Below are 55775 nucleotides of genomic sequence, written 5' to 3'. Positions count from 1 at the left end.
CGGTCTTGTATCACGCTGAGTAGCGTCTTAATGTCCTGATACGTCCAGGAGCGCGGCAAGCGTTACCGGGTCGACAACACGGTCGGTCACAGCGGGGAGGGTGGAGATGACGGCAGCGGACAGCTGGCTCCTCGTGGTCACCGGGTACGCGATCCTGCTCGCCTGGCCGATCTCCACGCTGGCGCTCGTCAGCTTCGCCGTCCGGTACGTGGCGTCACACCGCCGTACGGTCGTCGACAAGTCGCTGGCGCACGGTGACGGCACCCCGGAGCACTTCTGGATCATCGTCCCGGCGCTCAACGAAGAGGTCGTCGTCGGCAACACCGTCAACGCGGCGCTCACTCTCGGGGGTCCCGGCGGCACGCTGGCCCGGGTGCTCGTGGTCGACGACGGGTCGGACGACCGTACGCCCGACGTGCTCGCGGCCATCGACCACCCGCGGCTGCAGGTGCTGCGCCGGGAGCTGCCGGAGGCCCGCAAGGGCAAGGGCGAGGCGCTGAACGCGGCGTACCGCTACATCGCCGAGCGCACCGCCGAAGCCGGCGTCGACCCGGCGAAGGTGGTCATCGGGATCATCGACGGCGACGGGCAGGGCAGCCGCAACATCCTGCTCGAGGTCTCCCGGATGATGCGCGACCCCGGCGTCGGCGCCGCCCAGGTCCAGGTCCGGATCCGCAACCGCAACAAGCTCCTCGGCGCCGTGCAGGACCTCGAGTTCGGCGCGATCGTCAACGCCTGTCAGAGCCTGCGCGACACGATCGACACCGTCGGGCTCGGCGGCAACGGGCAGTTCACCCGCCTCTCCGCGTTGCTGGCTCTCGGCGACGCGCCCTGGTCGGCCTGCCTCGTCGAGGACCTGGAGCTGGGGCTGCGCATGCACCTCGGCGGCGTCGGCATCCGCTACACGTCCCGGGCCTCGGTCACCCAGCAGGCCGTCGTCGACCTGCGGCGGCTCACCCGGCAGCGCACCCGCTGGGCGCAGGGCAACCTGCAGTGCGCCCGCTACCTGCGCCGGCTGGTCGTCTCGAAGCGGATCGGCGTGACGTCGCTGCTCGAGATGCTGCACTACCTGGTCTCGCCGTGGCTCAACGCGCTGGTCACGGTGGTTCTCGTCGCCGGTGTCTCGGCCGCCGCGGCCGGGCTCGCCGTCGGGCACCCGATGCCGTACCTGCGGTCCTGGCAGGAACTGGCCTACAGCGGCGAGATGTGGTTCGCGGTCACGTTCTTCCCCGGCTTCGTCTGGGCGCTGGTGCACCGCTACCGGCTGCGCGACGAGACCCTGCGCCGGCTGCTCACCGCGGCGCTCGCGTACCCGGTCTTCCTGCTCCTCGGACTCGTCGCGACGTACCGCGCGATCGTCCGGCAGGCCCGCGGACAGCAGTCCTGGGCCAAGACCGAGCGGCTCGCCGAGGAGCCGCTCGAACCCGCCGCATCCCTCGCCCTGGCCGCCTGAAGGTTTTCCCCCCGAACCTGGAGACAAGGCATGTCGCTCCCCTCGCTCCCCTCGCTCCCCTCGCTCCCCTCGCTCCCCGAAGTGCACCTCATCGGCGGCACCCGCCCCGAAGCCGTCAAGCTCGCGCCCGTGGTCCTCGCCATGCGCGAGGCCGGCCTGCTGACCCCGGTCCTGGTCGCCAGCGGCCAGCACCCCGCGATGGTCGGGCAGGCGCTCGCCGCGTTCGGCCTCAGCCCGGACGTCACGCTGCAGGTCGAGCGTGGCACCGGCGGCCAGGCCGAGCTGCTCACCGCGATGATCCGGCAGCTCGACGAGCTGTGGCAGCGGCGGACCCCGGCCGCGGTGATCGTCCAGGGCGACACCACGACCAGCCTGGCCGGCGCGCTGGCCGCGTTCTGGCGGCGCATCCCCGTGGTGCACCTCGAGGCGGGGCTGCGCTCCGGCGACCTCGACTCGCCGTTCCCCGAGGAGGCGAACCGCCGGCTCGTCGCCCAGGTCGCCGCCCTGCACCTGGCACCGACGCCGCTGGCCGCGATGAACCTGCTCGACGAGAACATCGCGACGACCGACGTGCTGATCACCGGCAACACCGTCGTGGACGCGACGCTCGCGGTGGCGGGCCGCCGGATGCCGTACGAGAACCCGCAGGTCGCCGCCGCCCGGGCCGGCAGCACGAACCGCCTCGTGCTCGTCACCGCGCACCGGCGCGAGTCCTGGGGCGCCCCGCTGGACCGCATCCTGGAGGCGGTCCGCGAGCTCGTCGCGCGCTACCCGGACATCGACGTGATCCTGCCCAGCCACCCGAACCCCGCGGTCCGCGCCCAGGTGGAGGCCGGCCTCGCCGGGGTCGAACGGGTCACGGTCACCGATCCGCTGCCGTACCCGGACCTGTCACGTCTGCTGTCGGAGGCGTACCTGGTGCTGACCGACTCCGGCGGCATCCAGGAGGAGGCGCCGTCGTTCGGCGTACCGGCCCTGGTGCTGCGGGACGTGACCGAGCGCGTCGAGTCGCTGCACGCCGGCTGCGCGCGGCTCGTCGGCTCCGACCCCGAGCTGATCGTCAAGGAGGCGGCCCTGCTGCTCGACAGCCGGGTCCGCCGGGACGCGATGACCGCGGGCGGCAACCCGTACGGCGACGGGCTCGCGGCTCGCCGTACCGCCCAGGCCACCGCCGCACTGCTCGGCCTCGCCGAGGCTCCCGCACCGATGCCCGCCCTGGAATCCCCCGCCACTGTCACGTACGGAGCGTTCTGATGCGTACCCCGAAGTTCTCCCGCCGCGTCCTCCTCGGCGCGACCGTCGCGCTCGCCGCGACCGCCGCCCTCGGGGTCGGCGTGGTCGACGCCGACGCCGCCGAACGCACCACGACCCCGACGCCGGCCGCGAAGTCCGGCAAGGCGGCGCCCGGCGGCGGCACCGCCAAGACGCTCGTGCTCTACGACACCACCGGCGACTACGGCTGGATGGGCGAGGTCTACGCCACCCAGACCGCGAACCTGGCCTCGCACTTCGGCTCGTGGACCGCCGCGCCCGTGGCGAGCTACAAGGCGAACGACCTGTCGGCGTACACCGCGGTCGTCTACCTCGGTTCGACGTACGACGAGCCGCTGCCGGCCGCATTCCTCGACGACGTCGCCGCGACGACCAAGCCGGTCACCTGGGTCTTCGACAACATCTGGCAGCTGACCTCCCGCGATGCCGGCTTCTCGGCGGCGCACGGATTCACCAGCGGCGCGTTCGACTTCGCCGACGTGGCCGAGGTCGGCTACAAGGGCACCGAGCTCACCCGCGACACCGTGAACAAGTCCGGGATCATGAACCTGTCGATCACCGACGGGGCGAAGGTCAAGACCCTTGCTTCCGCCGTACGCCCGGACGGCACTTCGTTCCCGTGGGCGGTGCAGTCCGGCAACTTCACGTACGTGGGTGAGATCCCGTTCGCGTACGTGACCCACGACGACCGCTACCTCGCCTTCGCCGACCTGCTCTTCGACTCGCTCGGAAACACCGGGGTGTCCCGTGAGCGGCACCGCGCGCTGGCCCGCATCGAGGACGTCGGCCCCGACTCCGACCCCGGCGAGCTGCGCGCGATCGCCGACTACCTGTACGCCCAGAAGGTCCCGTTCAGCGTCGCCGTCTACCCGCGCTACCGCGACCCGAAGGGCGTCCAGAACAACGGCAAGGCGCAGGACTACACGCTGCTGCAGCGGCCCAAGGTGGTCTCCGCGCTGCGGTACATGCAGCAGCGCGGCGGCACGCTGCTCATGCACGGCTACACCCACCAGTACGGCTCCGCCCCGAACCCGTACGACGGCGTCAGCGCGAACGACTTCGAGTTCTACGCCGCGCACGTCGACGCGAACGACAGCGTGATCTACGACGGCCCGGTCGCCGGCGACTCCGCCGCGTTCGCCGCCAGCCGGATCGCCTCCTCGGGCCTCACCTTCGCGCTCGCCGGGCTGGGCGTGCCGAGGACGTTCGAGTTCCCGCACTACGCCGGCAGCGCGGTCGACTACCAGACCGTGAACTCCATCATCGGCAAGCGCTACGACCGGGGCCTCTACTTCCCCGGCGTGCTCTCCGGCGGGAAGATCGACTACAGCCGCCAGTTCGGGCAGTTCTTCCCGTACGCCGTCCGCGACGTCTACGGCTCGGTGGTCATCCCGGAGAACATCGGCAACGTCGAGCCCCTGCCGTTCAACAACCACCCGGCCCGGCTCCCCGCCGACCTGCTCGCCTCGGCGAAGCGCAACCTGGTGGTCCGCGACGGCGTGGCGAGCTTCTTCTACCACCCGTACCTGGGCACCGACCACCTGAAGCAGCTCGTGCCGGGCATCAAGGGCCTGGGCTACACCTTCGTCAGCGGCGACTCGATGGTCGCCAACTGACATGGAGGTGGCCGACTTCTACGCCCGGTCCTGGATCTCCCGGGACCGGGCGGCGGTCCGCCGGGTGATCGCGCCGGACGCCGAGATCGCCTGGAACCTGGGCGTCCCGGTCGACGACGAGGAACTGGTGCAGACCCAGCACCGCATCGCCTCGTTCGCCGACTCGGTCACCGTCGTCTCGGCGGTGCACGCCGGCGACCGGACCGCCCTGATCTACGACTGCGCCGCGCCGTTCGGGACGGTCCGGCTCGCCGAGTTCCTGGCCGTGACCGACGGCAGGATCAGTGACATCCGGCAGGCGTGGGATCTGGTGGCCCTGGCCCGGTATTTCGCGGGCCTCGCCGCCGGGGAATGACCGTTACGCTGCGGGGATGGCATACGCATTCCAGGTAACCGTCGACTCCGCCGACCCGCACCGCCAGGCCGCCTGGTGGGCCGAGACGCTCGGCTGGGACGTCGAGGGTCAGGACGAGGCGTTCATCAAGGACATGATCGCCAAGGGGTACGCGACCGACGAGCAGACCACCGTCTTCGAGGGCCGTCTGGTGTGGAAGGACGGGGCGGCGATCCGGCACCCGGAGGCGCTGCCCGGCGGGAAGCCGTACCGGATGCTCTTCAACCGGGTGCCGGAGCCGAAGACGGTGAAGGACCGCATCCACGTCGACATCTGGGTCGGCGAGGAGCGCCGCGAACAGGAGCGGGACAAGCTCGTCGTCCGCGGCGCCACCTTCCTTCACGCCGAGCGGCAGGGCCCGCATTCCTGGATGACCATGGCCGACCCGGAGGGCAACGAGTTCTGCATCAGCTGAGGCGGTCGAGGAACGCGAACAGGTTCTCCCAGTGCCGCTTCTCGGCGGCCTCGACGTACGCCGCGGTGTCGGACATGGTGAAGCCGTGCGGCGCTCCCTCGTACACCTCGGAGGTGTAGCGCACGCCGGCCTTGTCCAGGGCGGCCTCGAGGGTGGCGATCTGCTCGGCGTTCATCGAGTGGTCGTTGTCGGCGTGGGCGAAGTACAGCTCGCCGGTCACCGCGCCGACGTGCAGGTGCGGGCTGTCCGGCTGGTCGGTGACGAGGCGGCCGCCGTGGAAGCTGGCCACGCCCTTGATCCGGTCCGGGTACGCCTCGATCGCCTTGACCGCGTTCGTGCCGCCCATGCAGTAGCCCGTCGCCACGACGGGACCCGGCGCGACGCCGTCCTGGGCCGCGAGGAAGTCCAGGTACGCCTTCGAGTCCCGGACGATCTTGTCGGTGTCCAGCGCCATGACCAGCGGCATGACCTTGCCGAAGATCGACTCCCGGGCGGCGGGGTCGGACAGCCGGCTCAGGTCGATCTGCGGGGAGCGGCCGCCACGGTAGAGGATGTTCGGCGCGAGGACGACGTACCCGCGGTCGGCGATCCGGCCGGCCATCTCCTCGATGCGCGGCCGCAGGCCGAACGCGTCCATGTAGAGGAGCACGCCCGGGTACGACCCCTCGCCGCCGGGCCGGACGAGGTAGGCGTCGGCCACCCCGTCCTCGGTCGTGATGTCCACGGTGGTCTTCTGCATGCCTCGAACCGTATCCCCCGCCGGACGTCATCCCGCGCATGCTCACCGATGGTGATCAACGGTGCCGCGGTCAGCGACTTGAACCAGACTTAAGGAAATTGGCAGAACCCTTTAAGCACCGCCGGATCACGATCGACTCCGTTCGCAGCCCCCTCGATCGGAGTCGTTTCATGGCACGCAACCGGATACGCCTGTCCATCTATCTGGGAGCGGCGCTCGTCGCCGTGGGCGGAGGCGCGCTCGCCGCGGTGGCGGCCACCACCCCGGCGACTTCCGGCGGCCTGACCGCGACCTTCACCAAGGACTCCGACTGGGGTACGGGCTACCAGGGCCACTACACGATCAAGAACACCGGTGGCGCCGCCGTCACGGGCTGGCAGCTCGCCTTCGGGCTGCCGGCCGGCGCAAAGCTCGGCACCTTCTGGGACGCCGCGGTCACGACCTCCGGCGCCGTGTCGACCGCCAAGGACCGCGGCTACAACGCGACGATCCCGGCCGGCGCGTCCACCGGGTTCGGCTTCATCGTCAACGGCAGCGGCGCCCCGACCAGCTGCACGATCAACGGCGCGGCCTGCGCCGACGGCGGCCCGGCCCCCACCACTGCCCCGACTGCCCGGCCGACCACCGCCGCGCCGACGACGGCTCCGACGAAGCCGCCGACCACCGCGCCGACCACCAAGCCGCCCGCGACGACTCCGCCCACCACGACGGCTCCCCCGGCCACCGGCGGCGGGAACGTGCGCGTGGCTCCGTACGTGGACATGGGCCTGCTCTCCAACGGCAGCACGACGCTCTCGCAGCTGGCCTCCAGCGGCAACGTCAAGTCGTTCTCGCTGGCGTTCGTGACCAGCGCGGGCTGCAAGGCGAGCTGGTTCAACGCGTTCGACCCGCGCAGCAAGCAGTTCGGCGACCAGATCGACGCCCTGCGCCGGGCCGGCGGTGACGTGAAGGTGTCCTTCGGCGGCGCGACCGGCATCGAGCTCGCCCAGGCCTGCACCGACGTGAAGGCGCTGCAGGCCGAGTACCAGGCCGTCGTGTCGGCGTACAACCTCAAGTACATCGACCTGGACATCGAGGGTGCGGCCGTGGCCGACCCGACCACGATCGCCCGCCGCTCCACGGCGCTGGCCGCCCTGCAGAGGGCCAACCCGGGCCTGAAGATCTCGCTGACCCTCCCGGTGCTGCCGGAGGGCCTGACCGGCGACGGCCTGAACGTGGTCAAGTCGGCCAAGAACGCCGGCGTCGACCTGGACCTGGTCAACATCATGGCGATGGACTACGGCCGCGCCGGGCAGGACTACGGCGACCTGGCGATCCAGGCGGTGAAGTCGACGAAGGACCAGATCAAGTCGATCTACGGCAACAGCGACGCGGCGGCCTTCAAGATGGTCGGCGTCACCCCGATGCTGGGCAAGAACGACGACAACGGCACGTTCAGCCAGAGCGACGCCCGTGACGTGGTCGCCTTCGCGAACAGCAACCACCTCGGCTTCGTCTCCTTCTGGGAGGCGAACCGGGACCGCAACGCCTGCAACGGCGCGCTGTTCCAGTGCACCAACGTGGCGCAGAGCCCGTTCGAGTTCAGCAAGATCTTCGCCGGCTTCCAGGGCTGAGCCGGCCCGTCCCCAACGGTTCCACCATCCCCACCAGCGAGGCGCCGGGAAGCACCCCTCCCGGCGCCTCGCGCACGTCTATTCGGCGAACCCGCGCCCGGCCTCGGCCAGGGACTGCTGCACCAGCTCCGCCAGCGGCGTCTCCGTCGGGGCCTCCAGCCACATGTGCAGCGAGACCCGGGTGGCCGTCATGAAGGTGGCGGCCATCAGCCGGGCCCGCAGCCCGGAGCGCTCGGCTTCCGGCAACCGGTCGGCCACCGCGGCGGCCAGCTCGCGCTCCAGCGCCGCGAACGTGCTGACCTGCTGAGCGAGCAGCGCTGGCTCACTGCGCAGCAGCCGGGTCTGCGCCACCCAGTGCGGGTCCAACTCGCCGATCTGCTCGTACATCTCCTGCGCGGCCCGGATGAGCGCGGTCCACGGGCCCTCGCCGGCCGGCCGCGCGCGCACAGTGTCGATGAGCAGCGCCATGCGCTGCCGGTCGCCGTGCAGCAGCGCCTCCTCCTTGTTGGCGAAGTAGTTCGAGAACGTCCGCCGCGAGACCCCGGCCTCGTCCGCGACGGCCTCGACGGTGAGCCGGTCCGCGCCGTGCTCGATCGCGAGGCGTACGGCGGCGTCGTGCAGCGCCTGACGCGTCGCGGCCTTCTTGCGTTCACGCAGCCCCGGCTCGGGTACGCGGACTTCGGCGGTCATGCGTCGAGCCTACCGAGACTGTGACTCAGTTCCCACTGAGCAAACTTGCACAATGAGCAATCTGAGCCGATAGTTGTATGCGGCAACCATTCCGGGAGGTGGCAGATGACCGACGGCAGCGCGGCACGGCGCGAGCTGCTGGCCCACGTACGCGAGATGCTCAGGGCCGTACGCCTCTTCAAGAACGACCTGCCGGCGCAGCACCCGGCGGTCCCCTTCGGCACGGTCAGCGTGCTCTCGATGATCGACGTCATGGCGGCCGAGCCGCCGGCCGGGTGCCACGGCAAGGAGCTGGCCGCCCGCTGCTCGCTCGACCCGTCCACGATCAGCCGCACCGTCGCCACCCTCGTGCGCTCCGGCCTGGTGCAGCGCACCGCCGACCCGGCGGACGGCCGGGCCAGCGTGCTCAGCCTCACCCCTCTCGGCCGGCAGACCCTCTCCGACGTCACGGCCTGGGCCGACGACCGGCTGGCCGACGCCCTCAAGGAATGGCGCCCCGACGAGCTCGCCGCGTTCACCGCGCTGCTGCGGCGCTTCTCGACCGACCTCATGTCCCGCTACGACCAACCGCTGGAGGCCGCGCGATGAGCGCACCCACCACCACGCGCGCCGAACAGGGCGCGATGAGCCACCGCGAGATCCTGGAGGCCCTCAGCGGCCTCCTGCTCGTGCTGTTCGTCGCGATGTCCAGCGCCACCATCGTCTCCACCGCGCTGCCGAAGATCATCGGCGCGCTCAACGGCAGCCAGACGCAGTACACCTGGGTGGTCACCGCCAGCCTGCTCACCGCCACCGCGAGCACCCCGATCTGGGGCAAGCTGGCCGACCTGTACAGCAAGAAGCTCCTCGTCCAGGTCGCCATCATCGTGTTCGTGCTCGGCTCGGTCGTCGCCGGCTTCTCACAGTCCGCGGGACAGCTCATCGCCGCCCGTGCGTTCCAGGGCATCGGCATGGGCGGCCTGCAGGCGCTCGTCCAGGTCGCCATCGCCGCGATGATCCCGCCCCGCGAGCGCGGCCGCTACAACGGCTACCTCGGCGGCGTCATGGCGCTCGCCACCGTCGGCGGCCCGCTGCTCGGCGGCGTCATCGTCGACACCTCCTGGCTGGGCTGGCGCTGGTGCTTCTTCATCGGCGCCCCGATCGCCGTGGTCGCGCTGGTCGTGCTGCAGCGCACGCTGCACCTGCCGGTGTTCCGCCGGGACAACGTAAAGATCGACTACGCGGGCGCCTCGCTCATCGCCGCCGGCGTCAGCATCCTGCTGATCTGGGTCTCCTTCGTGGACAGCACGTTCGACTGGGTCTCGTGGCAGACGTTCGCCATGGTCGGCGCCGGCCTCGCGCTGCTCGCGGTCGCGGTGTGGGTCGAGTCCCGCGCCGCCGAGCCGGTCGTGCCGCTGCAGATCGTGCGGCAGCGCACCACGGCGCTCGCGATCCTCGCCAGCCTCGCGGTCGGCATGGCCATGTTCGGCGGCTCGGTCTTCCTCGGCCAGTACTTCCAGATCGGCCGCGGCTACAGCCCCACCGAGGCCGGCCTGCTCACCATCCCGATGATGGCCGGCGTCCTGGTCTCGTCGACCATCTCCGGACGGATGATCACCAAGTCCGGGCAGATCAAGCCATACATCGTGACGGGCACGATCGTCCTGGTCGCCGGGTTCGCGATGCTCTCGGTCATGGACCACGAGACCTCGCTCTGGTACCTCGGCGTGGGCATGGCCCTGGTCGGCATCGGCGTGGGCATGTCGATGCAGAACCTGGTGCTCGCCGTGCAGAACTCCGTCGCCCTCAAGGACATCGGCGCGGCCAGCTCGACGATCGCGTTCTTCCGCTCGCTCGGCGGCACGATCGGCGTCTCGGTACTCGGCGCCGTCCTGGCCCACCGGGTCACCGACTCGATCACCTCGCAGCTCGCCGCGGCGGGCGTACCGGCGAGTCCGAGCGGCGGGGGCAAGACCAGCAGCCTCAACCTCGCGGAGCTGCCGCCGACGATCCAACACATCGTGCGGGCCGCGTACGGCGACGCCACCGGCCACATCTTCCTGATCTCCGCGGGTATCGCGGTGGTCGGCGTGATCGCGGCGCTGCTGTTCCGCCAGATCACCCTGCGCTCGACCATCGACCTCGCCGCCGCCCGCAAGGCCGACGAGGCGCCGGTTCCCGCGGGCCGGTAGTTCAGCACGACCGTGACGGCGCCCGGGGTTCTCCCCGGGCGCCGTTCGCATGTCCGTCAGGCTGCGACGGCTGCCTCCGCCAACTGCTCGGAGGTCGGGCGCAGGCGTGGAGCGCTGAGGGCCGTCAGGATGTTGGCCCCCGCGAAGATCGCCGCGAACAGCAGGCCGTGCTGGAAACCGCCGACCAGCGCCGCGCCCGGCTGCGCCCCGTCGGCCAGCAGACCCTCCACGTGCGAGGCCGCCAGCGTGGTGATCACGGCGAGGCCGAGCGCGCCGCCGACCTGGTAGCCCGCGTTCACCACGCCGGAGGCGGCGCCGGCCTGGTCGTGCCGGACGTCGGCCACCGCGGCGATCGAGGCCGGCGTGCCCGTCGCGATGATGCCCATGCCGAACAGCACGATGCCCGGCAGGATCGTGGTCGCGTACGAGCCCGTGGCGTCCGCGCCGGACAGCAGCAACAGCCCCACGACGCTCAGCGCGGCCCCGCCGATCTGCACCGGCTTGGTGCCGAAGCGGGTCACCAGCTGCGAGGCCACCACGGCGCTCCCGATGGCGGCGATGCCCATCGGCAGGAACTGCAGCCCGGTCTCCAGGGCGGTGAGGCCGCGCACCTGCTGCAGGAAGATCGCGGTGAGGAAGAACATCGCGAGGAACGCGCCGCCGTTCAGCGCCAGCGCGAGGATCGACGTGGTCAGCCCGCGCGACCGGAACAGCGCCAGCGGTACGAGCGGAGCAGCCGACCGCGCCTCGACCCGGACGAACGCGCCGAGCAACGCGAGCCCCCCGGCCAGCAGCGCCACGACCTCGAACGACGACCAGCCGAGCGGCTCGGCGCGGATGACGCCCAGCACGATGGCCAGCAGTCCCGCCGTGCTCAGCAACGCGCCGGCCACGTCGAAGGTCCGCCTCCCGGGTGTCGCGACCCGGCTTTCCGCGACGAACACCGGCACGAAGAGCGCGAGCACCGCGGCGATCGGGACGTTGACCAGGAAGACCCAGCGCCAGCTCAGCGAGTCCACGAGCAGGCCGCCGGCGATGACGCCGAGGGTGCCACCCAGCCCGGCGAGACCACCCCAGACGCCCATCGCGATGTTGCGGTCCCGGCCGTGGGCGAAGGTGACCGTCAGGATCGCGAAGGCGGCCGGCGACAGGAGCGCGCCGCCGAGCCCTTGCACGGCCCGCATCACGACCAGCTGCTCGGGTGACTGGGCCAGACCGGCCAGCAGCGACGTCACCCCGAACAGCAGCAGCCCGGCGATGAAGAGCCGGCGCCGGCCGAGCAGGTCGGCCGCCCGGCCGCCGAGCAGCAGAAAACCTCCGAAGAGCAACGTGTACGCGCTGACCACCCACTGCAGCCCACCGGCGGTGAAGCCGAGGTCCTGCTGGATGTCGGGCAACGCCACGTTCACGATCGTCACGTCCAGCACGACCATGAACTGGGCCAGCGACAGTACGGCCAGGGTCGACCAGGGTCTGCGTTCCACCGGAACCTCCTCCACGCGGCGCCGTCCTGTGCGCCGTACATGTACAACGTATATGTACGGTGTAAAGGAGCGTCAAGAGGTGTGACGGAGATCAGTTCCGGCTGCTGCCGCGAACGCCCTGCACCAGAAGGTCGATGTTGACCTCGAAGTAGTCGTCCTGCCCGTGACAGCCGACCAGCGCCGGCGCGGCCGCGATGAGGTTCGGATAGCGTTCCGGCTCGAGGGCCTGCAGCATCGCCTGCTTGTGCCGCATGTCCGCGGCCCGGTCGCCGCCGGCGTCCGCCTTGGCGGCCATGGGGTCACCCACGACGAGGGTGATCACCGCGCACATGAGGAACGTGCCGACCTCGGCGGCCCGCTCCGGGCCGAACCCGGCCTGCCGCAGGAGGTCCAGCACCCGCTCCGCGAGCCGCAGACCGGGCTCGGCCACCAGGATGCGGCGCAGCGCCAGCCCCGCCAGCGCCGGATGCGGCCGGATGGCGTCCAGGAAGGCGACGAGGATCTCGCGGAGCTGCTCGTCCCACGTGCCGTCACCGGGCTCGGGCAGCTGCACCGAGGCGACCAGATGCTCGGCCAGCCCGTCGAGCAGGCTGTCCTTGTCGTTGAAGTGCCAGTACATGGCCATCGGCGTGACGCCGTTCTCCTGCGCCAGCCGGCGGATCGTCACCGCCTCGAGCCCCTCGGCGTCCGCGAGCGCCGTCGCGCAGTCGATGATCGCATCCCGGGACAGACGCACGCTCCGCTTGGCCATCCGCCAACTGTACGACGTACAACGTGTGCGACCTCGGACGACGGCGAGCTGGATCACGCGCGCAACACTGGGTCGCAGTGGTCACTCACGGCTAACCTTCGGGAACACACCGCATTTGTTCTACAGACGGGGCGGTTCGTGTCGATGATTCGCCTGAGCGGAAGGGGAGGGCCGATGGACGGGCGCGTACGCGACGCAGAGCAGCTGTCGGCTGCCCTCACGCAGCACGAGGACCAGTACATCTGGGACGCCGACGCCACCCTCGAGGCCGCGATCGCCCACGAGGCCGAGGCGCGCGCGCTGGGCGACGAGCGGCTCGCCACCCGCGCCCGGCTCCTGCAGGCCAACATGCTCATGCGCAAGGGCGACGTCGCCGGCGCCGCCCGCCGCATCTGGAAGATCCACCAGTGGGCCACCGAGCACGGCGACCACTTCGTGGAGGCGCGTACGCACCTCGTCTGGGCCAACATCCACCGCCACCTCGGCGACGCGGCCCAGTCCCTCGAACACTCGCTGCTCGCCGTCGAGCTCCTCGACGACACAGCCACCGACCACATGCGAGTGTGGCACCGGGCCAAGCTCGCCGACGCCCTCGGCGCGGCCGGTTCCATGGACGCCGCCCGCGACCAGTACGCCCAGGCCGAGGAGCTGGCCGTCCGGCTCGGCCTGCCCCAGCTGCTCATGGGCATGCTCAACAACTACGCCTACACCGAGTTCGCGGCCGGCGAGCACGCCCGCGCCGAAGCGGTGGCCCAGCGCCTCCAGGAGGTCGCGGAGGAGTACGGCTTCGTCCTCGACCCCGCGGTCCTCGACACCATCGGCGCCATCGAGATCGAGAACGGCGACTACACCAAGGCCGAGGAGACCCTGCGGCTGGCGGTGGCCCGGCACCACGAGGGCGGGTACGAGGACGCCGACTCGCTCGCCGAATTCATGCTCACGCTGGCCCGCGCCCAGCGCTTCCTGGGCGCCACCGACCGGGCCCAGGTCAGCCTCGACCGGTCCCGGGCGCTCTGCCTGGAACGCGAGCTCGGCGACGTCCTCGTCCGCGTCCACCAGGAGCAGGCCGAGCTGCACGCCGCCCGGGGCGAGTACGCGCTCGCTTTCGCCGTACATAAGGATTTCTTCGCCGCCCACTACGCGCTGCACTCGTCGCAGCGCGAGGCGCAGGCCCGCACCCGGCAGGCGATGTTCGAGACCACCGAGGCGCGGCGGGAAGCGGAACGCTTCCGCGAGCAGGCCCGGCGTGACCCGCTGACCGGCCTGCGCAACCGCCGCTACCTCGACGAGCAGCTGCCGTCCCTGGTCGCCGCCGGCGGCGACCTCACGGTGGCGATCGTCGACCTCGACCACTTCAAGCGGATCAACGACCAGCTGTCCCACGAGATCGGCGACCAGGTCCTGGTGCTAGTGGCCAAGCTCCTGGAGACCGAGCTGGCGTCGCTCGCCCCCGAGGCGTTCGTGGCCCGGATGGGCGGCGAGGAGTTCCTCGTCGCGCTGCCCGGCACGGACGTGGCCCAGGCGACCGACCAGCTCGACTGCATCCGCCGGGCCATCAGCTCATACGACTGGACCACGCTGACCCACGGCCTCCCGGTCACCGTCAGCATCGGCGTGGCCGGCCTCTCCGACGCGGCGGCGGCCACCCAGTCCGGCCTGCTCTCCACAGCGGACCGCAACCTGTACGTCGCCAAGCACGCCGGCCGTAACCAGGTGGTCGCCGGCGCGCGCGACCGCCGCTCTGCGTCCTACCGGGACGGTGCGAACGCGGCCTGATCACCGCTTTTGCGTGGTCTCCCGGCTTCTCCGGGCCAGTGCGGACCTCTCCGGACAGACGGCCCGATCGAGCGACGCTGCTGAATTTGATCAACTTCTTTGGCTAGGCTGAGTCCACGGTTCCCGGCCGGGCGCCGGCTGTCGGCCGGCGCATCGGGCCGGAGTCTCGCCCGGGCCCCGCCCACGCGGCTCCATCCGGGATCCGGCCGGTCGCGCGCGGCTGGCACGGGCGCGGCCACGGCGGCCGGTGTCCTTTTCGGCCAGGGGTGGCCTGAGCGGAAGGCGGTCGGCAGTGACACAGGGCAGCGAGGCATCGGCACCGGTCGAGGTGGCGCCGCCCGGGGTCAACCCGAACATCCCGCACTCGGCCCGCATCTACGACTACTGGCTGGGCGGCAAGGACAACTTCGCCGTCGACCGGGCCGTCGCCGAGGCCATGCTGCAGGCGATTCCGGGCATGCGGTCCATGGCCGCCGAGAACCGCAAGTTCGTCCACCGCGCCGCCCGCGACCTGGTCACCCAGGAAGACATCCGGCAGTTCCTCGACATCGGTACGGGCATACCCACCCGTCCCAACCTGCACGAGATCGCGCAGCGCCTCGCCCCGGAGACCCGGGTGGTGTACGTGGACAACGACCCGATCGTGCTGGTGCACGCCCGCGCCCTGATGATCAGCAGCGAGGAGGGCCGCTCCGAGTACATCTCGGCGGACATCCGCCACCCGGAGCGGATCCTCGAGCAGCCGGTCCTGCAGGAGACCCTCGACCTGACCCGGCCGGTCGGCCTCACGCTGATCGCGATCCTCATGCTCCTCGCCGACGAGGACGACCCGTGGGACCTGGTCGGCCGGCTGCGCGACGCCATGCCCTCCGGCAGCGTCCTGGCGATCACCCACCCGACGGCGGACTTCAGCCCCGAGGCGGTCGGCCAGGCGGTGGCCGCGGCCACGGACGCGGGGATGACGCTGGTGGCGCGTAGCAAGGACGAGGTCGCCCGCTTCTTCGGCGACTGGGAGATGCTGGAGCCGGGCCTCGTGCCGGTCTCGGCGTGGCGCCCGGATGCAGCGGTGGATGCGCCGGAGACCGCGTACTACTGGGCGGGAGTCGCCCGCAAGCCGTAGCAGGCCCGCGCTTAGGCCGGACACACCGACGCTTGACCGGGCGCGCCTGCCCTGGGCCGTGGACGCGCCGCATTCCGTCTCGCGCGGCGCGCTCCGTCTCCCCCCACGGCGGGCCGGTCCCGATCGGCGGGCCGGCCGAGCGATCCAGCACGGGGGAACCGGACCGCCCGGCCGGGATCCGGGCGGCGCGCCCCGGTTGCCCGGGACGCGCATCGAACGGCGTCTCGCCGACGCCGCTCGCTCTCTATGACGTTGTCAGGGCCGCAGCCGGGGGCGCTTGCGGTGCGGTGGCCCGGGGAGCCGGCAAGCGCGTACGAGCACCTGCCGGGTCTGCCGCTCCTCGCCGGTCCTTCGGTCGATCACCGTGCCTTCGACCTCGAGCCAGGTGTCGCCCTCGTACGGCACCGGCGACGTCCAGCCGACGCGGTCGACCCGCAGCGCCAGGGGCCCCACGCCGTAGCAGTAGTCCTGTTCCTGGAAGACGCGCACGGGCCAGCGCGCGATGCTCAGCTGCAACCGGCCGCGGCGCATGATGGGGGACGAGAGGGACCAGGCACGCCGGCCGAGTGTCTCGTCCGGGCGGCGCCGGCTGGCGCAGGGCAGGTGTTCAGTGACTCGCGTCGGGATCACCTCCGGCGTCCGGGCCGGCGTGCGGCGGCAGGCCGTCGTGCCGGGTGAGGGCGTAGCGGACCCCGCCGAACCGGTGGGACACCGTCGTCGCGCGCGTCGTGGCCGCTTCCATGCAGTCCGTCAGCCGTTCGTCGCGCAGGACCGGCGCCGGGTTGCCGCGCCTCGACGTGTCGTTGCCGTTGGTGTCGCTGGTCTCGAAGGGTTCAGGGCCGATGTTGGGTACGGACATGGTGGTTCTCCTCCCGCTCGGACGCTCCCGCCAGAGAGCCTCGCGTCGAGGGCCTTCACGGCCGTTTCCGCGACCGACCCGTCACTCAAAGATGTCACCCTCCGTGACCCACTTTCAGTGGGGTACGTGCGTTATCATGCTCACAATCATGTGAGAACGCAAGGCCAAATGCACGTGCATCTGCACAGCAGGTAGCCGGCGGGACACACATCGCCGGTCCCCGGACCGGTCTCACCGTTAGGGAGCTAGTAATGACGCGCATTTTCAACGGCATGCCCGCTGGGCAGCTGCAGGGTGTGACCTGGCGAAAGAGCGGCCGGAGCAACCCGAGCGGCAACTGCGTCGAGTGCGCCGCGCTGCCGGACGGCAGTGTCGCGATGCGGAACTCCCGCGACCCGGAGGGCCCGGCCCTGATCTACACGCCGGCGGAGATCGAGGCGTTCCTCGGTGGCGTCCGCGACGGGGACTTCGATCACCTGCTCGGGTGAATCGTCCCGACGCTCCGGGTGTCACCCCGGAGAGTTAATTACATAGAGTTATCATTGTTGCACCCGGGAGTCGCCGCCGATCGGGAAGCCGTCGCCCCGGAGTCCTCGACCGCAGGGCCTATCGGGCACACCTTCCCCGTCGATCCGCGAGCGGCCCTCAGGTGAGCCGGCCGACCTCGTGCAGCAGCTTGCCGAGGATCTCCTGGGTGTGGCTGGGCGGTTCGGCGTCGATGCAGACGCGCTCCATGGCGATCGCGTACTGGTCGACGTCGTCCCGCTTGTCCAGGTAGATGGCGCTCGTGAGCTGCTCGACGTAGACCACGTCGGGCAGCTCCGGCTCCGGGAAGCGCAGGATCGCGAAGGGCCCGCCCGCCGCGGCGTGGCCGCCGGCGTTGAACGGAATGATCTGCAGCCGCACGTTCGGCTTCTTGGCCGCCTCGATCAGCGCCTCGATCTGGCCCCGCATCACGTCGACGCCACCGATCGGACGGCGCAGGACGGCCTCGTCGATCACCGCCCACAGCTGCGGCGCCTCGACCCGGTTGAGCAGCTGCTGACGCTGGCGGCGCAGCTCGACGCGACGGTCGATCTCGTCCGCCGTGGCGCCCGCGTGACCCAGCATGATCACGGCTCGGGCGTACGCCGGGGTCTGCAGCAGGCCGGGCACGAACTGGATCTCATACGTACGGATCAGCGAGGCCGCCGCCTCCAGGCCCAGGTACGACTGGAACCAGGACGGCATGATGTCGCCGAAGTGATGCCACCAGCCCGGGTTGTTCGCCTGCCGGGCCAGCCCCAGCAGCGCCTCGCGCTCGGCCGGGTCCTTGACGCCGTACAGCGTGAGCAGGTCGGCGACGTCGCGTTCCTTGAAGCTGACGCGGCCGAGCTCCATCCGGCTGATCTTCGACCCGGAGGCGCGGATCTCGTAGCCGGCGTCCTCCCGGCTGATCTGCTTGCTCTCGCGGAGCCGTCGCAATTGCGCACCGAGCAGGATGCGCAGCACGGTAGGGCCGCTGTTCGGCCCGTCCTCCTGCGTACCCGTGGTCACGTGGCTCCCGTCCGGTTCGTCCCTCGAAACTGCAAGTTGCAGCTCCGTCGCCCAATGCATCCTAAGGGTGCGATCGCTCGACCGAAAACCGAACGTTCGGCTACCTTCCCTCGCGCTCGCACGCTACGGATGCACGTGCATCCGGCCTTGCGAACGCACTGGATGCCGAGCATGATAGCTGACAGGCGGTTGCCTGGCTGCTGACACAGCGTGCTGAATGGCATGACCTTTTCGGCTGTCACGACCGGGACGGCGCCGCATGGACGACCGACGACCCGAGTCCCGGGATCCAGGAGGCTCTCGATGTCGACCCCGACCATCGCCCCACCGCAACGAGATCCGGCGGAGGTGGCGCCGGCCGACAGCTACCACAAGGCGGACCCGGTGTGGGTCTACCGCGACGGCTGGCGGGCCGGAGTGATCGAGGCGGCATCGCCGCGCGCCGTCACCGTCACCTACCGGCCCGGCACCCACTTCGGCACGGGCGTGGACACGTTCACCGCGTCGTACGTGACCTCCCGCGCCGACGAGGACCCGACCCTGGACCACCGTCAGGCCAACGGACTCGCCTGCCGGCGTCCGCGCGTCGGCGGCGACGGCGCCTCGGCCATGGGCGGACCGCACCGGTGACCGGCGCCGTGGCCCTGGCCGCGCTCATCGGCCTCGCCAGCCTCCTCGCCGGGGTCGCCCTCGGCTGGTATCTACGCCGCACGAACGACTGGTGCGCGCACTGCGGCGAACAGCTCAGCTGCGACGCCTGCGGCAGCAAGGCCGCGTGGCCCCGGCGGCGCGAGCCCGAACTGAGCCTCGACCAGCGGTAACGGCAGGCCACGGCGGCCGCTGAGCTCGAGCCGACAACCGTCTCCGCGGTGAGGCAGACTTGAGGCGTGCCGGCCTTCCGCGAGTTCGTGTTGAAGGTGCACCAACGCTGCAATCTCGCCTGCGACTACTGCTATGTCTACGAACTCGCCGACCAGAGCTGGCGGGACCGTCCCCCCTCGATGACGCCGGCGGTCTGGCAGGCGGCCGCGCAGCGCATCGGCGATCACGCCGCCCGCCACGGCCTCGACCACGTCGACGTGGTGCTGCACGGCGGCGAGCCCCTGCTCGCCGGACGCGAGTCGCTGGTCCGGCTGGTCACGGATGTCCGGGCCGTCGTGCCGGCCGCCCGATTCAGTACGCAGACCAACGGCGCCCTCCTCGACACCCGCATGCGCGACGCGCTGGCCGGGCTCGGAGTCCGCATCGGAGTGAGCCTGGACGGGACGCCCGGGCAGCACGACCGGCACCGGCGCCACCGCGACGGCCGGGGCAGCCACGCCCTCGCCGACCGGGCACTGCGGCTGCTCGCCGGGCACCCCGCGTACGCGGGAATTCTCTGCACGGTCGATCCGGCGACCGACCCGGTCGCCGTCTACGAGTCCCTCCTGGACCACCGCCCGCCGATGATCGATCTGCTGCTGCCGCACGCCCACTGGGGTGCGCGGCCGGCGCCCGGCGCCGCGGAATGGCTGATCGCCGTCTTCGACCGCTGGTACGGCGCCGCACGCCGGGAGACCGGCATCCGCCTCTTCGAGGAGATCATCAGCCTGGTGCTGGGCGGTCCGAGCCGCTCGGACCAGGTGGGGCTGAGCCCGGTGGCGGTGGCGGTGATCGAGTCGGACGGCACGATCGAACAGGTCGACTCGCTCAAGGCGACCTACCCGGGCGCCGCCGCGACCGGGCTGAACGTCTTCGACCACGACCTCGACGAGGCCGCGCGGCATCCGGGGATCGTCGCGCGGCAGTCGGGCCTCGCCGCGCTGGCGGAGTCCTGCCTCGCCTGCCCGGTGCATGACATCTGCGGCGCCGGGCACTACGCGCACCGATGGCGGCCGGGCGGCGGCTTCCGCAACCCGTCGGTGTACTGCGCCGACCTGCGCCGCCTGATCGACCACATCGGCGCCCGGGTCGCCACGGACCTGGAAAGGCGCGCCCGCACGTGAGCACCTTCATCCTGACCTGGGACGGCAGCGACACCGGCTACTTCCGTACGAATCACGAGAACGACATCGCTGCCACGGCGGCGGGCCGCCGGGTACGCGGCCGGTGGAGCTTCGGCTCGCGCCGATCGGGTACGGCCCCCGGCGACCTGGTCTTTCTGCTCCGGCAGAACACGTCGAGGGGCATCATCGCGAGCGGCCGCCTCGCCGACCGCGTCATCTTCCCGGCGCCGCACTGGGCGGGCCGACGAGACAGGCTCACCTACTATGCCGACGTGCTCTGGGATCGAGTGCTGCCCGTGTCCGACCGGTTGCCGGTCGCGGAGCTGCTGCACGACGTACCCGGGCATCACTGGAACCACATTTTCGCCTCAGGCCAGCGGGTACGCCCGCCCGCCGACGCCGACCTGGCCCGGCGCTGGGCCCAGCACCTCAAGGATGTAGATGGCGACGATTGACCGCCACGCGACGGTTCCGCTGCTCTGCGGCGTCGCGCTGGGCATCGTGGACTTCGCTGCGCAGAAGCTGCTGCCGTACCCGTGGGCGAACCTCGCCAACTCGTCGGCGGTGTGGGCCGTGCTGGCGTTCGCCATGGCGTACGCGTTACGCGGGAGCGTGCTGAGATCCGTCGTGGGGGCGATCGTGATGCTGGTCGTCGCGGTGCCGGCCTACTACCTGACGGCCACGGCCGTGCAGGATGACGCGCTCTCGAACGTGTGGGCGACGACCGCGCTGCTGTGGATGTTCTTCGGCGTCCTGGCCGGTGCGGTGTTCGGCGTCGCCGCGGCGTGGGCCCGGGACGGCGCAGTGGCTCCCGACAGCGCCGGCGCCCGGGATCACGTGTCGGTCGCACACGGCACGGCGGTTCCCGACGGCGCCGGGGCTCGTGCCGGCGGGCCGGGCCCCGACGGCGCGCGGGCGCAGGTTCCCGACGGCGCGGTGGCCCGCGACGGCGGTTGGCGGGACAAGTGGGTTCGCGGCGGGTGGCGGGGTGTCGTCGGGGTTGCGTTGCCGGCCGCCGTCCTGCTCGCCGAGGCGGCGCGGCTCGCACGCCGGGACGAGACGGCCACCGCGGTCATCGAGGCCGTGCTGGCCGTCGTCGTGCTGATCCTCGCCGGCCGCACGTGGCGACGGCGCGGGCTCGGCGGGGCTGTGGCCGTACCGTTGGCTCTGCTCGGTTTTGCGGGTTTTCAGGTCGCCGGTTTCGCCTGACCGGGGGTTTCGGGATGCCGCGCGGCGGCTTCCGGCCCCGCGGTCTCGCCTCGGCGGGGGTTTCGGCTGACCGCGGGAAGGCTCCGCGGTTCCGCCTCGGCGGGGGTTTCGGCTGACCGCGGGAAGGCTCGGCGGTTCCGCCTCGGCGAGGGTTTCGGCTGACGGCGCGTGGGTAGAGGGGAGCGTCGGCACGCCGCTGGTGGAGGTGGTCCCGGTGCCCGATCCCACGTTCGACGCCATCGTGTCGCAGCTGCGTGCCGAAGACCCGGACTTCGTCCGGCGGGTACGCAAGATCGACCGCCCCCGGAGCACAGCTCGGCTGGTCCTCGCCGTTCTGCTGTGGACGCTGGCCCCGATGTGCATCGTGCTCGGCGGCTGGACCGGCGCGATTCTCGCGGTGGTCGGCGGCGCGTACGGGGTCCACCTGATGCGCCACCGGGCCCAGCCGCCCACCGGAATCGAACACCCCGCACGGCATCGCCACCCGGGCGCGCCGCTCTGAACACCGCCGGCACCCACAGGAGAACCCATGACGAACCCGGACGCCGACGGCTCGGCGATGAGCAGCGAGGAAGCGGCGGACATCGTCCGTAACGACGAGGCCCTCCAGGCGGCGCACGGCCTGCAGGGGGACGACGACGCCGCCACGGACGACGACGCGCGTACCGCGGACTCGGCGCCCACGGGCGACACCCGGGACGCCTGAGACCTCGACGCCGGCGGCCAGGGTCGCGGGTCGCCGAGCGCCGGCGGCCAGGGTCGCGGGTCGCCGAGCGCCGAGCGCCGGCGGCCAGGGTCGCGGGTCGCCGAGCGCCGGCGGCCAGGGTCGCCGAGAGCTCAGCGCCAGCGGTCGCCGGTCAGGCGCTCGTACACCTCGATGTAGCGGTTGCGGGTGGCCTCGACGACCTCGTCGGGGATCTCCGGCCCGGGCGCCGTCCGGTCCCAGTCCGAATTCGCCGACCAGTCCCGCAGGTACTGCTTGTCGAGGTAGCGCTGCGTGCCGCCGGGCTGCCACTCATCGGCGGCCCAGAACCGGGACGAGTCGGGCGTCAGCAGCTCGTCCCCGAGCTTGAGCACCCCGCCCGCGAAGCCCAGCTCGATCTTCGTGTCGGCGATGATGATGCCGTTGCGCGCGGCGATCTCCGACCCGCGCCGGTACACCTCGAGCGTGATCCGCTTCAGCTCGGCGGCGACGTCCGCGCCGACCGACGCCTCGACCTCCGCGTACGTCATGAACTCGTCATGCCCCTCGCCCGGCGCGACCTTCGTCGTGGGCGTGAAGACGGGCTCGGGCAGCTTCGAGCCCTCGATCAGCCCCGGCGGCAGCGCGACGCCGGAGACGGCCCCGTCCTTCTCGTACTCCTTGAGCCCGGACCCGGCCAGATACCCCCGCGCGATGCACTCGACCATGACCATCTCGAGCCGCTCGCAACGCACGGCCCGCCCGGCCCACTCGGCGGGCACGTCGGTCGCGGAGATGATGTGGTTGGGCACCACGTCGGCCAGCTGCTCGAACCACCACAGCGACAGCTGCGTGAGGATCTTGCCCTTGTCGGGGATGGCGGTGGGCAGCACGACGTCGTAGATCGAGACCCGGTCGGAGGCGACCAGCAGGATGTCGTCCCCGTCGGCGTAGACGTCCCTGACCTTGCCCGAGTGCAACAGCTCCACGTTCGTCCCTCCACCACACCGGCTCGTTGCGGGTCACGCTATCGAACCGGGGCCGAGGGCCTTCAGGCGAGCTGCCCGGCTGTCCGGCGTCCCACCAGCGGCAACACCGCGAGCACGCGGACGCCCTTGAGCCGGGCCAACACGATCGTGCCCGCGACGGCCGCCGCCACGGTGACCGCGCCGGCCGAGGCCAGCGATCCGCGGGCGCCGAGCGTGTCGCACATCCACCCGATCAGCGGGGCGCCGACGATGCCGGACAGCGAGGAGACGATGCCGACGGTGGCCAGGACGCGGCCGCGCATGTCCTCGCGGGTGTCGAGCTGGATGCGGGTCGACACCACCGTGTCGAAGATGACCGCGCCCGCCGCGATCGGCAGGATGAGGGCCGCGAAGCCGAGGACCGTCGGCGCGAAGCCCGCCGCGAGCTGGAGCACGCTGATCGTGAGACCGGCCGCGACGAGGACGCGCAGGGTGGAGCGGCCGGTGCCGGCCAGGAGGACGCCGCCGGCTACGGCGCCGACTGCGAAGACCGTCGAGAGCATGCCGTACGCGGCGGAGCCCCCGTGCAGTGGTCCGGCGACCATCGCGGCCATGGTGACCTGGTAGTTGCGGCCGAGCGAGCCGAGGACGAACGACAGCGCCAGCACGACCAGCACGACGGGCTGGCGGGCGATGTAGCGCAGGCCGGCCCGTACGCCGCCGTCGCCGGGGGCCGCCGCGGCGAGGGTTCGCACCGAGCCGGGGCGCATGGCCACCAGGGCGACGATCACCGCGGCGTACGACAGGGCGTTGAGGGCGAACAGGGAGGAGGTGCCGGTGATGCCGACCAGGACGCCGCCGAGCGACATGCCGATGATGCGGCCGGCCGAGCTGAGGATGGAGCCGAGCGCCAGCGCCGAGCCGAGCGCGGAGGGCGGGACCAGGGCGGAACCGAAGCGGCCGAGGCAGGGGCCCTCGAGGGAGCTGATGACGCCGGAGGCGAGGGCGACCGCGTAGATCGGCCAGAGGTGGCCCGTACCGGCGATGAGCGCGAGGGCGAGCAGCGCCCGCAGCGTCTGCAGCGCGATGAGGGTCGGGCGGGCCGGAAGCCGGTCGGCGAGCGCGCCGCCCCAGCCGCCGAGGACGAGGACCGGCAGCGCCTGCAGCATGACGACCACGCCCATCGTGGCGGCCGAGCCCGTCGCGGTCAGGATGAGCCAGTTGAGCCCCAGCACCTGCATCCAGGTCCCGGCCACGGACACCAGGTCGGCGGCGGCCCAGAGGCGGTAGTTGCGCTCTCGGAGCGGTGCGAACATCGGGGCCACGGCAGCGGCACCTCCAGACGAACAGGTGGCGCCGACTCTCGGCGCCACCTGCCCTATCGGGACGTGCTCGGGGGTGCTTCGGGGCCGCGGCGCGGTACACCGCAACCGCAACCCCGGCGGTTGCTCAGGCCCGGTACGCCCGCAGCACCGTCGCCAGCTCCTTGGCCGCCTCGCGCAGTTCCCGGGTGACCTCGTCGGTCTGCTCGGCAGCGATCTTGGCCTGCGCCCGGGTGTCGCTGATGCGGCTCATGTTCTCGGCGATCTGGGCGGCCTGCGTGCCGGCCGACACGATGCTCTTGGCCATCATGTCCGCGGTGGCGTGCTGCTCCTCGACGGCCGACGCGATGGTCGTCTGGTAGCCGTTGACCTTGCCGATGACCTCGCCGATCTGGGTGATCGAGTCGACCACGCCGGTGGTGTCGGCCTGGATCGTGCCGACCTGGGTGGTGATCGAGTCGGTGGCCTTCGCCGTCTCCTGGGCCAGGTCCTTGACCTCGCTGGCGACCACGGCGAAGCCCTTGCCCATCTCGCCGGCGCGGGCCGCCTCGATGGTGGCGTTCAGGGCGAGCAGGTTGGTCTGCTCGGCGATGGCGGTGATCACGCGGACCACGTCGCCGATCTGGGCCGACGAGTCGCCGAGCTTGGTCATCGTCCGGCTGGCGTCCGAGGACACCTCCATCGCGTCGGCGGCGACGGTGACCGCCTCGCTGGCGCTGCGGGAGATCTCCTGGATGCTCGCGCCCATCTGCTGGGCGCCGGCGGCCAGGCTGGCGATGTTCTCGGAGACCTCCTGCGAGGCGCGGAGGATCTCGCCCGCCGACTGCACCGAGCCCTGCGCGCCGGCGACCATGTCGGCGACGAGCGCGGTGAGGCGCTCGGTGGAGCCGGTCAGCCGGGCGTTGGTGGCCTCGGAGACGCGGACGATCTCGGCGAACTGGTCGAGGAGCTTGTTCAGGTTCTCCCCGGCGGGGGTCAAGCCGGCCTCGTCCACCCGTACGGTGAGATCACCGGCCGCGGCCTGCTCCAGCACCTCGACCATGGGGTCCTGACGCCGCCTGGCGCGGGCGATGACGAATCCGACGACCAGACCGACAACTGCGGCAACGATGCCTACGACCATGACTATCTCTTCCCCCCGGGAGTTCCGACTGGCCCTTTGATCGGCAACGGGGACGCGCTCTTGAGGAACGACGTGCGACAACAGACTCCGGCCGGCCCGCAGGTTCGCGGACCGGCCGGAGGTGCCGGGCTCTGCCGGTCATGAAGGGGGGAGACCGAAGCGCCCGTCTGTGCCGACCGTCGCGCCTTCGGCGCCGGGGATGCCGGTCGGGGTGAGCGTGTCAGGTGTTGATCATCGAGAGCATCTGCTTGATCTGGTCCGTACGGCTGAGCTTGACCCGCTCGGCGAACGCCTTGGCCTCGGGGTTCTTCCCGTCCGCCGCCTCGAGGTTCGCCATCTCGACCGCGTTGTGCTGGTGCGCGACGAACAGGTTGAGGAACGCCGTCTCGAACGCCTTGCCCTTCGCCTTCTTCAACGCGGCGATCTCCTCCGGGCCGGTGGCGGGCAGGCCGCCGTGGTCGGCGTGCGCGCTGGGCGCGTGGTCGACCGTGGTGGGCTGCTTCCAGCCGGTGAGCCAGGACTTCATCATGGCGACCTCGTCGGACTGCGTCGCGTCGACCGCCTGGGCCAGCGTCTTGACGTCGGCGCGCTGTGCCGCCTTCTCGGCGAGCCGGACCATCTCCAGCCCCTGCTCGTGGTGGGCGACCATCATCTGCAGGTACATGACGTCGGTGTCGTTGTGCTCACCCTCGGCCTGCACGACGGCCTTCGCGTTGGTGACCTGGGTGGCCTGGGTCTGCGGGGCGGTGCCGCACGCGCCCAGGAGCAGGACGGCGGAGACCGCTACGACGAGGCGCTTCACAGCGGCAGCCAGAGGGCGAGGGTGTAGATCGACGGCTCCCAGCTGCGGATCGACGAGTGCCCCTGGCGGCACTTGTAGTTCTTGCCCTCGTAGCTGACGACGTCGCCGGTCTTGTAGGCCACGCCCGGAGCCCACGCGGATCCACCGGCAGCCGGGGGCGGCGCGACGGGGGCCGAGGTGGTCGGGGCGGGCTTGGTGGTCGGCGGGGTGGTCGGGGTCCGGGTGGGCGGGGTGGTGGGTGCGGTGGTGGGTGGCGTGGTCGGGGTGGTCGAGCCGCCACCACCGCCCACGTTCAGGTCGACGCAGCTGTAGAAGGCGTTGGCCGTGTCACCGATGTTCCACACCGCCAGCACCGTCTGCCTGCCCGGGAAGGCGCTGAGGTCGACGTTGTGCGTGACCACCGCGTCCGGCTGCTGGTTGCCCCCGTCCACGGTGGCGATCTTCTTGCCGCCGATGAAGTACTCCCAGTTGCTGGTCCGGTGGCGGGCCGTCATGACCCAGGTGAAGGTGGCGGTCTTGCCGACCGCCTTCGCCGGCCAGCTGCGGCTCTCGTCGGCGAGGACCGACCACTGCGCGACGCCGCCGTTGCAGGACCGCTGCCCCTTGGGCGCCTCGACGCTCTGCGGCTCGAACTGGATCTGCCCGCAGTCCTTGACCGCACCGCTCGCGCAGAGGGCCTGCCGGCTCGGCGGGGCGGACACGTACCCGTGCGCCAGCGCAGGGGATGCGACCACCGCTGCCGACCCTACGACTGCTCCGAGTGTCACCAGCGGATAGGCGATCGACCTGCGCATCTTTGCGGCTCCCAACGTGTCGTCCGGTTCTTACGGCGAGGACCGTAACGACGCGTTCCATAAAGCAGCCTTAAAAGCACCAGAAAGGATCATGAAGGCGTACGGCGGCGCCGGCCGGCCGGACGCGGCTCCGGGTGCGGCACTTCCCCGCGTACGGGGAGAAGCAGCCCGATCCGCGCCCCGCCGAGCGGCCCCCGGGAGATCTCCAGCCGCCCGCCCGCGGCCTCGGCGACCCGGCGCACGATGTCGAGACCGAGTCCCGTGGAGCCGGCGCCGCTCACCCCGCGCTGCACCGCGGCCTGCGGGTCGGCGATGCCCGGGCCGGCGTCGTCGACGAGCAGCCCGGCCGGCGAGACGGTCACCCGGAACGCCACCCCCTCGGGCGTGTGCGCGAAGACGTTGCCCAGCAACGAGTCCACGGCCAGGATCAGCTCGCTGCGGGGCAACGGCACGGGTACGGGGTTCTGCCCGCCCACGACCTCCCACGGCCGCAACTGGTCCTCGGCCAGCGCCGACCAGAACGCCAACCGGTCGGCGAGCACCTCCACGAGGTCGGACTGCTGGTTGCCGCGCGCCTCCACGCCGAGGCGGGCGCCGGCGATGATCGCCTCGAGCTCCTCGTCGAGCATGTCGCAGGCCTGCCGCATCCGGTCGCCGATCGGCCCGGGCGGCATGGTCTCCGCGTCCAGCCGCAGCGCGGTCAGCGGGGTGCGGAGCCGGTGCGACAGGTCGGCCGCGAGCTCGCGTTCCGCGTCGAGCAGGCGGCGCAGGTCGGCCGCCATCGCGTTGAACGCGCTGGCCGCGTCGCGCAACTCCGGCGGCCCGGAGGGCTCGATGCGTACGGCCAGATCGCCGGAGCCGAGCCGGCGGCTGGAGCCGGCGAGGTCGCGGGTCGCGCGGACCAGGCGGCCGCCGAGCCGGTCGGCGAAGAGCACCGAGCCGGCGACCAGCACGATCGCCAGTGCGCCCAGCGCCAGCCACGCCGGCCACACGCCGCGCCGCATCTCCTCGTCGGGCACGAACACCTCGATCACCACGGACCGCCCGTCGCTGAGCACGCTCGGCTGCAGGTAGACGAGCCCGCCGGCGGCGTCCGCGGTCACCGGCCGCCGGTAGAGGTTGGCCTGCGCGACCGCCGCATCGTTCACGTGGCTCCGGCCGACCGGCGCGATGCCGGGCAGGTGCACGGCGAGCCGGCCCGCGCTGCCGGCGACCGTGCTCGCGACCGCGCTGGTCAGCAGCTGCGGGTCGGCGTTGACGGCGAGCGCCGCGACCATGGCGGCGGCCTGCTGCCGGGCGTCACCGATGGCCCGGTCGTGCGCGATCTTCCCGGTGGCGTAGATCAACGGCACGAGGAACGCCAGCGCGACCATCGAGGTGATGGCCAGCGCCAGCCGGTTCAGCTCCCATCTCACCGCGGGTCGACCATCATCACGCCGACCCCGCGTACGGTGTGCAGGAACCGCGGCGCCGCCGCCGTCTCCCCCAGCTTGCGCCGCAGCCAGGAGATGTGGACGTCGATCGTCTGCTCCTCGCCGATGCGGGACTGGTTCCACACCTCGGTCAGCAGCTCGCGGCGGCTGACGACCTGACCGACGCGCTCGGCCAGGTAGGTGAGCACGTCGAACTCGCGGCGGGTCAGCTGCAGGGCCTGCCCGCGCAGCACGGCCCGGCGCTGGCGGGGATTGATCTCGAGCTCCCCGACGGTGATCACGCTGGGTGCGGTGTCGACGGCGGCCCGGGTACGGCGCAGCACCGCGGTGATGCGCGCCAGGATGTGCCCGCTGGAGAACGGCTTCGTCACGTAGTCGTCGGCGCCGTCGCTCAGCAACGTGATGATGTCGGCCTCGGAGCGGCGTGCGGTGGCGACGATGACGGGTACGGCCGACACGGAGCGCATCATCCGCAGCGCGTCGGTGCCGTCGATGTCCGGCAGCCCGAGGTCGAGGATGACCAGGTCCGGCTGCTCCTCGGTGAGGATCTTGAGGGCTTCGGCGGCCTGCCCGACCGGGCGCACGACGTGGCCCGCGTCCGTCAGCGCCCGGGTCAGCGCCGCGGTGATGTTGCGGTCGTCCTCGACCAGCAGGATCAACGCCATGGGCACAACCATAGGGGTAGGTGAGAGCATGGCCACGTGCGATCTCGGCGGAGCTGGTTCCCGGTGCTCGGATGGTGCGCGGCCACGCTGACCAGCGTCGCGCTGGCCTCGGTGGCGATGCTGCCGGTGCTGCGTACGGCCACCGCGGACGAGAGCGCCCTGGTCTCGGTCGATCAGCTGCGCGACTCGGCGGAGCTCGCCCCCACGCCGGCCCCGCCCTCGCCGCCGACCGCCACCACCTCTTCCTCCTCCGCGCCGGAACGAACCCGGTCGCCCTCGGCCGCGCGCAGCCCGTCACGCACCCACTCGACGCCCGCGACCCGGCCTCCGGCGACGACCCCGCCCCCGGCCCGGGACGACTCCACCACGACCGTGGAGGACGGCTGGACCGTGACCACGAACGGCGACGGTGACCGTACCTATGTCCGGTCCTTCCGGATGGAGGGCGGCCAGACCGTGATCCGGGCGGCCGACGGAGTCGTCAAGCTCGTGACGGCCACGCCGGCGGACGGCTTCTCGGTGGCCACGGTGCAGAACACCGCGGACAACCTCGCCGTCTACTTCAACGAGGTCAACCACAGCTTCATCGTTCACGTGGTGTGGCAGAACGACAAACCGTTCGCCGAGGTCAGCGAGGTCGGCTCGTGACGACTACGGTCGAGCGCCCGGCCGCCACCCGGCGGGAGACCGGCGTCGAGATCGCGGTCGTGCTGCTGCTGTCGCTCGGTCAGTCGGCCGTGTACGCCGTCGTGTCGCTCGTCGCGAAGCTCACCGCCGGGAAGCCGCTGTCCCAGCAGACGGCCACGCTGAACCCGTCGCAGTCGCCGCGGCCGTACCTGGATCTGACGTACCAGTTGCTGGGTGTCTTCTTCGCGCTCGTGCCCGTACTCCTGGCTCTTTATCTGTTGAACCGCGACCGGCTGGACCCGGTCCGCACGCTCGGCCTGGACCTGCGTCGCCCGGGCCCGGACCTGGGCTGGGGCGCCGGGCTGGCGGCGGCGATCGGCATCCCGGGCCTGCTCCTGGTGTACGCGGCAGCGCAGCTCGGCCTCAACGCGCAGATCGTCCCGGCCGCCCTGAAGCCGGTGTGGTGGGCGATCCCCGTCCTGATCATCGCCGCGATGCAGAACGCCGTGCTCGAAGAGGTCATCGTGGTCGGCTACCTGATCACCCGGCTGCGCTCGTTCGGCTGGCGGCTGGGCTGGATCGTGGCGGCCAGCGCGGTCCTGCGCGGCTCGTACCACCTCTACCAGGGCTTCGGCGCCTTCGTCGGCAACGCGGTGATGGGCGTGGTGTTCGCCCTGTTCTTCCTGCGCAAGGGTCGCGTCATGCCGCTGATCGTGGCGCACAGCCTGCTCGACATCGCCGCGTTCGTCGGCTACACCCTGCTGCCCGACTCCTGGCTGACCTGGCTCTGAACCCAAGGGGCATCGCGCAGCGGTCGTCCCCGGTATGCTCCGGCGATCTTGAGCTATGGAGACAGCCCCATGCGTCGATTCGTGGTCGCGGCCCTCGTCGCGCCGTTCCTCGTCCTCCCGGTGTCGTCCGCCGCGTCCGCCGCCTGCGCCCGGGTGCCCAGTGACTTCGACGGCGACGGGTACGGCGACCTCGCCATCGGCGCCCCGCGGACGTATCAGCCGGTGGGGGACATCAACTGGCAGGGCGTCGTCGACGTCTCGTACGGCTCCGCCACGGGCCTCGGGAAGGGCCGCCGCTCGGTCGGCTTCGACGGCCGAGCGCCGGGCATCCCGAAGAACCGGTTCGGGGGCAGCGCCCGGCTGGGCGAGGCGCTCGCGTCCGGCTACTTCAACGGCGACTGCTACGCCGACCTGGCGATCAGTGCGGCCTCGGCAAGCGACATGCTGGTGCTGTACGGGAGTGCGTCCGGCCTCACCACGACGAACTCCGCCGGGTTCGACCGCACCGCGATCCAGCCCGGCGGCGCGTACGGTTCCGGCTTCAGCCTGGATCTGGAGTCGGGTGACTTCAACGGCGACGGCTTCGACGACGTGGCCGCCGGAGCACCGTGGACCGGCGACAACCACGGCGCCTTCGGCGTGCTGTACGGCAGCAGCACCGGAATCACCGATGCCGGCGCCCAATGGATCGACCAGGACAGTCCCGGCGTTCCCGGCGTCGCGGAGCCGGGCGACGTGTTCGGCTGGAACCTGGCCGCGGGGGACTTCAACGGCGACGGCCGCAGCGATCTGGCCGTCGGGGCGCGCGGCGAGGGCATCGGCACCCACTACGACGCCGGCGGGGTCGTCGTCTTCTCGGGCACCTCGGCCGGCCTCGTCACCGCGAATTCGACGTGGTGGGACCAGGATTCGCCCGGCGTACCCGGCGCCGTGGAGACGCTCGACTCCTTCGGTGCGGCCCTGGCGGCCGGCGACACCGACGGCGACGGGCGGGCGGAGTTGATCGTCGGCGTCCCCTCCGAGTCCATCGGTGCCAAGAGCGGGGCCGGGATGGTGCACGTGTTCCGGGGAACGGCGTCCGGCCTGGCGGCCGGCCCGGCCTTCGACCAGGACAACCCGCAGATCCCCGGTGACGCCGAGAACGGCGACTACTTCGGTGACGCGCTGACCCTTGCCGACCTGAACCGCGACGGCAAGCGTGACCTCGTCATCGGGGTGCGGTCGGAGACGGCCGGGTCCGCCGACTACACCGGTGCGGTGAACGTCTTGTACAGCACCGCGACAGGCCCCTCCGCTGCGGGAGCCGTCTACATCGATCAGAACTCCCCGGGCGTGCCGGGCGCCAACGAGGACGGCGACGGCTTCGGCAGCAGCTTGAGCCGGGTGATCAACGCGTACGGAGGCGAAGCCGTGGTCGTGGGCGCGCCCTGGGAGAAGGTCACGTACACCGACGAGGGTGCCGTGACTGTCCTGCCGAGCGCGCCCAAGGGTGCCGCCCGGCCGGCCGGCGTCTTCATCTCCGGCGCCGACTTCCCGCGCGGCGCATCGACGGACAGCGCCTTCGGAACCGGCCTCTCCTGAAAGTTACAGCTCCACCGTTGTCGGTCTTCGATTGACGTCCACGCAGCTCCGGCCCGGAGTCTCCTGCCGAGTCCATCGAAAGTTCCTCGCGCGTATTGACTCTCGTGAATGAGGATGCCGACACTGTGGGCAACGTGGGAGCGTTCCCACACTCCCCTTCCGGGAGGAGACGCCGGTGAGCAGACAACCGCGCCGCCGGGCGATGATCGCCCTTACGGCAGCGTTCACGGTCGCGGCGGCAGTGATCGCGATACCTCGGATCGCCACCGCGGACATCGTCCCGGCGGCCGCCACCGTCGAGGACGAAGGCGCCGGCTGCCCGGTGCCCGCCCTGCCCGACCCCGGCGCGCTACCCACCGTCGCGAAGCTCCCCGACCCGTTCAAGAAGATCGACGGCAACCGCATCACCACCGCGTCCGAGTGGCAGTGCCGCCGGGAAGAAATCAAGAAACAAGCCGAGCGATACGTGTACGGCGAGAAACCCACGAAGCCGCAAACCGTCACGGGCACGGTCACCAGCACGACCATCACGGTGAACGTGTCCCACCAGGGCAAGAGCTCGAGTTTCTCCGCCAAGGTCGAACTGCCCGGCGGCTCCGGCCCGTTCCCGGCCGTCGTCGTGCTCGGCGGGTTCGGCGCCGACACCGCCGCGATCAAAGCCGCGGGCGCCGCGATCATCACCTACGACCCGTACGCGGTGGGCAAGGAGGGCACGCCCCGCACCAACAAGCAGGGCGCGTTCTACAGCATCTACGGCTCGTCCAGCAGCACCGGCCTGCTCATGGCCTGGGCCTGGGGCGTCAGCCGCATCATCGACGTGATCGAGCAGTCCGGCGGCACGATCCTGCGCGCCGACGCCACGGGCGTCACCGGCTGCTCCCGCTTCGGCAAGGGCGCGTTCGTCATCGGCGCCTTCGACCAGCGCATCGCGCTGACCATGCCGATCGAGTCGGGCAGCGCCGGCGTCCCGATCTTCCGCGGCATCCCGGGCGAGGGCGCACAGAGCCTGAGCAGCGCGTACGGCGAGCAGCCCTGGCTGGGCGACGCCTTCGGGTCCTTCACGAGCAGCCCGGCCCGCCTGCCGGTCGACACGCACGAGATGGTCGCCATGGTCGCGCCCCGTGGACTGTTCATCATGGACAACCCGCACATCGTCAACCTCGGCCCCAAGTCGGCCAGCGTGGCGGCACTGGGCGGCGCGGAGGTCTACAAGGCCCTCGGCGCGGGCGAGAACATCACCTACTGGTCCGACATCCAGGACGGCAACCACTGCGCCAACCGGCCCGAATGGCGTACGCCCCTGCAGCAGAACATCCAGAAGTTCCTGCTGAAGACGGGCAACGCGGCCGGAACGATGCGCATCTCCAGCAAGGCGGCCGGCAACCTCGCCGAGTGGCGCGACTGGCAGACCCCGGTCCTCGGCACGGGCTCCCCCTCCGACCCGCCGCCCGGCCCCGGCCCTTCCGACCCGCCGCCCGGCCCCTCCGACCCGCCGCCGTCCCAGGTGGGGTGCAGCGCCACCGTCTCGGTGAACTCGTGGAACGGCGGCTTCGTCGGCACGGTCAAGGTCACCGCCGGCGCCGCGGACCTCAACGGCTGGACCGTCGCGCTCACCCTCCCCGCCGGCGCCACGATCACCAGCAGCTGGAACACGACCCGTACCGGCGCGAGCGGACCCGTCCGGTTCGCGAACGTCTCGTACAACGGCCGGGTGGCGGCCGGCCAGTCCACGGAATTCGGCTTCCAGGCCACCGGCACGAGCGCCGCGATGACACCGACCTGCACCCCCGCCTGACCACACCCCGGCCGGCGCCGCACCCCGCGGCGCCGGCCGGCCCGCGGCGCCGGGCCAGTCCGTAAAAGGCTTTGACCGCGCCGGCGCATTCGTCCAGGATCATCATCAACACCGGCGAGCGAGAGGAGATGAACCGACATGACGTGGCAGCCCGCCGACGCCGTCGCCCAGCAGTGGGCCGTTCAGCTACTCCTGCCCGACCTCGCCTATCAGCCGGAGCGCCGGAGCGGGTAACGCAGCAGCGTACCCATCCGAGCCGCCCCCTCGATGCGAGGACCGGGCGGCTTCTCCATTCTCGGGCCCGTGGCGCAGCGGTAGCGCACCGGTTCGGCAGACCGGGGGCCGACGGTTCGAATCCGTCCGGGTCCACCCACCGCTATGAGCTTCTCCTCCCCGGCCCGGTGCGCGCTTCGCGCCCGGCCATGGCCGGGCCGGCGGGACCGCTACCCCCGCCGGCCCGCCGATGCGAGCTGGTGCAACCGGCAGCACACCCGGCCCTGACCCGGGAGATCGGAGGTTCGAACCCTCCGCTCGCAGCTCCGCACCGCCCCAGGCGGCGCGGCCCACCCTCGTGGCCCAACGGCAGAGGCACGACGTCGAGAACGTCGCCGGTGCGGGTTCGAATCCCGCCGAGGGTACGCACGAACGCCGCCGGCGAAACCGCCGGCGGTGCGGCACGAGCCCGGGTAGCCCAACGGCAGAGGCGTCCGATTCAGGGTCGGAAGGTTGGGGGTTCGAATCCCTCCCCGGGTACGCAGTCCCAAGCGGTAGCGCCGACGCGGGAGAGTCGGGCCTGCCTGTAAAGCAGGTGCATCGCTGAGAGGGTTCGAATCCCTCCTACCGCACGTACGCCGATACGATCGGCCTTCGGACGCTGAGCACACCGGAACGATGTCGTCGAGGATGCAGGATGACACTCGCCCATTTCGACATAGTGTCATCCCGTCGGCCGGCGGGAACGCGTGCAGGATGACGGCTGAGCTTCAAGTCGAGGGCTTCGTCATCCCCACCGCCCGGGTCGCCTATCGCGCGATGAACCTCGGGCAGCCGTTACCTGGGCGAACCGCTTTCGCCTACGACCTGCGCTGTCCGTTCGAGGAGTTCTCCGCTCAGTTGAACCAGAAGCTCGAGCAGTGCCTCACCGAGCTCCACGACGATTACGACAAGTTCGGCGCCGACGACGATGAGGTCACCATCGCGCTCGCAGCGGCCGGTTGGCCCGCCACCGACAAGGTGTGGGGGCGGCCCGATCTCATGTCGTTGATCGCGCGCGAATACCTCTACTTCGACATCCTCAATCTGTACGCGGCCGCCGGCGGTGACGCCTACGACTTCCTGGTGAACACTGTCGACGACGTGCGTCGGCAGGGTGACGACGTGGTCGTCACGGGCCGGGGGTACGAACGGAGCGAAGGCAACGGGCCATGGCGCCGGTGACGTCGGGCCGGCCGGTATCCGGTCAGGCCGCGATCAGTGCTCCCGTACGCAGCAGAGCCGTCGCCTCCGCGTGCGGGAGCGGCCGCGAGAACAGATAACCCTGCCCCTGCCGGCAGTTCAGCGCCAGCAACTCCGCCCGCTGCTCCTCGTTCTCGATCCCCTCCGCCACCACAGCCAGACCCAGGGACTCCGCGATCCCCAGCACCGCCCGTACGATTCCGCGGTCGGTGTCCTTGGCCGGGAGACCGTCCACGAAGGACTTGTCGATTTTGAGGATCTCCACCGGCAGTTGCTTGAGGTGGCTGAGGTTGGAGTAGGCCATGCCGAAGTCGTCGAGGGCGAAATGCACCCCCGCCGCGCGCAGCGTGGTGGCGAAGGCGGTGACGTCCTGGCGGATGGAGCTGTGCTCGGTGATCTCGAACCAGATGTCGGACGGGTTGGCTCCGGCCGCGATGATGACGCCGAGGGTGTGTGCGGCCGCCTCCGGTTGCTCGAGCTGGACCGGCGACAGGTTGATGCTCATGCGCAGGTGCTCGTACCCGGGCAGCCGCTGCCATTCGACCAGCTGGCGGCAGGCCTCGCCGAGCACCCATTCGCCGATGCCGGCGATGGCGCCGGTCTCCTCCGCCAGCGGGATGAACTCGTCCGGCGGGATCGGGCCGCGGCGCGGGTGGTTCCAGCGGCAGAGGGCCTCGAAGCCGGTGATGCGCTTGCCGGCCATCTCGACGATGGGCTGGTAGTGGATCGTCAGCTCGTCGCGGGCGAGGGCCTGGGCCAGGTCGGAGCGCAGTTCGAGCCGGCCGAGGCTGTGCTGCGACGCGTCCTCGTCGAAGACCCGGACGCGGCCGCGGCCGGCGTTCTTGGCGGCGTACATGGCGGCGTCGGCGTCGCGCAGCATCGCGCCGGACCGGGACTGGCCGCGGGCGCCGAGCACGCCGCCCACGCTGGCCGAGATCTCCACCCATTCGCCGTGCAGCCAGAACGGCGATTCGAGGACGCGGACCACCCGGTCGCCGATGTCGGTGACGTCGCCGAGGTCCGAGACGCCGTCGAGGAGGATGACGAACTCGTCGCCGCCGAACCGGGCGAGCAGGTCGACGGAGCGTACGCATCCGCGCAGCCGGTCGGCCACCCGGACGAGCAGCTCGTCGCCGGCTTCGTGGCCGAGCCGGTCGTTGACGTCCTTGAACTTGTCCAGGTCGCAGAAGAGCAGGCCGACGTGGTCGTCTCCGGCGCGGCCGAGCGCCGCGTCGAGCCGTTCCGCGACGAGCGCGCGGTTGGCCAGGTCGGTCAGCGGGTCGTGGGTGGCACGGCGGCGCAGCTCGTCCTCGAGCCGGCGGCGCTCGTCGATGACCCGGGAGGAGAGCACCAGCGTGTCCTCCTCCGGCACCGGGCGTAGCGCGCTCTCCACCCACACCCAGGTGTCGTCGCCGGTGCGCAGCCGGTACTCCACCTTGGCGGCATCCGACGGGCCGGCGAGCGCCGCGGACAGGGCCGGCCGGTCCGAGCTGTGCACGAGATCGATCACCGCGGTGCCCAGCAGCGTCTTCGGCGCGACGCCGAGCTCGCGTTCGTGCGACGGGGAGGCGTACGCGAATCGGCCCTCGGCGTCGACGACGGCGATCAGGTCGCTGACCGAGTCGGTGATCAGCCGGAGCTGGTTCTCGCTGGTGCCGAGGGCGCGGTAGAGCTCGGCGTTGGTCATGGCGGCGCCGACGTAGTTGCCGAAGATCGTCACGGATTCGACGGCGTCCCGGCGGAACGGCCGATGATCGCGGCGCAGGGCGTACAGCACGATGGCCGGGGAGTCGTCGCGCACGATCGGGACGGCGAGGAGGGACCCGTCGAGGGGTGGGCCGTCGTACTGGGTGGCGTACGGTTCGCCCGCCCGCAGGGTGTCCCACCCGAGCAGGTGGGTGACCGGGATCGGCTCGCCCGGCGGCGGCGCGCCGGGGACCTCGCTGGACGCGCAGAGGTAGGCGACGTCGCCGTCGATGCGGGCGACTCCGGCGTGGTCCGCGTCCACCAGCGTCGGCAGCAGGCGTACGGCTTCTTCGAAGAGCGACGGCAGGTCCAGCCGGCTGGACAGCCGGTGACCATAGGTCGCCAGGTGCTCGACGGCGGCGCTGCGCCGGCGGGCCTCCACGGCGAGCCCGAGACGGGCCGTCACCGAGCCGAGCACCGGCAGGTCGCCCGGCGGGAAACCACCTTCGCCGAGCCGGTACATCACCAGGAGCTCGCCCGCGCCCGCCTCACCGACCGGCACCCAGACCGCCGAGCCCGGCGCCAGGTCGGACATCGACGGCGGCAGGTCGGCGGCCGGGTCCAGGTCGGCGCCGGTCCGCGCGACCACCCGGCCGGTGGTCAAGGCCTGCGCCGCGCCGCCGGCGAGCGGCCATCCTTTCGTGTACGCCGGATCGCGCTCGGGAATCCCGCAGGCGCTCGTCACGTGGAGCCGCCCACCGGTCGTCTGCACCATGGCGGCGACGTCCGCGGCGTAGATCTGGGACAGCACGTCGAGTGTCTCGTCGACGAGCTCGGCGGGAGACGACGGCCGGCCCAGCACGGTGAGCACCCGGATCAGGCGCGAGGTCTGCCGGTACGCGTCGCGGGTGGCGGCCGTCGCGGCAGCCAGCTGGTCCCGGAGCCCGTCGGAGTCGTCCTGCCCGGGTTGCGTGATCGCGGACATGCTGATTCCCCTGAAGTTCTTACAGCGCGATGGCGGTGAGGGTGGCGTTGTGGTATCCGGCGACACCGGTGCTGCGGGCGAACTCGCCGTACGTGTAGTAGCCGAAGGTGGCCACCTGACCGGAAACCTTGTGCAACAGCGCCGATTCCTCGGCAGCCCGGTCGCCGAGCAGGTCACTGCGGGCGACGCAGCTGAACACGAGCAGCACGGCCGGATCGGCGATGCCGCGCAGCGCCTCGTCCACCACCTCTTCGCCGGCTTTCAGCAGGTCGTCCTGGGCGGCCGAGACGATCTGCACCGCGCAGTACTCGGGCAGCGGCACGAAGGTCCGCAGCCGGCCGTCCTCGCCCAGCACGCCGGCGCGGATCAGCTGGGTGCCGTCCGGCTCGATGAGCCCGAAGGAGTGCCCGGTGTGCCACCCTTCGATGGCATTCGCGAAGAGCTCGGAGCGGGCAGCGGTGTCCTTCGCGACCGCCTCGTGGAAGACGTCGGTGGCGGGGCGGCCGTCGATCTCCTCCACCACCACGCCGTCGACCTTCGTGACCAGCATGGGCAGCGTCTGCGGTTGCCAGCCGTGCCTCGAGACGACGCGCAGCGGCCGGTCGGAGCCGATCCACACGGCCACGGCGGCGTCCCGCATCGCCCGGTCGCCGAAGAACACGTACGGGCCGGAGAAAGTGCGGTCGTCGGCCGCCGCGCCGCCGACCACCGGGATTCGGGCGCCGGTGACCCGGTACATCCCCGCGAGCAGGCTCTGCATGTCACCGGCCATGCCGTCGGCCAGGATCATCAGCGCGCTGTGCGGCGTGGTGTCGCCACCTGCCGCGTCCATCGCGCGCCGGGCCAACTCGCGCCCGGCCCCCGCGACGTCCGCGCCGATCCCGGTGACCGCGGCGGCGCCGAACCGGTACACGCCCGCGCCGAGCACCATCACGCTCACCGCCGAGCCCGGAGGCAGGTAGTCCCCGTCGGTGAACTGGCCGGAGGAACTGGCACCGACCAACGGGACCTCGCCGGTCACGCCACGGACGGCGGCGAGCAGCGCGTCGAAGTCGTACCGGATCGAGGCGTAGACGATGACCAGCCCCGGCTCGACGCCGCCCAGCGCGGCAAGAGCTGCGCGGGCGGCGTCGGCGCCGGCGGCGGTGGCGTCGTCCAGGCTGCTGGACCCGGATCCCACGGACAAGCGTTCCATGCCGCCTGCCATCGGAGCCGCCCTGCGTGAGCTGAGCGAATCACGGCTCCGGCAACCGACCTGAACCACGGGTTCTACCGCAGCGGCAGTTCCATCCAGGAAGGGCCGGTGAATGTGAGCGGCGCGCCCCGGGTGTTGCTGTCGAAGTAGAGCGGGTCCTTGGTGTCCACCACGAGGGCCAGCTGGTGCCCGGCAGGCACGTCGTACGCCGTCATCGGGAGGGACAGCTCGACGGGGAACGGGCCGGCGGCGCCGTGCCAGCTGGTCGGCGCGTGCGTGATCAGCCGGCCGATCCCCCAGGCGTCCAAGTCGTAGAGGTACGCGACCACGGTGCCGTCGGGCCGGTGCGGATCGATGCCCAGATGTACGCGGACCTCACCGCGAATTGACGCCGCGGTGGCCTGGCGGTCGGACACCCACACGCCGGCGTGCCTGCGGTTGACGCTGGGCAGCCACACGGTCGGCGGCACTCCGGTCAGCTGTTCGAGGCCGTTGCTGACGAGGGCGATGCCTCCGTTCGCGGTGGTGCCGACGCCCGACGTGAGCTGGTAGGACCACGCCTGGTCGCTCGCGCGGCCCAGGGTGCCGGTCTTGTCCCAGCCGCCGGGCCGGCCGAGGGTCTCTCGCTTCACGGTGCCGATGCCGGTGCCGGCGTACGACTCCGCGGGGCCGGACCCGTGCGGGCGCAGCACCACGGGCGGTTCGCGGTCGATGCCGTTGTCCACGCCCTTGAGGTAGTGGTCCAGCCACCTCTGCAGGCTGGTCCAGACGTGGTTGGGCAACCCGAGCAGCCCGGAGACCTCGACGGTGGCATGGTCGCCGGGAGCCAGCTCGAGCCGCCGCGGGGTGGTCAGGTGGTCGAACAGGTCCACCATCTGGTTGACCGGGAATATGCTGTCGCCGTACGCATGCGCGATGAGGACCGCCGGGTGGTTGGCGTTCAACTCCCCGACGCTGTAGCGGACGGACCGGCCCCGGGCCCACTCCTCCCGATAGTCGTCGTTACGCCCGGCCCAGTAGTCGGCGAGGATCCGGTTCATCTCGTCGGACGGTTGCCCCACGAGCCGGGCAACCGCTTCCAGGAAGAAGGCGGCCTGCGGGCGGCGCGTCTCCTCGCCGGACATCGACTCGGCCATGTCGGCCCACCCGCTCATCGCGGCGACCGCCCGCAGTCGCTTGTCATGGGCCGCGGCCAGCAGGCTGATGCCGCCACCGTACGAGAGCCCGGCGATGCCGATCCGCTCCGGGTCGACGGCGGTGTGCGCGATCAACCAGTCCACAGCGGTCGAAGCGTCCGCGATGTCCGGCGGCCCGGCGACCTCGATCTTCCCGCCGGAGAACCAGAACCCCCGCGCGGTGTACGAGAGAACGACGTACCCGTTCTCGGCCAGCTTCTTCGCCTGCGCGAGGTACTGGAAGTCGTTGAGTCCCCAGCTCGCGACGAAGATGACCCCGGGATGACGGCCGGGCGCCGTGGGCGCGATGACGTTGGACTTGAGAATCACACCGTCGGTGGCGGTGATGTCGTTCCAGCGGAAACCAGTGGTGGAGGAGGCGGCGGCCCCGGCGCGGGCCGGGGTGGCCGCGGCGGAGGCTTCGGCGCGGGCGACGGGGCCGGCTCCGAGGGCGAGGAGGAGCACGGCCATGGCGGCGACCAGGCGACGCATAGACGAACCTCGATTCCGAGAGGGTTACCGCACGGTAACTTGGGTTCGCCTTCCGAACAACCCCGGCGTTTTTCACGAGCTCCCGCGATCAGGCCGGCCGTACGGGTGAGGGCAGGTCGGTCGCCGCGTTGCTCGACGGTATGGCCGCCACCAGCGCGGCCGCTTCGGCATCGTTGCGCAGCCGGTGCCGCCGCATCTCGGTGATCCTGGCGCCGACCTCGGGATCCGGGTCGTCGGCGATGTCGAACCGCACGCCGTGTTCCACCAGCGGCAGCACCATCCGGTCGGTGACGACGTGCTCCGGATGTCTCATGTGCTCCTCGTACCCGGCCAGATCCTCCATGCCGAAGACTGCCGCCCATTCGAACTCGCCACCGAAGTCACGGCCGACGACAGAGAATGTGATCGATGGAATGATCCGGCCGTGGGCGCGCAGCCGTTCCAGAGCCTCTTCTTTCTGCTCCGGCGTGACGGCCTCCCGGAACGTGAACCGAGCCACGTAGTAAATCATCACTTCTCTCCTTCGACGGAGTTCAGGAACGACAACAGCAGAGCGACGACCTGCGAGGGGAATTGGACGTGCGGATAATGACCCGCACCCTCGATCATTTCGAGCCGCCCCAACCCGGACGGCAACGCGGCGACGACGGCCTCACCCTCGGCCCGCGGGGAGGCCCAGTCCGGGTCGAGCGTTCCCTCGACCACGAGCACCGGGCAGCGGACGTTGCCCAGCTGAGCACCGGCGTCCACCGGGGCGGAGCGGCTCATCAGCTGCAGAGCCTTCATCCGGGCCGGCTCGCTCACCATCGCGTCGATCTGGGCGAGCCGCTCGTCCCAGTCCATCGGCTTCGGCCCGGGGTAAGCATTCTCCAGATACTTCTTCCACAGCCGGACACTGCCGAACAGCGCAGCTCCGAGCAGGCGAGACACCCCGCGCCGAAAACCGGCCACCTTCAGATCTCCGAGCGCGAATTGCTGCTTCCGGGTGAACGGCGCCAGCTCGACCACCGCCGTTACCAGCGACGGCTCCTTCGCCGCGGCGATCGTGGCCGCGCCACCCGAGATGGAATGGCCGACCAGTGAAGCCGGTCCACCGAGATGCTTGATGACCGAGATCAGGTCACCCGCGATATCCGTACGGCTGTAGGACGCCCATCCCGCGCTCGATTCACCACAGCCGCGAAGGTCCACGGCGGCGACCCGGTATCCGGCGGCCACGAGAGCCGGCGCGACGAAGCGGTACGCCTGCCGACTGTCACCGATGCCGTGAGCCAGCACGACGAGCGGCCCCGAGGAGCCGGTCACCTCGTACGCGAGGGTGCCGCCGTCGACTACCAGGTACTCCGTCATTTCCGCCTCCGCTTAGCTATGTTGGCTAGCTCAAAGCTAATGGCAATAGCTTTTGCTGTCAACGGAGGGACACCCCCGACCACGAAAAGCAGAGGCCGCGACCCGCTTTCGCTGGTCACGGCCTCTGTCATGCGGTGCGCTGCGAGCGACTTCCTCAGCCGGCTTCGGCCGAACCTGCCGTAGGCTCCGCGGTGAAAGGGGCGCCGTCCGGTCGGGTGAGCTCGTGCTGAAAGACCTCGACCGCCTCCTCCTCGGAGGCGAACCGGCGCAGCACCGCTCGACGGCCGCCCCGCAGTCCACCCTCGGCGTGCCATCGACCGGTGGCCCCGTCGCTGATCAGACAGACGGCGTCGGGCTGGGCCTCGCGCCACGTCATCCCGCTGATCCAATAGCGCTCCGGCTCGACGCCGTGGTGGGTCAGCCAACCGGGAAGCCCGGTGGCCTTCGTCGGCGGCTCGTTCCGGAGGCGCCACTGCAGTTGCTCGTCGTACTGCTCGGCGGCGGCCTGGTTGTCGAGTGCCACGGATCGCTGCAGGCGCCACTGAGCGAGGGTGAGCGGTGCCGTCACCGTAAGAGGGCCGCTGCATTCCTGGTAGAGGCTCTGACAAGCCTCTCCCTCGGTCTCGAATCGGTACTGCAGGCGGAGAAGACCCGGCCGGTCCGTGTCCCACCTCCCCCAGAACCAGCGACCCTTGTCGTCGTGGCTCAGCACGACGGTCGCCCCCTCGCGCGGCGAGTCGGTCTCGTCGACGCCTTCCAGCTGGAAAGCCTCACGATGCACGCCCGCTGCGATCATCGCCTCGTCGACCTCGTCGACCATCATCAGCTGCCGGCCGTGCAGCTCACGCACGCGCCACGTCTCACGCCAGCGTCTGCGGTCGGCCGCCACGGCGGGGTCCTCGAGGGCGATGCGGACCTCGTCCTCCCACCACTGCCGCACGCAGTCGGCGCTGAACCGGGCCTTCTCCGCCGCGAACGGCTCGGTCGGCCCGGTCATCTCCCGCAGGAACGTCTCGCACGCGCGCTCCTCGGTGGTGAAGGTGCACAGGTCTCCGGTCGCGTCATAGTGGGGGCCGATGCCCCCGCCCACGACGCGCCAGAGGCCGGCGCTCCGCGTGAGCCAGACGCTTCCCTCCGGCCGCAGCTGCCACGGGCCCGGCTCGGTGAGCAGGGGCAGCAGCACGTAGCGGTCGGGATCGACCTCGGCGGCCCGGAGGGAGTCCGCCAGCTCACGCACGTCCAACAATCACCTCACAGCGGGTTCGGATATGCGGTGTAGACCACGAATCCTTGGTCGTGACCCTTCACCCTCTTGAGCACCACGGTGTAAGTGTTCCCGGCTCTCTCCACTGTGCGGTCGGGATAGTAAATCTTGCCGAGCGAGGTGCCCTTCCCGAACGATCCTTGCAGGGTCAGCTTGTCGCTGCCGCCCTTGCCGACTTTGCCGAACCATGTCTGCAGGCCCTTCGGGTACTTCGTCACGTACTTCACGATCGCCTGGTCGATGGCCCTCTGGGCAGTGACCTGATCCGTCCAGACCGCGGTCGGCACGATTCTCCCGTCTTTCTGCTTCGCGGTCTCCGCTATCGCCTTGGCGATAGCGTCCTCGGCCGTGGGGTTCACGTGATCCCGCAGGGTGTGCGCGCCCTCCACCGCCTCGTCGAGGCCGAGGTCGCCGCAGTTGTGCACGAGCACATCCACCGCGCCCGCCCGGACGAAGAAGTTGTGCGTGCCCGCAACGGTGAAGTCGACGACACGGCGCCCGGCGCCCGGGGTGGGGGAGATCGACACCACGGTCGGACCACCGAGCCGGTCGCCCACGTGAACGTCGGAGGCGAACCGCCACCCCCGCCCACTGACGAAGATCCGGTGGCCCGGTGTGGTGACGAGGCTCCCGCCACCGGTCAGCGTCAAGGTGGGCAGCGACTGGTCGGTGTCGTGCGCGTAGGTGGCACTGACGACGGAGGCCGTACGCTGCCCCGTCGCCGGATCGATGCTCATCACCTGATCGCCGACTCGCACCGCCCCGGCCGGACGATACGACCCGTCGGCCTGCCGCACGGGCGTGTCGGGCGGGAAGCTGTTGAGCCGGCAGCCGGCCAGCGCTGCCTCGTCGGCCTCGACCTCGGCGCGGATCACGGCCGCGATCTCGGGAGAGAGCTTGAGCCCGTCGACGACCTTCCATGCGTCGGCGATGCCGATGCCGGTGTGCAGCGCCAGGTTCAGCGACTTGATGGCCTTGACCGCGTCGAGGATCGCCGACTCGGGGATGAACCAGCTCGCCGCCCACGCGCAGCCGCTCACACTGCCGTGCGAGCACTTCACGAAGTCGCCGCTGAACCCGTCCCAGAGCGCCTTGAGGAACGCCTTGTCAACGGTGAGCGTGATGTCGAACGCGTCGAGGGTCTTCGTGACCTCGGCCTGGGTGTCCTGGACCATGCTGCCCACGAACGTCGATTTGTCGGCGGGGCAGCCTCCGGCCTGGAGGTCGCCCGCGCCCGGTTCGTCGCAGAGGTAGAAGTTGACCGTGAGCTTGAACTTGATCAGGAACTTGACGTTGCAGGTCCGGTAGCCCGGCGGGATGTTGCAAGGGTTCAGCGGGACCGGGTTGCCGATCGGTTCGATCTCCTGGGTGGTGTAGACGCCACCGACGCCGGTGGCGCCGCCGGTGTCCACCGAGGTGGCGTTCTGCTGTTGCAGGGCGAGCAGCGCCGCCTGCTGCGCCGACTCGGCCTGCGCCTCGGCGTGCTCCGCGGCGGCCTCGGCGGCGTCGGCTGCCGCGTCCGCTTCCTTGGCCGCCTGCCGCGCCTGCTCGGCGGCCTTCCGGGCTTCGGCGGCCGCCTGCTGAGCTGCCTCCGCGTCCTGCTCGGCGGCGTCGGCGGAGGCGCGTGCCTCGAGGGCGTCCGCGCCCGCCTTGTCCGCAGCCGCCTGCGCCGCTGAACTGTCGGCCGTGGCACGGGCGTCGTACGCCTTTGTCTGCGCGAGCGAAGCCTGTGCCTGCGCGGCGTACTTCTCGGCTTCGGCCGCCGACGCGAGCGCCTGCTGCGCGGAGACCGCGGCGCGCGCCGCCTGAGCGGCGGCGTCGGCCGCGACCGCCGCCGCTGCTTTCGCGTCACCGGTTGCCGTGTCGGCCAACTGCTGAGCGTCGCCGGCCACGTGTGCCGCGTGCGCCGCCTTGGCCTGCGCCGCGGCCTGCTGCTGCTCTGCGATGCTCTTGGCTGCCTGGGCGCTGAGCACGGCGAGACCCGCGGACGAGTCGTGATCCACAAACGGCGCGCCGAGCTGGATCGCGTCGTTGGCGGGTTTGGTGACCTCCTGGGCTGCCGTGGTCGCCGCCGCTGCGGCCTGCGAGGTCGTGTAGGCGTACCCGGCGGTGACGGCCGCCTGCGACTGCGCCTGCTGCGCCGCCACGGCCGAGTCATCGGCGTCCTTCTTCGCCACCTTCGCATCAGCATCGGCCTTCGCGGCTTCCTGCCGGGCTGCCGCGGCGTCGGCGGAGGCCTGCTGCGCGGCCTTGATCGCCGTGGCTACCGCCGCTTCGGCGGCGCGTACGGCCGCGTCCGCGTCCGCCTTCGCCGCCGCGGCCGCGTCTGCGTCGGACTGGGCGCGCGACGCTGCCGCCTCGGCCTGGGTGGCAGCGGCGTCGGCTGCCTTGGCGGCGGCGGTGGCTGCGTCGGCATGCTTCTGGGCTTCCGCGGCGTCGGCTTCCGCAGCGTCGGCAGCGGCGTCGGCCCGGTCGGCCGCGGCGCGCGCCTGCCCGGCGTCGTCCTTGGCGGACTCGGCGTCGGCATGCGCGTTCGCCGCCTGAGCCTTGGCTTCCAGCGCGTTCGCGCGGGCCTGCGCGTCCCAGGCTCGCTGGCACGCCTCGGTGGCGGCCTGATCGGCCTTCTGCGCGTCGGCCGCCTTCTGCTGGGCGGTGGTCTTGGCCGACTGGGCTCTGGACAACTGGTTCTGTGCCGCCTGGGCAGCGCTCTGCGCCGCGGCCTTCTCTCTCGCGGCATCGGCCTGGTGAGCGGCCGCCTCGGCCTTCTTCTCGGCTGCGGTCTCCGCCTCCGCCTCCGCCGCCAGCCGCTTGGCGTGCGCGACGTCGGCGTCCTTCTTCGCCCTCGCCTCGGCCGCCTGCGCGGTGGCGAGCGCCTGCTTGGCCGTGTCGGCCTGGGCGGCCGCATTCTTCGCCTGCTGCGCGGCGCCGTCGGCCGCGGCCTTCGCCTGCTTGTCGGCCTCCTGCGCCGCCGCCAGCTTGAACGCCGCCTGGCTCGCCGACGCCTGCGTCTGCGCGGCCGCCGCGAGCGTCTGGCTGTCGGCGACCGACGCGCTGGTCGCCTGGTACGCCGTGGTGCCCGCCTTGGCCAGCGCGGTGAGCGCCGCCGAGGAGGCGAGCACGACCTGGGCCTCCTGCTGACCCGAGAGCAGCCCTCGTCCGCGCGGCGCACCCGCGGCGTCCGCGATGGCGTACGCCTGATTCTGTGCGTTGGTGACGACCGTCGCCTGCTGGCCCGCGATCGCGGCCTGCTGAGCGATGATCTGGTTCTGCGTGTTGGCCGTGGAGCGGACGGTGGTCAGCGCCTGGCTGACCTTCGTGAAATCAGCGGGCTTCGGGTACGACGGGGACTTGTCGCCGTCGGTCGAGTTGTCCTGCGAGACGGCGAAGTTCTGGGAGGTGCCGGCGTCACACTTGCGCACCGTGGCGGCCTGGCCCGACGTTGCCGTGGGAAAGCCCAGGCAGAGCCCGGCACCCACGTTGTAGAGCCGGGTCACACCCTTGGTGGTCACGTACTGCCAGCGCTCGTTGGCGGCGCCCTTGCACGTGTAGAGCACCACCTTGGACCCGCTCGTGGTGCCCGCCGCCTGCAGACACTTGCCGGTGGCGGTGTTGCGCAGCTGTCCGTCGAGCCTGGTGCCCGTGTACGGGGTCCACTGCTGGCTCGTGCTGGCGGCCTTGCAGGCGTACGCCTGAATCGGGTTGTTGTTGGCGTTCGTCCCGCCCTTGTTGTCGAGGCAGAGTGACGTGCCACCGGAGAGCTTGAAGGTGATCGGTCCCGTGCCCACGACGCCCGGCCCACCCGGTGACCAGTACGCGTTCCAGTAGGTCATCAGGTTGGCCTGCTGGGCGGCGATCAGCACCTGGCCGAGCGCCTCCGAGCCGGCGGCGAGCGCGGCCTCGGTCTTCATGCTGGCGGTGTAGATGGCGCTCCGCTGAGTCTTCTGCCCGGCGATCTCCGCGTGCCACTCCTGATCCGCCTGCATCACCTCGGCGTTGAGCACCCGGTTGGGGTCCGCCGGCGTCTTCGAGGCGCAGCTGGCGAACCTCGCCTTGAGCTGCTCCACCGCGACCCGGAAGGCGACGGTGCCGGCTGCCGGAGCGCTACGCGGGAAGCCGCCGTTCTCCAGCACGATCCGGGTGTCGTCCGCGTGGTAGCCGTGCATGAAGCTCATGTCCTGCCAGGCCAGGTACTCCCGCAGGTTCTGCTGGAAATTCGGGTCCGTGTCCGCGGGATCGTGATAGCGCGAATTGCCGAGGGCCGTGAGCGCGGCAACGGAATCCGCGGAAGCAAGCGGCGTCGGGTCCTCGTAGAAGCTGCCTTCGGTGGTCCAGTATTGCTGCGCCACCCACGTGGAGAGGCCGATCTCCTTGAACGGGTCGGTGACGTGGGGACTGACGGCGTTCCACGGGTTGGCCGGCCCGTTCGGCATCGCCTGCGGGGTCTCCAGCGTGCCGAGGGAGAGCGTCCCGTTCACCTTGAGAAGGTTCGAGCTGAAGGTCTTCAGCTGGTCGAGCTTCGCCATCTGGGCGGCGTGGTCGGTGGCGTAGGCCTTCGCCAGCGGCGTGGAATTCCAGTACGCCGGGTCCGCCGCGGCGTGCAGAGCCGCCGGAGTGCCGTCGAGCCCGGTCAGGGCCGCCTGCTTGGCGGCCGGCCCGCCGAGGCGCAGCGCATTGGACAGGAGACACTCGTCCTGCCGAAGCTGAGCGGCAGCCTGATCCGCAGCGTCACCGCTGGCCGCAACGGCGGGTGAGGCGAGATGGGGAAGCTGACCCACTCCGAACGTCGCGGCGACGGCCAGCGCCAGCCCGAGTGGAAGCCGACGGAATGCACGCAGGTGCATGGACGCGCTCCTTCACCGCGCGTCCGGCGGCTCCCCCGCGAAGCTCACGTCGATGGACGCGCCGTCACATGATCGGTGCCGGCCTCGGAAAAGTCCATGCATGATCTTGCCTACCTCGATGTTGATGCCGAAGTGCGACCAGCATCGCGGACAGGACATCGTTCAGGTTCGTATCCGATGGTCCGGTGGGTTGCCCGGTCGGGTGCAGCGCATGGGGCGTCGTCATGTTCAGTAGGTATTGCTGGTGCACCTGTCAAGTTCGCGTCTGGCGTAGCCCAGCGCGCCGCGCGACGAGGGCGGCGCGGGTGTGCGCGGTCTCGGCGCGGGCGATCGCGCCGCTGTGCCGCCGGTCGCGAGGCGCGGTGATGGCGGTGGCTACCCGTCTCGTCGGACAACCGGTACACGAAGTCCGGATCACCCGCCGGCCACGCGGCGCCGCCGGCCTCACTTCCCGGCTGTGCACCTTCAGTGTCCTCTCGGCGCGCCGGCACCACCGGTGCTCCACACGGCGGCAAACCCGGCAAGGGCCACGCCGGCCTACCCGTCGGTCGGGTGACCGGCGCGCCATGTGCGGTAGCCACCGTCGAGGTTGGCGGCTGAGCGACCGAGACCGGTGAGCAGGGTGGTGGCGGTGTGGCCGCGCTGGCCCACGTGGCAGTACACGATGAGGTCGCCGTCGGGGGCTTCATGCAGGCGCGCGCGGAGTTCGTCGAGCGGCAGGTTGATCGATCCGAGGATGTGCCCGGAGGCGTGCTCGGCTGCGGTGCGTACGTCGATCAGGGTGGCCCCGGCGGCGAGGGCGGCGTCGAGTTCATGCCACTGGACGGCGCGCTGCCGGTCGGTGAGCAGGTTGTCCGCGATGTAGCCGAGCATGTTGATCGGGTCTTTGGCTGAGCCGTACGCGGGCGCGTAGGCGAGTTCCAAGTCGGCGAGCTGGTCGGCGGTCAGGCCGGCACGCATGGCCGTGGCGATGATGTCGATGCGCTTGTCCACACCTTCGCCGCCGACGGCTTGGGCACCCAGGATGCGTCCGTCGCGCGGGTCGAACAGCAGCTTGAGCGTCATGCTCTGGGCGCCGGGGTAGTAGCCGGCGTGCGAGGCCGGGTGCGTGTGGATCGCCTGGTAGGGGCGGCCCGCGGCCCGGAGTCGTTTCTCGTTCCAGCCGGTGACGGCCACGGTCAGGTCGAAGACCTGCACGATGGCGGTGCCGATCCGTCCGGCCAGGCGTACGGGACGACCGGCGATCACGTCGGCGACCAGGCGGCCCTGCCGGTTGGCGGTGTTGGCGAGGGGAATCAGCGCCGGTTCACCGCTGAGGTGGTCGGTCTTCTCGACGGCGTCGCCGACGGCGTAGATGTGCGGGTCGCTGGTGCGCATGGTTTCGTCGACGGCGATGCCGCCGCGCGGGCCGATGGCCAGCCCGGCGGCGCGAGCCAGGCGGGTCTCGGGGCGTACGCCGATGGCGAGGACGACCAGGTCGGCGTCGAGGAGTTGCCCGTCTGCGAGTTGCACGGCGTCGGGCAGCACCTTGGTCAGGGCTCCGCCGAGGTGCAGGGTGACGCCGTGGCGGCGCAGTTCGGCATGTACTGCGGTGACCATTTCCGCATCCAGTGGGGTGAGCACCTGCCGGTCGAGTTCTACGACGCTGACCTGCAGTCCTCGGCGGCGCAGGTTCTCGGCGGTCTCCAGGCCGATGAAGCCGCCGCCGGCCACGACGGCGGTGCGAGGCTGTTGATCGGCGAGCAGGGCCGTGAGCCGGTCGGCGTCGCTGACCGACCGCAGGGTCAGGGCTCGTTCGATGCCGGCCAGGTCCGGGACGAACGGTGCCGCGCCAGGACTGAGGATCAGCCGGTCGTAGCGCTCCTCGTACTCCCGGCCGCCGGCCTCCCGGACCCGGACGAGCTGACGGGCGCGGTCGATCGCGGTCACCTCCGCGCGCACGCGAACGTCGAGGTCGAAGCGGGCGTGCAGGCTGTCGGGCGTCTGCAGCAGCAGCGCCTGCCGGTCGGCGATCACACCGCCGACGTGGTAGGGCAGGCCGCAGTTGGCGTACGAGACGTGATCGCCGCGCTCGAACACCACGATCTCGGCCGCAGGGTCGAGGCGGCGCAGCCGCGTCGCCGCCGACATCCCGCCGGCCACGGCACCCACGATGACGATCTTCATCTGACTCTCGCTTCCCCGCCGCGCCCGCGACGACCACGCCCGAAGATACCCATGGGGGTATCTTCGGATGGAGGCCGAACGGCCTTAGTTCTTGCGTCGAGCAGCAGGTAGCGCACCTGTTCAGCCGGTGCGATCCGCAGCACCTTGCCGGAATTAATACCCCTAGGGGTATGTTGATGAGGCGCGAAGGCGGGCTGAACCTTGCAGCGCTCCGACGGCAGGGCTGTCACCCATTTCGGGCCTTCGGGGCATCCGCTCGGGTGTCGTGATTCTGGAGGTGGGTGCTCATGGAGATGAGTCCGGTCCTGCTCAAGGACGCCCTGACCCGGCTCAAGCGGGCGCAGGGACAGCTCGGCGCGGTGATCGCCATGATCGAGAACGGTGAGGACTGCACGCGGGTCCTCACCCAGTTGGCCGCGGCGTCCAGCGCCGTCGACCGGGCCGGGTTCAAGATCATCGCGACGGGCATGCGGGAGTGCCAGGCCGCCCGCGAGCGCGGCGAGGAACCGCCGATGAGCGACGAAGAACTCGAGAAGCTGTTCCTCTTGCTCTCCTGACCCACCCGCAGCCCGCCGAGGGCCGTCTGCCAGGTGCGGAGACCCTGCCGCTCGACGAGTCAACCGGGTCGCCGCCCGGCACTCCGGGCAGGACGACGCCTGCGCCGACGCGACCAAGACCGGCCTACCCATCGTTTCCGCAAACCGAACGGGAGTACCGCACACCTATGACGACCACGCCGACCGGCACCCCGGCCAGCCTCGACGTCCCCGCACTGCAACATCTGCTCGCCACCGGCCACGCGCCGCGGCTGATCGACGTGCGCACCCCGGCGGAGTTCGAGACCGCGCACGTTCCCGGCTCCTACAACGTGCCCCTGGACCTGCTTCGCGAGCACCGCGACGAACTGCGCAACCACCTGGATGAGCAGGTCGTGCTGGTCTGCCGCTCCGGGCAACGCGCCACCCAGGCCGAACAGGCCCTGGCCGGGGCCGGCTTGCCGAACCTGCGGGTGCTCACCGGCGGCATCGTGGCCTGGCAGGCCGCCCACGCCCCGGTCACCACCGGCACGCCGCGCTGGGACCTGGAACGACAGGTTCGCCTGGTCGCCGGCGGCATCGTCCTGCTCGCCGTCCTCATCAGCGCCGTCGTCGAGCCGGTGAAGTGGGTGGCCGCGTTCATCGGCGCCGGACTCACGTTCGCGGCGCTGACCAACACGTGTGCGATGGGCATGCTGCTGGCCAAGCTGCCCTACAACCGCGGGCCGCGCACCGACCTCGACCAGGTCGTCGCCGCACTCAGCACGGACCGGCGGTAGCCGCGTGCGGTGTCACCGCAGCAGCCGCCGCCGGCCCGGCCGGAGCCCGTCATGATCGCCGCGATCGGGTTCGGCGCGCTCATCGGCATCCTGCTCGGCCTGCTCGGCGGCGGCGGCTCGATCCTCGCCGTTCCCGCCCTGGTCTACGGCGCCGGCCTCACCTTGGCCGCCGCCGTACCCACCTCGCTGCTGGTGGTCGGCATCTCGTCGGCCACCGCCCTGCTCCCGCGGCTCCGGGCCGGGCTGGTGCAGTGGCGCATCGCGGCCATCGTCGGCGGCACCGGCGCCACCGCGGCCTTCGCCGGCGCCGCCGTCAACCGCCTGCTCGACCCGCGCCTCGTCCTGATCGGCTTCGCCGCCCTCATGGTCGTCGCCGGGATCCGGATGTTGCGCGACACCGGCGACTCCGGCGGCGACTGCGCCCTGCCGGGCGGCGGGGTCAACTGGCGCGGCTGCCTGCCCAGATCCGTCGCCGCCGGCCTCGGCGTCGGCTTCCTCACCGGCCTGTTCGGCGTCGGCGGCGGCTTCCTCATCATTCCCGCGCTGGTCCTGCTCCTCGGCCTGAGCATGCCCGTCGCGGTCGCCACCTCGTTGGTCATCATCGTGGTCAACTCCGCCGCCGGGTTCGCCGCACATGCCGGTGACGCGACCATCGACTACCGCATCGCCGCGGCGTTCACTCTCGCCGCCATCACCAGTTCCCTCGTTGCCGGCCGGATCGCCGGCCGGTTGCCCACCGAGCGGCTGCAGCGCGCCTTCGCGTGGCTCGTCTTCGCCATCGCCGCCTTCGTCGCCGTTCAGGCAATCGTCAATCCCGTCACAGCCTGATCGCCCCTGCCGAGGAGGGCGGCGCAGAGCACAACCAACACACTCAGATACCCCCGGGGGTATACGATGAGATAAGTGCCCGCCGGTTGATCCGGCACCACTGAAGCACCGAGGGGGATCCGATGCCCGTAGCCGCACTGCTCACCAAGCTGTTCCGCAAGCCGTACCGGTCCGTGAACCCGCAGCAGGCCGCCGCGCTGATCACCGACGGTGCGGTCCTGCTCGACGTGCGCGAGCCGGCCGAGTGGCGCGCCGGACACGCACCACGGGCCCGGCACATCCCGCTCGGGCAGCTCACCGCCCGGCTCGCCGAAGTGCCGGCCGACCGGCCCGTGATCACCGTCTGCCGATCCGGGGCCCGCTCCCGGCAGGCCGCCACCCTGCTCGCCCGCGAAGGACGGCAGGTGCACAACCTCACCGGTGGCCTGCGCGCCTGGACCGGCGCCGGGATGCCACTGCAGGGCAAGGGCAGCCGCCCCGGCCGTCTCGCCTGACCCGCCCCATCACCGTTCAAGGGAGAAGCATGCTGTTCACGCAGTACTACCTCGACTGCCTGTCGCAGGCGTCGTACCTGATCGCCGACCAGACCACCGGCCGGGCCGTGCTCGTCGACCCGCGCCGCGACATCGGCGACTACCTCGCCGACGCCCGCACGCACGGCCTGCGGATCGAGGGCGTGATCAACACCCACTTCCACGCCGACTTCCTCGCCGGCCACCTCGAAGTCGCCGCCGCTACCGGCGCCTGGATCGGCTACGGCCACCGCGCCGACACCGAGTACCCGATTCGAGGACTCTCCGACGGCGAGCGCATCAGCCTGGGCGACGTCACCCTGCAGATCATGGAGACTCCTGGGCACACCCCCGAGTCGGTCAGCGTGCTGGTCTACGAACACGCGACCGACACCGTGCCGTACGGCGTGCTCACCGGTGACGCGCTGTTCATCGGCGACGTCGGCCGGCCCGACCTGCTCGCCTCCGCCGGGATGACCGCCGACGAACTCGGCCGCATGCTCCACGACAGCGTGCAGCGCAAACTCATGGCCCTGCCGGACGAGGTCCGGGTGTTCCCCGCCCACGGCGCCGGTTCCGCCTGCGGCAAGAACCTGTCCACCGAGCGGCAGTCCACCATCGGCGAACAGCGCCGCACCAACTACGCCTGCACCCCGATGCCCGTTGAGCAGTTCCTCGCCCTGGTCACCGCCGGGCAGCCCGCCGCACCCGGCTACTTCGCCTTCGACGCCGCCCTCAACCGCCAGGCCCGCGACCTGTTCGACCACGCCACCGCACCGCGGGCGCTCACCGTCGACGAGTTCACCGAGGCCCGTACGGCCGGCGCCATCGTCATCGACGCCCGGGACCCGCACGACTTCGCCGCCGGGCACCTGCGCGGCGCGCTGAACATCCCGGCCGACGGCCGGTTCGCCGAGACCGCCGGCACCGTCGCGCAGCCCGGCGACACTCTTCTCGTGGTCGCCGACTCCGACCGCGCCGAGGAGACCGTCCTCCGGCTGGCTCGCATCGGCTTCGACCGGGTCCTCGGCTACCTGCACGAGACCGAGACCGCCCTGCCGCAGATGGAAGCAGACCTCACCCGCGCCAGCCGGGTCACCGCCGCAGACCTGCGCACCACCCTCGACAGCCCGCGACCGCCCGTGGTCCTCGACGTACGCACCTCGGGCGAACGCGAGCAGGGCGCAATCGAGGGCTCGGCACACATCCCCCTGGCCGAGTTGCCCCGCCGGCTCACCGAGATCCCCACCGACCGGCCGGTCGTGGTGCACTGCGCCGGCGGCTACCGCTCATCGGTGGCAGCCAGCCTGATGCGCGCCACCGGCCACCCGGACGTCTCCGACCTGCTCGGCGGATACGCCGCGTGGCAGCTCACGCTCACTCCCGCCACCCTCTGAACCCGGCCACCTCGCAGGACCTGCGCGCTGGGCTCCCTGTGGACAATCGGAGGGAGCCCAAGGCCTGAAACGTGCCGGAACTTGGGATACAAGAGGCCGTCGCCCGCGTTTCCGCTGGTGACGGCCTTCTTAACTGGCGCGCCCGAAGGGACCCCGCTTCGGACGATGCCCGAGCCTGACAGGAGCCGGTCGCTCGAAGAGATCGAGGACGACCGCTGGGGCGACCCGCCGGTCGACGCGACCCGGCTGGTCACCACGGCGTACGCGCTGCGCAAGCGTCCCGTCGGTGCGCTCGACGCCGAGGGTCTGCGCCTGCTCATCTCGCACGATCGAGAAGCCACCAGGCGCGGCAACCTCTCCAACGGTGCTGATGCTCAGTCGATATCCGGAGTGGTCGTCAGCAGCCAGGCGATCGGTTTCGGACCGGCGGGGTCGGGCTCGTACTCGCCGGTGGCGCGGTCGAGGGTGTGCCGGTGCACGGTCGTGATGCTGTCGCGCTCGATGACCCAATAGCGTGGGATGCCCGCCTTGGCGTACTCAGCCTTCTTGATGACGCGATCGACGATCTCGGAGCCCTTGGAGACCACCTCGACGGCGAGCAGCAGCCCGTCCGTTCCGGCATAGCTAGACCGGGCGGGGCGCGGTGGCCGGCCCTTCGCCCACACCGCTAGATCGGGTACGCGGCCGCCACCGACGTCGATGCCGCAGTCCGTGACGACCTCTTCCGGCCCGTAGCCGTGCGTCAAGAACCAGGCGAACATGCGAGACACCAGCAACGCGTGATCGGGATCCGCGGGGGGCACGACGGACAGCACTCCCTCGGGGCTGAGTTCGTAGCGATGGTTTTCGTCTGCCGCGGCCATCTCGGCGAGATCATCGAGCGTGATCTGCGTCGGCATCTGCGCACCCACAGCCTCGGCGCTCACGTCGCACTCCCCGGTTCGCTGGAGACGAAGGCATCGTGCCGGACTAGCAGGCGCGCCGGCACGGCGAATCGCCGTGGGCCGACCCACCGCGAACCCCATCGCGCGCGTCCAGCGCTCGTCATCCGTGCCACCTCCCACGTCGATCCTAGTTTCACGAGAAGCCGGAAACCATCGAAGCGCCACGCGCCGGGCCTCCCTGCCAACGGGAGGTCCGGCGACGCTGCCTCAGCGGGGCCCGACTAGCGAACCGTTCGCCACGGTGCCGACCGGAATCCCGGCCGGGCGCACGAACGGTCACTCCACTCTTCGGAACGGTCAAGTCGTTCGCGGGCCGCGCTCTCGAAGGACGTATAAGGCCTGGTCAGCGCCAGTCCGGACAGGGCGCCGGAGCACCACCCTCCCCAATAGTCGGGAGCTGTGCGGCGAAAAGTGGGAAACGAGGAAAGCCGCCACCCGCGTTTCCGCTGGTGACGGCCTTCCGAAAAAGCGCGCCCGAAGGGACTCGAACCCCTAACCTTCTGA

At 71.2% G+C, this 55775-nt stretch carries 51 protein-coding genes and 6 tRNA genes (1 of these 57 only partly in view); 33 read left to right on the top strand and 24 right to left on the bottom strand.

Annotated elements, in window-relative coordinates; translation table 11 throughout:
- Positions 1 to 106: 106 nt before the first annotated feature.
- Genes AB0K03_RS14990 through AB0K03_RS14970 form a run of 5 tightly spaced genes read left to right on the top strand, consistent with a single transcriptional unit; the run spans position 107 to position 5150 of the window.
- Complete coding sequence (locus AB0K03_RS14990) at positions 107 to 1453, top strand: glycosyltransferase (protein ID WP_364684526.1); 1347 nt, start codon at positions 107 to 109, stop codon at positions 1451 to 1453.
- Between the two features lie 30 nt (positions 1454 to 1483).
- Entirely contained in the window at positions 1484 to 2707 is a 1224-nt protein-coding gene (wecB, locus tag AB0K03_RS14985; RefSeq protein WP_364684524.1) for a non-hydrolyzing UDP-N-acetylglucosamine 2-epimerase, read from the top strand.
- Complete coding sequence (locus tag AB0K03_RS14980; RefSeq protein ID WP_364684523.1) at positions 2707 to 4341, top strand: polysaccharide deacetylase family protein; 1635 nt, start codon at positions 2707 to 2709, stop codon at positions 4339 to 4341. Before wecB ends, AB0K03_RS14980 begins: the two co-directional genes overlap by 1 nt.
- Before the next feature lies 1 nt (position 4342).
- Complete coding sequence (locus tag AB0K03_RS14975) at positions 4343 to 4696, top strand: hypothetical protein (RefSeq protein WP_364684521.1); 354 nt, start codon at positions 4343 to 4345, stop codon at positions 4694 to 4696.
- A gap of 16 nt (positions 4697 to 4712) precedes the next feature.
- Positions 4713 to 5150, top strand: a complete 438-nt coding sequence (locus AB0K03_RS14970) for a VOC family protein (RefSeq protein WP_364684520.1) — start codon at positions 4713 to 4715, stop codon at positions 5148 to 5150.
- On the opposite strand, the gene AB0K03_RS14965 is transcribed toward AB0K03_RS14970, so the two are convergent.
- Positions 5143 to 5889 (bottom strand): dienelactone hydrolase family protein, encoded by a 747-nt coding sequence (locus AB0K03_RS14965; protein WP_364684518.1) that lies wholly within the window; start codon positions 5887 to 5889, stop codon positions 5143 to 5145. The genes AB0K03_RS14970 and AB0K03_RS14965 overlap by 8 nt on opposite strands.
- 170 nt (positions 5890 to 6059) lie before the next feature.
- Here AB0K03_RS14965 and AB0K03_RS14960 point away from each other — a divergent pair, with 170 nt between their 5' ends.
- Positions 6060 to 7502, top strand: coding sequence for a cellulose binding domain-containing protein (locus AB0K03_RS14960; RefSeq protein WP_364684517.1), 1443 nt, complete (start codon positions 6060 to 6062; stop codon positions 7500 to 7502).
- Between the two features lie 78 nt (positions 7503 to 7580).
- On the opposite strand, the gene AB0K03_RS14955 is transcribed toward AB0K03_RS14960, so the two are convergent.
- On the bottom strand, positions 7581 to 8192 hold the full coding sequence (locus AB0K03_RS14955; RefSeq protein ID WP_364684515.1) for a helix-turn-helix domain-containing protein: 612 nt from the start codon (positions 8190 to 8192) through the stop codon (positions 7581 to 7583).
- A 105-nt stretch (positions 8193 to 8297) separates the two neighbouring features.
- On the opposite strand from AB0K03_RS14955, the gene AB0K03_RS14950 reads away from it, so the two are divergent.
- Both AB0K03_RS14950 and AB0K03_RS14945 read left to right on the top strand, forming a co-directional pair.
- Positions 8298 to 8780 carry a MarR family transcriptional regulator gene (locus AB0K03_RS14950; protein WP_364684513.1) on the top strand — a complete coding sequence of 161 codons (483 nt, stop codon included), beginning with the start codon at positions 8298 to 8300 and terminating at the stop codon, positions 8778 to 8780.
- Positions 8777 to 10363: an MDR family MFS transporter gene (locus tag AB0K03_RS14945; RefSeq protein ID WP_364684511.1), complete on the top strand. Its 1587-nt coding sequence runs from the start codon at positions 8777 to 8779 to the stop codon at positions 10361 to 10363. The genes AB0K03_RS14950 and AB0K03_RS14945 overlap by 4 nt, the downstream gene beginning before the upstream one ends.
- 56 nt (positions 10364 to 10419) lie before the next feature.
- On the opposite strand, the gene AB0K03_RS14940 is transcribed toward AB0K03_RS14945, so the two are convergent.
- Together AB0K03_RS14940 and AB0K03_RS14935 are read right to left on the bottom strand one after the other, a co-directional pair.
- Positions 10420 to 11847 (bottom strand): MFS transporter, encoded by a 1428-nt coding sequence (locus tag AB0K03_RS14940; RefSeq protein ID WP_364684509.1) that lies wholly within the window; start codon positions 11845 to 11847, stop codon positions 10420 to 10422.
- Between the two features lie 91 nt (positions 11848 to 11938).
- Positions 11939 to 12598 (bottom strand): TetR/AcrR family transcriptional regulator, encoded by a 660-nt coding sequence (locus tag AB0K03_RS14935; protein WP_364684507.1) that lies wholly within the window; start codon positions 12596 to 12598, stop codon positions 11939 to 11941.
- Positions 12599 to 12772: 174 nt separating this feature from the next.
- On the opposite strand from AB0K03_RS14935, the gene AB0K03_RS14930 reads away from it, so the two are divergent.
- Positions 12773 to 14374, top strand: a complete 1602-nt coding sequence (locus AB0K03_RS14930; RefSeq protein ID WP_364684505.1) for a diguanylate cyclase — start codon at positions 12773 to 12775, stop codon at positions 14372 to 14374.
- Positions 14375 to 14729: 355 nt separating this feature from the next.
- Entirely contained in the window at positions 14730 to 15494 is a 765-nt protein-coding gene (locus AB0K03_RS14925; protein ID WP_364684866.1) for an SAM-dependent methyltransferase, read from the top strand.
- Between the two features lie 255 nt (positions 15495 to 15749).
- On the opposite strand, the gene AB0K03_RS14920 is transcribed toward AB0K03_RS14925, so the two are convergent.
- Both AB0K03_RS14920 and AB0K03_RS14915 read right to left on the bottom strand, forming a co-directional pair.
- Positions 15750 to 16025, bottom strand: coding sequence for a hypothetical protein (locus AB0K03_RS14920; RefSeq protein ID WP_364684503.1), 276 nt, complete (start codon positions 16023 to 16025; stop codon positions 15750 to 15752).
- 76 nt (positions 16026 to 16101) lie between these two features.
- Entirely contained in the window at positions 16102 to 16353 is a 252-nt protein-coding gene (locus AB0K03_RS14915) for a hypothetical protein (RefSeq protein ID WP_364684501.1), read from the bottom strand.
- A 251-nt stretch (positions 16354 to 16604) separates the two neighbouring features.
- Here AB0K03_RS14915 and AB0K03_RS14910 point away from each other — a divergent pair, with 251 nt between their 5' ends.
- Complete coding sequence (locus AB0K03_RS14910) at positions 16605 to 16841, top strand: DUF397 domain-containing protein (RefSeq protein ID WP_199510112.1); 237 nt, start codon at positions 16605 to 16607, stop codon at positions 16839 to 16841.
- A gap of 157 nt (positions 16842 to 16998) precedes the next feature.
- Here AB0K03_RS14910 and AB0K03_RS14905 read toward each other — a convergent pair whose 3' ends face one another.
- Positions 16999 to 17889, bottom strand: a complete 891-nt coding sequence (locus tag AB0K03_RS14905; RefSeq protein ID WP_364684498.1) for a helix-turn-helix transcriptional regulator — start codon at positions 17887 to 17889, stop codon at positions 16999 to 17001.
- A gap of 303 nt (positions 17890 to 18192) precedes the next feature.
- Here AB0K03_RS14905 and AB0K03_RS14900 point away from each other — a divergent pair, with 303 nt between their 5' ends.
- The 7 genes from AB0K03_RS14900 to AB0K03_RS14870 all read left to right on the top strand — a co-directional run bounded on the left by AB0K03_RS14900 (position 18193) and on the right by AB0K03_RS14870 (position 21789).
- Positions 18193 to 18519: a hypothetical protein gene (locus tag AB0K03_RS14900; RefSeq protein WP_364684496.1), complete on the top strand. Its 327-nt coding sequence runs from the start codon at positions 18193 to 18195 to the stop codon at positions 18517 to 18519.
- Positions 18516 to 18710, top strand: a complete 195-nt coding sequence (locus AB0K03_RS14895) for a hypothetical protein (protein ID WP_364684494.1) — start codon at positions 18516 to 18518, stop codon at positions 18708 to 18710. Before AB0K03_RS14900 ends, AB0K03_RS14895 begins: the two co-directional genes overlap by 4 nt.
- A 66-nt stretch (positions 18711 to 18776) precedes the next feature.
- Positions 18777 to 19874: an FxsB family cyclophane-forming radical SAM/SPASM peptide maturase gene (locus tag AB0K03_RS14890; protein WP_364684492.1), complete on the top strand. Its 1098-nt coding sequence runs from the start codon at positions 18777 to 18779 to the stop codon at positions 19872 to 19874.
- On the top strand, positions 19871 to 20329 hold the full coding sequence (locus tag AB0K03_RS14885) for a hypothetical protein (RefSeq protein ID WP_364684490.1): 459 nt from the start codon (positions 19871 to 19873) through the stop codon (positions 20327 to 20329). The genes AB0K03_RS14890 and AB0K03_RS14885 overlap by 4 nt, the downstream gene beginning before the upstream one ends.
- The gene (locus tag AB0K03_RS14880; RefSeq protein ID WP_364684488.1) at positions 20316 to 21083 is read left to right on the top strand and encodes a DUF6518 family protein; all 768 of its coding nucleotides are present in this window, start codon (positions 20316 to 20318) and stop codon (positions 21081 to 21083) included. Before AB0K03_RS14885 ends, AB0K03_RS14880 begins: the two co-directional genes overlap by 14 nt.
- 214 nt (positions 21084 to 21297) lie before the next feature.
- Entirely contained in the window at positions 21298 to 21585 is a 288-nt protein-coding gene (locus AB0K03_RS14875; protein WP_364684486.1) for a DUF3040 domain-containing protein, read from the top strand.
- A gap of 27 nt (positions 21586 to 21612) precedes the next feature.
- The gene (locus tag AB0K03_RS14870) at positions 21613 to 21789 is read left to right on the top strand and encodes a hypothetical protein (RefSeq protein ID WP_364684484.1); all 177 of its coding nucleotides are present in this window, start codon (positions 21613 to 21615) and stop codon (positions 21787 to 21789) included.
- Between the two features lie 131 nt (positions 21790 to 21920).
- Here AB0K03_RS14870 and AB0K03_RS14865 read toward each other — a convergent pair whose 3' ends face one another.
- The 7 genes from AB0K03_RS14865 to AB0K03_RS14835 all read right to left on the bottom strand — a co-directional run bounded on the left by AB0K03_RS14865 (position 21921) and on the right by AB0K03_RS14835 (position 28872).
- The gene (locus AB0K03_RS14865) at positions 21921 to 22754 is read right to left on the bottom strand and encodes a phosphoribosylaminoimidazolesuccinocarboxamide synthase (protein ID WP_364684482.1); all 834 of its coding nucleotides are present in this window, start codon (positions 22752 to 22754) and stop codon (positions 21921 to 21923) included.
- Between the two features lie 62 nt (positions 22755 to 22816).
- A complete protein-coding gene (locus AB0K03_RS14860) occupies positions 22817 to 24049 on the bottom strand; it encodes an MFS transporter (RefSeq protein WP_364684480.1) in 1233 nt (410 codons plus the stop codon).
- A gap of 133 nt (positions 24050 to 24182) precedes the next feature.
- Complete coding sequence (locus tag AB0K03_RS14855; protein ID WP_364684478.1) at positions 24183 to 25178, bottom strand: methyl-accepting chemotaxis protein; 996 nt, start codon at positions 25176 to 25178, stop codon at positions 24183 to 24185.
- Positions 25179 to 25398: 220 nt separating this feature from the next.
- Positions 25399 to 25878, bottom strand: a complete 480-nt coding sequence (locus AB0K03_RS14850; RefSeq protein WP_364684864.1) for a DUF305 domain-containing protein — start codon at positions 25876 to 25878, stop codon at positions 25399 to 25401.
- A gap of 98 nt (positions 25879 to 25976) precedes the next feature.
- Positions 25977 to 26774, bottom strand: coding sequence for a lytic polysaccharide monooxygenase (locus AB0K03_RS14845; RefSeq protein ID WP_364684476.1), 798 nt, complete (start codon positions 26772 to 26774; stop codon positions 25977 to 25979).
- Positions 26775 to 26863: 89 nt separating this feature from the next.
- Complete coding sequence (locus AB0K03_RS14840; protein WP_364684474.1) at positions 26864 to 28189, bottom strand: HAMP domain-containing sensor histidine kinase; 1326 nt, start codon at positions 28187 to 28189, stop codon at positions 26864 to 26866.
- The gene (locus AB0K03_RS14835; protein ID WP_364684472.1) at positions 28186 to 28872 is read right to left on the bottom strand and encodes a response regulator transcription factor; all 687 of its coding nucleotides are present in this window, start codon (positions 28870 to 28872) and stop codon (positions 28186 to 28188) included. The genes AB0K03_RS14840 and AB0K03_RS14835 overlap by 4 nt, the downstream gene beginning before the upstream one ends.
- 36 nt (positions 28873 to 28908) lie before the next feature.
- Here AB0K03_RS14835 and AB0K03_RS14830 point away from each other — a divergent pair, with 36 nt between their 5' ends.
- The 10 genes from AB0K03_RS14830 to AB0K03_RS14785 all read left to right on the top strand — a co-directional run bounded on the left by AB0K03_RS14830 (position 28909) and on the right by AB0K03_RS14785 (position 35103).
- Positions 28909 to 29520 (top strand): DNA mismatch repair protein MutL, encoded by a 612-nt coding sequence (locus AB0K03_RS14830; protein WP_364684470.1) that lies wholly within the window; start codon positions 28909 to 28911, stop codon positions 29518 to 29520.
- On the top strand, positions 29517 to 30290 hold the full coding sequence (locus tag AB0K03_RS14825; protein ID WP_364684468.1) for a type II CAAX endopeptidase family protein: 774 nt from the start codon (positions 29517 to 29519) through the stop codon (positions 30288 to 30290). Before AB0K03_RS14830 ends, AB0K03_RS14825 begins: the two co-directional genes overlap by 4 nt.
- A 69-nt stretch (positions 30291 to 30359) precedes the next feature.
- Positions 30360 to 31871 (top strand): FG-GAP repeat protein, encoded by a 1512-nt coding sequence (locus tag AB0K03_RS14820; protein ID WP_364684466.1) that lies wholly within the window; start codon positions 30360 to 30362, stop codon positions 31869 to 31871.
- 202 nt (positions 31872 to 32073) lie between these two features.
- On the top strand, positions 32074 to 33666 hold the full coding sequence (locus tag AB0K03_RS14815; protein WP_364684862.1) for a cellulose binding domain-containing protein: 1593 nt from the start codon (positions 32074 to 32076) through the stop codon (positions 33664 to 33666).
- A 297-nt stretch (positions 33667 to 33963) separates the two neighbouring features.
- Positions 33964 to 34035, top strand: a tRNA-Ala gene (locus AB0K03_RS14810).
- Between the two features lie 95 nt (positions 34036 to 34130).
- Positions 34131 to 34203 (top strand) — tRNA-Gln (locus AB0K03_RS14805).
- A 28-nt stretch (positions 34204 to 34231) separates the two neighbouring features.
- A tRNA-Leu gene (locus AB0K03_RS14800) sits at positions 34232 to 34304 on the top strand.
- 42 nt (positions 34305 to 34346) lie between these two features.
- A tRNA-Leu gene (locus AB0K03_RS14795) sits at positions 34347 to 34419 on the top strand.
- 11 nt (positions 34420 to 34430) lie between these two features.
- Positions 34431 to 34511: transfer RNA gene (locus AB0K03_RS14790), tRNA-Tyr, on the top strand.
- A 124-nt stretch (positions 34512 to 34635) separates the two neighbouring features.
- Positions 34636 to 35103, top strand: coding sequence for a hypothetical protein (locus AB0K03_RS14785; protein ID WP_364684464.1), 468 nt, complete (start codon positions 34636 to 34638; stop codon positions 35101 to 35103).
- Positions 35104 to 35125: 22 nt separating this feature from the next.
- Here the strand turns inward: AB0K03_RS14785 and AB0K03_RS14780 are convergent, their stop codons facing one another.
- The 8 genes from AB0K03_RS14780 to AB0K03_RS14745 form a co-directional block, all read right to left on the bottom strand.
- The gene (locus tag AB0K03_RS14780; RefSeq protein WP_364684462.1) at positions 35126 to 37792 is read right to left on the bottom strand and encodes an EAL domain-containing protein; all 2667 of its coding nucleotides are present in this window, start codon (positions 37790 to 37792) and stop codon (positions 35126 to 35128) included.
- 19 nt (positions 37793 to 37811) lie between these two features.
- Positions 37812 to 38987, bottom strand: coding sequence for an FIST N-terminal domain-containing protein (locus AB0K03_RS14775; protein WP_364684460.1), 1176 nt, complete (start codon positions 38985 to 38987; stop codon positions 37812 to 37814).
- Between the two features lie 74 nt (positions 38988 to 39061).
- Positions 39062 to 40654 carry an alpha/beta fold hydrolase gene (locus tag AB0K03_RS14770; RefSeq protein ID WP_364684458.1) on the bottom strand — a complete coding sequence of 531 codons (1593 nt, stop codon included), beginning with the start codon at positions 40652 to 40654 and terminating at the stop codon, positions 39062 to 39064.
- Positions 40655 to 40742: 88 nt separating this feature from the next.
- Entirely contained in the window at positions 40743 to 41165 is a 423-nt protein-coding gene (locus tag AB0K03_RS14765; RefSeq protein WP_364684457.1) for a Dabb family protein, read from the bottom strand.
- A complete protein-coding gene (locus AB0K03_RS14760) occupies positions 41165 to 42004 on the bottom strand; it encodes an alpha/beta hydrolase (RefSeq protein ID WP_364684455.1) in 840 nt (279 codons plus the stop codon). Before AB0K03_RS14760 ends, AB0K03_RS14765 begins: the two co-directional genes overlap by 1 nt.
- 154 nt (positions 42005 to 42158) lie before the next feature.
- Positions 42159 to 43241, bottom strand: a complete 1083-nt coding sequence (locus AB0K03_RS14755) for a hypothetical protein (RefSeq protein WP_364684453.1) — start codon at positions 43239 to 43241, stop codon at positions 42159 to 42161.
- Positions 43242 to 43255: 14 nt separating this feature from the next.
- Entirely contained in the window at positions 43256 to 48109 is a 4854-nt protein-coding gene (locus AB0K03_RS14750; RefSeq protein ID WP_364684451.1) for a ricin-type beta-trefoil lectin domain protein, read from the bottom strand.
- A gap of 537 nt (positions 48110 to 48646) precedes the next feature.
- The gene (locus AB0K03_RS14745; protein ID WP_364684449.1) at positions 48647 to 50275 is read right to left on the bottom strand and encodes an FAD-dependent oxidoreductase; all 1629 of its coding nucleotides are present in this window, start codon (positions 50273 to 50275) and stop codon (positions 48647 to 48649) included.
- Between the two features lie 287 nt (positions 50276 to 50562).
- Between AB0K03_RS14745 and AB0K03_RS14740 the strand changes: the two genes are divergently transcribed.
- The 5 genes from AB0K03_RS14740 to AB0K03_RS14720 all read left to right on the top strand — a co-directional run bounded on the left by AB0K03_RS14740 (position 50563) and on the right by AB0K03_RS14720 (position 54327).
- A complete protein-coding gene (locus AB0K03_RS14740) occupies positions 50563 to 50832 on the top strand; it encodes a metal-sensitive transcriptional regulator (protein ID WP_364684447.1) in 270 nt (89 codons plus the stop codon).
- Between the two features lie 167 nt (positions 50833 to 50999).
- A complete protein-coding gene (locus tag AB0K03_RS14735) occupies positions 51000 to 51590 on the top strand; it encodes a rhodanese-like domain-containing protein (protein ID WP_364684445.1) in 591 nt (196 codons plus the stop codon).
- Positions 51591 to 51641: 51 nt separating this feature from the next.
- The gene (locus AB0K03_RS14730) at positions 51642 to 52418 is read left to right on the top strand and encodes a sulfite exporter TauE/SafE family protein (RefSeq protein WP_364684443.1); all 777 of its coding nucleotides are present in this window, start codon (positions 51642 to 51644) and stop codon (positions 52416 to 52418) included.
- A gap of 122 nt (positions 52419 to 52540) precedes the next feature.
- Positions 52541 to 52912, top strand: a complete 372-nt coding sequence (locus tag AB0K03_RS14725) for a rhodanese-like domain-containing protein (protein WP_364684441.1) — start codon at positions 52541 to 52543, stop codon at positions 52910 to 52912.
- 29 nt (positions 52913 to 52941) lie between these two features.
- Positions 52942 to 54327: a rhodanese-like domain-containing protein gene (locus AB0K03_RS14720; RefSeq protein ID WP_364684439.1), complete on the top strand. Its 1386-nt coding sequence runs from the start codon at positions 52942 to 52944 to the stop codon at positions 54325 to 54327.
- Positions 54328 to 54701: 374 nt separating this feature from the next.
- On the opposite strand, the gene AB0K03_RS14715 is transcribed toward AB0K03_RS14720, so the two are convergent.
- Positions 54702 to 55253, bottom strand: coding sequence for a Uma2 family endonuclease (locus AB0K03_RS14715; protein ID WP_364684437.1), 552 nt, complete (start codon positions 55251 to 55253; stop codon positions 54702 to 54704).
- A 487-nt stretch (positions 55254 to 55740) separates the two neighbouring features.
- Positions 55741 to 55775, bottom strand: a tRNA-Arg gene (locus AB0K03_RS14710) (it continues 38 nt past the right edge of the window).

This window comes from Actinoplanes sp. NPDC049316 (assembly GCF_040677315.1).
Lineage (GTDB): Bacteria > Actinomycetota > Actinomycetes > Mycobacteriales > Micromonosporaceae > Actinoplanes.
The sequence above is the reverse complement of the archived record's forward strand: the minus strand, read 5'-3'. Positions and strand labels throughout refer to the sequence as shown.

What these genes read in the sequence shown, in the direction of transcription:
- AB0K03_RS14990 (WP_364684526.1), top strand. Translation starts at nt 107, where the DNA reads ATGACGGCAGCGGACAGCTGGCTCCTCGTGGTCACCGGGTACGCGATC.
- wecB (WP_364684524.1), top strand. Translation starts at nt 1,484, where the DNA reads ATGTCGCTCCCCTCGCTCCCCTCGCTCCCCTCGCTCCCCTCGCTCCCC.
- AB0K03_RS14980 (WP_364684523.1), top strand. Translation starts at nt 2,707, where the DNA reads ATGCGTACCCCGAAGTTCTCCCGCCGCGTCCTCCTCGGCGCGACCGTC.
- AB0K03_RS14975 (WP_364684521.1), top strand. Translation starts at nt 4,343, where the DNA reads ATGGAGGTGGCCGACTTCTACGCCCGGTCCTGGATCTCCCGGGACCGG.
- AB0K03_RS14970 (WP_364684520.1), top strand. Translation starts at nt 4,713, where the DNA reads ATGGCATACGCATTCCAGGTAACCGTCGACTCCGCCGACCCGCACCGC.
- AB0K03_RS14965 (WP_364684518.1), bottom strand. Translation starts at nt 5,889, where the DNA reads ATGCAGAAGACCACCGTGGACATCACGACCGAGGACGGGGTGGCCGAC.
- AB0K03_RS14960 (WP_364684517.1), top strand. Translation starts at nt 6,060, where the DNA reads ATGGCACGCAACCGGATACGCCTGTCCATCTATCTGGGAGCGGCGCTC.
- AB0K03_RS14955 (WP_364684515.1), bottom strand. Translation starts at nt 8,192, where the DNA reads ATGACCGCCGAAGTCCGCGTACCCGAGCCGGGGCTGCGTGAACGCAAG.
- AB0K03_RS14950 (WP_364684513.1), top strand. Translation starts at nt 8,298, where the DNA reads ATGACCGACGGCAGCGCGGCACGGCGCGAGCTGCTGGCCCACGTACGC.
- AB0K03_RS14945 (WP_364684511.1), top strand. Translation starts at nt 8,777, where the DNA reads ATGAGCGCACCCACCACCACGCGCGCCGAACAGGGCGCGATGAGCCAC.
- AB0K03_RS14935 (WP_364684507.1), bottom strand. Translation starts at nt 12,598, where the DNA reads ATGGCCAAGCGGAGCGTGCGTCTGTCCCGGGATGCGATCATCGACTGC.
- AB0K03_RS14930 (WP_364684505.1), top strand. Translation starts at nt 12,773, where the DNA reads ATGGACGGGCGCGTACGCGACGCAGAGCAGCTGTCGGCTGCCCTCACG.
- AB0K03_RS14920 (WP_364684503.1), bottom strand. Translation starts at nt 16,025, where the DNA reads ATGCGCCGCGGCCGGTTGCAGCTGAGCATCGCGCGCTGGCCCGTGCGC.
- AB0K03_RS14915 (WP_364684501.1), bottom strand. Translation starts at nt 16,353, where the DNA reads ATGTCCGTACCCAACATCGGCCCTGAACCCTTCGAGACCAGCGACACC.
- AB0K03_RS14910 (WP_199510112.1), top strand. Translation starts at nt 16,605, where the DNA reads ATGACGCGCATTTTCAACGGCATGCCCGCTGGGCAGCTGCAGGGTGTG.
- AB0K03_RS14900 (WP_364684496.1), top strand. Translation starts at nt 18,193, where the DNA reads ATGTCGACCCCGACCATCGCCCCACCGCAACGAGATCCGGCGGAGGTG.
- AB0K03_RS14880 (WP_364684488.1), top strand. Translation starts at nt 20,316, where the DNA reads ATGGCGACGATTGACCGCCACGCGACGGTTCCGCTGCTCTGCGGCGTC.
- AB0K03_RS14870 (WP_364684484.1), top strand. Translation starts at nt 21,613, where the DNA reads ATGACGAACCCGGACGCCGACGGCTCGGCGATGAGCAGCGAGGAAGCG.
- AB0K03_RS14860 (WP_364684480.1), bottom strand. Translation starts at nt 24,049, where the DNA reads ATGTTCGCACCGCTCCGAGAGCGCAACTACCGCCTCTGGGCCGCCGCC.
- AB0K03_RS14855 (WP_364684478.1), bottom strand. Translation starts at nt 25,178, where the DNA reads ATGGTCGTAGGCATCGTTGCCGCAGTTGTCGGTCTGGTCGTCGGATTC.
- AB0K03_RS14845 (WP_364684476.1), bottom strand. Translation starts at nt 26,774, where the DNA reads ATGCGCAGGTCGATCGCCTATCCGCTGGTGACACTCGGAGCAGTCGTA.
- AB0K03_RS14835 (WP_364684472.1), bottom strand. Translation starts at nt 28,872, where the DNA reads ATGGCGTTGATCCTGCTGGTCGAGGACGACCGCAACATCACCGCGGCG.
- AB0K03_RS14820 (WP_364684466.1), top strand. Translation starts at nt 30,360, where the DNA reads ATGCGTCGATTCGTGGTCGCGGCCCTCGTCGCGCCGTTCCTCGTCCTC.
- AB0K03_RS14815 (WP_364684862.1), top strand. Translation starts at nt 32,074, where the DNA reads ATGATCGCCCTTACGGCAGCGTTCACGGTCGCGGCGGCAGTGATCGCG.
- AB0K03_RS14785 (WP_364684464.1), top strand. Translation starts at nt 34,636, where the DNA reads ATGACGGCTGAGCTTCAAGTCGAGGGCTTCGTCATCCCCACCGCCCGG.
- AB0K03_RS14780 (WP_364684462.1), bottom strand. Translation starts at nt 37,792, where the DNA reads ATGTCCGCGATCACGCAACCCGGGCAGGACGACTCCGACGGGCTCCGG.
- AB0K03_RS14775 (WP_364684460.1), bottom strand. Translation starts at nt 38,987, where the DNA reads ATGGAACGCTTGTCCGTGGGATCCGGGTCCAGCAGCCTGGACGACGCC.
- AB0K03_RS14770 (WP_364684458.1), bottom strand. Translation starts at nt 40,654, where the DNA reads ATGCGTCGCCTGGTCGCCGCCATGGCCGTGCTCCTCCTCGCCCTCGGA.
- AB0K03_RS14765 (WP_364684457.1), bottom strand. Translation starts at nt 41,165, where the DNA reads ATGATTTACTACGTGGCTCGGTTCACGTTCCGGGAGGCCGTCACGCCG.
- AB0K03_RS14760 (WP_364684455.1), bottom strand. Translation starts at nt 42,004, where the DNA reads ATGACGGAGTACCTGGTAGTCGACGGCGGCACCCTCGCGTACGAGGTG.
- AB0K03_RS14750 (WP_364684451.1), bottom strand. Translation starts at nt 48,109, where the DNA reads ATGCACCTGCGTGCATTCCGTCGGCTTCCACTCGGGCTGGCGCTGGCC.
- AB0K03_RS14745 (WP_364684449.1), bottom strand. Translation starts at nt 50,275, where the DNA reads ATGAAGATCGTCATCGTGGGTGCCGTGGCCGGCGGGATGTCGGCGGCG.
- AB0K03_RS14740 (WP_364684447.1), top strand. Translation starts at nt 50,563, where the DNA reads ATGGAGATGAGTCCGGTCCTGCTCAAGGACGCCCTGACCCGGCTCAAG.
- AB0K03_RS14735 (WP_364684445.1), top strand. Translation starts at nt 51,000, where the DNA reads ATGACGACCACGCCGACCGGCACCCCGGCCAGCCTCGACGTCCCCGCA.
- AB0K03_RS14730 (WP_364684443.1), top strand. Translation starts at nt 51,642, where the DNA reads ATGATCGCCGCGATCGGGTTCGGCGCGCTCATCGGCATCCTGCTCGGC.
- AB0K03_RS14725 (WP_364684441.1), top strand. Translation starts at nt 52,541, where the DNA reads ATGCCCGTAGCCGCACTGCTCACCAAGCTGTTCCGCAAGCCGTACCGG.
- AB0K03_RS14720 (WP_364684439.1), top strand. Translation starts at nt 52,942, where the DNA reads ATGCTGTTCACGCAGTACTACCTCGACTGCCTGTCGCAGGCGTCGTAC.